The organism is Kroppenstedtia guangzhouensis (assembly GCF_014637345.1).
GTDB classification, from domain to species: Bacteria; Bacillota; Bacilli; order Thermoactinomycetales; family DSM-45169; genus Kroppenstedtia; species Kroppenstedtia guangzhouensis.
Map to the genome: position 1 here is coordinate 114,272 of NZ_BMEX01000002.1, position 57,671 is coordinate 171,942.

Here is a 57,671-nt window from a genome sequence, read left to right on the forward strand (position 1 = left end):
CAAGGATAGGTGGAATCGGACACCCCGGACTCCCCCAGAGTATCGAGAAGAAAGGGGGCGAGACGGACCACTGCCGACCGGCCCGGGGTCACATTCCAATCTCCCAACGCCACCACCGGTTGAGACAGATCCCGGCACTCCTCCAGCAACAGATCCACCTGTTGTCTCCGCATCCAGGGACTGAGTCCCATATGAGTCACGACCACGCGGATGGAAACCGTCTCCCCCGGCGGGATCCATTCAGCAATCAGCAAGGCACGGGGTTCCTCTCCCCTGCGTTGCACCCGTCGATTGCGTACATTATGCACCTGGCCCTTAATCAAGAGTCCGTTCCCGTACCCTGCCGGCTCCCCCGTTGCTTCGGTGTGACGGATCGCCGGTCCAAACAGGGAATCCATTCCCAGGCGTGCCGCCAACCAACCCAATTGGTCCGCAAAACCACTTCGGTGGTGAAACCGGACATCCACTTCGTTCAGTCCCACCAGATCCGGGGCTTCCCTTTCGATGACCCGGGCGATCCGCTCCAGATCGAGATGACCGTCGCAACCCAATCCATGACGGATGTTGTAACCCATCAACTTCACCTTCATTTCCACCTTCCACGATGTTTTCCTTCCATGTTTATGCACGACCGCGGATTCCATTTTTTCAACACCGGAACCCGACCCATCCCGGGGCATAGAATGTTGAAAAAGGAGGGCGCCCGAAATGGCTGTCGCCAATCAGATCTTCAACGCCAAATTGATCAATGTGTCTCAGGCGGGCAACATCAATATCGGGGATTGCGTCAACGTCGGAAAGCATTTCAATGTTCTCGATCTCGGCGGATCGTTCCCCATCGGAGATTTCATCGCCAACATCCAAGGCGGTACCAACCAGTTCATCGACCCCGATGTGATCGATCAAGCATGGTAAAAAAGAGGACCGGCAAGGGGGATGCCGGTCCTCTCTCTATTATGATGCCCTTTTCTGCTTTTCTGATTTGGGATCCGGTTTAAAATAGAGCCACCGGTCAAAGAAGGGTTGGAGATCCTTGCCCGCCACCTCGTTGGCCACACGGATAAAATCCGATGTGGTGGCTGTCCGGAATCGATAGCAGCTGTAATAGGTGCTCAGGAGCTTCATCACCTTGTCCTTTCCCAACTCATCCATCAACGCCCACATCATGGCGGCGGGCCGGGTGTACACCATCATACCGTAGATGGGATCGGAGTATTTGTAAAGGGGCTCAACAGAGGTGATCCCTTTTTCCTTATGGATTTGGTCAGTTCTTTCCGCCGCTTTGACCAGCAATCCCCGCTCATCTTCTCCCATCTTCTCCTGCATGAAAAGAAACTCGGAAAAGGTGGTCAACCCTTCGTCAAGCCATGGCTCCTTCACTTGGTTGTTTCCGACCACGGCATACCACCACTGGTGAGCCAATTCATGAGCAACCACATTGACGGCAGGACGTTCCCCTTTGCGGGTGGGGATCTTATCCACCGAAGTCACCAGTCCGGGGTACTCCATACCGGCAATACCGTAACCCGTCTCTCCCAACACCACGTCAACTTCGTTATAAGGATAGGGACCGAAATGTTTGCTGAAAAATTCCATCCCGGAAACGGCGGCGTCATGAAGCTCCTGGGCCACATCCTCCATCCCCTTGAGATACCACAGATTGACTTGGATCTCTCCCGCTTTTCCCTCCACGGGTTCATAATCTTTGGAGATGACCGCTGCAAAGTCGCGAACCCGATCCTGTCTCAGGGTCACCGGTTTCATCACCGGATCCCGGTAATCGCCGGCTGTGGTGATCAGCCGATATCCCTCAGGCACCTCAAAAGTGACTTCAAAATCGGAAATCCGGCTGTAGAATGGATCTCCCGTGGTCGTATAGGGATCCGTGTGCCACCCTTCTTTGTCCTTGACCGCCAGCATGGGATACCATTGAGCCAGAAAAGCAGTGTTCTTAAATTGATTCAGCCGGGTTCCCCCTTTGGGCAATTTCAGTTCATAATCCATTTTCACCTGCACGGAGTGGCCTGGTTGCACCGGTTCGGGAAGACGAACCTCCATCAAGGTCTCCTTCACCCGTTGAACAACCTTCGCACCATCCGCTTTGATATTTTTCACCTTCAGATACCCTGGCTGTTCCGGCTTGGATTCCTTCCCCCATTTCCAGTTGGCGAAGGCGTTGGGGTAGAGGTGAAAATAAAGACGGGTCATCGGTTCACCGGTCACCGGAACCTTCACTGACAAATCTCCCGTCACCTTGGCTGTCCGGTCATCATATTTGGCCCGAATGGAATATCGGGGCCTCTTCTTTGGTTCACCGGAAGTCTGCCCCTCCGCCTGTCCCACTCCCACCAAAATCGACCCCAGCATCGAGGTCAGAATTAAACCTAACAAAAAGCGACGCTTCATCCGTCCCACTCCCCGCTTCTGATGGAATCCTTTCCCACTTAGGGTTTCCAACCGGGAGCTTTTTATGACGATGGGGCGTCGCTGTAACTCAGGTGTGCTGATTAGGGTGGGTCAGACAAATCTAGCCTGGGGCCGGACAGTCGGGATTGGGTTTCACATTCCTTCGGAAACTTGAATTAACAGACAAGCCCTTCATAGACTGATGGTAACCGTTTGATCAGAGGTTTCCGCGCCGCTCCTGTTCCCGTTCGATCGCCTCAAACAGGGCTTTGAAGTTGCCCTCACCGAAGCCACGGGCTCCTTTGCGCTGGATGATTTCAAAGAAGAGCGTCGGTCGGTCCACGATCGGCTGGGTGAAGATCTGGAGCAGGTATCCCTCATCATCCCGATCCACCAAAATCCGGTGCTTGCGCAGATCTTCCAAAGCTTCGTCAATCTCCCCCACCCGACTGTGCAATTCATCATAATAGGAATCAGGGGTATCAAGGAACTCCACGCCTTTGGCTTTCAGCGCTTCCACCGTCCGGATGATATCATTGGTGAAGAGAGCCACGTGCTGCACTCCCGGCCCCCGGTAATACTCCAAATACTCCTCGATCTGAGATTTCTTCTTTCCTTCTGCCGGCTCGTTGATCGGAAATTTGATGCGGCCGGTACCGTTCTGCATCACCTTGGACATCAGGGCGGAGTATTCCGTGCTGATGTCCTCATCCCGGAAGTGACGAAGTTCCTTGAAGCCCAGCACTTTTTCATAGTAGGATACCCACTCTTCCATTCTCTCCACATTGCCGACAACATGATCCACCCCTAGCAAACCAGCATCTTCAAAGGGAATGGAGAAATCTGCTTCCACAAACCCCGGGGCAAACACACCCTGGTAGTTCCTCCGCTCGATCAGGGTGTGAATCGTGTCCCCATAGGTTCCGATGATCGCTTTCTTGATCACCCCGTGGGCATCCTTTTCCTCCCAGGGTTCCCGGACGGAGATCCCCCCGCGGGAGACCGCCTCCCGGTATGCCGAGTCCACATCGTTCACCTGCAGGGCGATATCCTTCACTCCGTCCCCATGCAATTTGACAAACTCCGCGATCGGATGGTCAGGGGAAAAGGAACCGCTGACCACGAGGCGAATCTGTCCCTGCTCCAACACATAGGAAACGATATCCCGGCTTTGGGTCTCCAGTCCTTTATAAGCCACGGGATGAAAACCGTAGGTCTTGCAGAAAAAATAAGCGGCCTGTTTGGCATTGCCGCTATAATACTCCAAATAATCCACGTCCAGGATCGGAAGAAAATCTTCCACTTCCACTCCGGTCGGATTCCTTTTCCATTCAGTCATTTCATCCACCCCCGTCTGAAAGTTTCCCACCTTCAGAATACAGGAGCTCACAGAAAGCCCGCAAGCATGCGAAGAATCGCGTTAACGCTTTATTCGGGTAGATTGAAACCTCTGACATAAGGGATCACAGCTATTTAATCTATAACTACTGTATCATAAATGTCATCCGTTTCTCTTCCAAACCTCCATATTCAGTTCATTGTTTATGGTCGCGGCGACAAATGCGCCCATCGAGGCGGCAGCTATGGCCTGATGCAGTCGCGATGCCGCATCCCCGGCGCTATAAACGCCCGGAACGTTCGTTTTCCCGAAATCGTCGACAACAATCGTTCCCGATTCCGTGATCTGGCATCCGATGACTTGCGGCAAGTCCGTTCCCGTAACCAGCTCCGGTTTAAAAAAGATCCCCCTGCATGGAATTGTCGTCCCGTCTTCGAGAACAACTTGCCGCACCATCCCGTCAGTTGAGTCGATGGACCGGATCGGCGATTCGAATACGGGGACATGATGCCGACGAAGTTCCTCGCGCTCGGCGTCCGTCAGCTCGTCGGGGCCGTTCGTGCAGATGGTAAAACAGTTCGTCCATCCGGAAATCAATGGAGCGAAATGCATCAGCTCAGCCCCCTTATTAATGATGACAAGTGGCTGATCCCTTAACTCCCAGCCGTCGCAATACGGGCAGACGAAGGCACTTTTCCCGTATACCTCCGCCAGTCCGGGAATGTCCAACGGCCGATCCTTCATTCCGACAGCAAACAGCAACTTTTTGCTTGCAAAAGTTTGTCCTCGCGCAGTCTCAATTTGGAACTGGCCGTCCGTGCCCGCAATCGTCACGGCCGTATCCTCCACAAAAAAGACGGACGGATAGGCGCTGATCTCTTCCTGTGCGATCCGCCGGAATTCGCTTGGACTGATCCCGTCGCGGGTAAGAAACCCGTGGGCCTCGCGAGTCACTGCGTTGCGGGGACGGCCTTCATCGATTACCGCCACATTTTTCCTCGCCCGCCCCAGCACGAGGGCGGCATTCAAACCTGCCGGCCCTCCGCCAATAATCACCACATCGAGCAGTTGATTTTCCATGTATTCAGGCACCTCCATAGACCTGTAATATCCATAATTAAATTACAAGAAGTGTATCACTTCTTGTTTACAGCATCGTTCTCCTTGAAGGCTTCATCCAGCACCGACTGAATCGTATGTTCCCGCAAGTATTGATACAAATGCTGTTCAGCGCCGTCCATTACCTTTTTAACCAGACATTCACTGTTTCCTTGACATTCGCGATCCCGTTCCGCAGCTCTCTCTTCAGCTAACAACCGATGCTGCTTCGAATTCAAGGTCGAGCATTCAAACAGCGATTGCCGGCCTTCGATCACGTGGATCACCTCAAGAAATGTAATCTGCCCGGCCGGCCGTGCAAGCTCGTAACCGCCGTTCACCCCCGGCACTGCACGTACGATACCATCCCGCCTCAACTTGGACATGATTTTGGATAAGTAGCTTTCCGAAACACCAAGTGACGCAGATAACTCCTTGATTCCGATGTTGCGGCGATGCTTCGAGTGAGCCAAATGAATTAAGGCGTGCAGAGCGTAATCGGTGCTTTTGGAAAACTGTATGTTAACTTCCTCCCTTCCCAAGATGATTCATTATGGACCTCCAATATCCATAATAAACGATTCGTCTCCAATATGCAATGATCGGTTCCTCTATTTGCAGAATTTCCTCTTGCAGTGCTTCAGGAAACCATGCAAATACGGGGTCTGCATAATCCATCCCCCAGCAATCCAACAAGGTGCTTACCCGCCTCTGGAAGCGTAACCTAGAAGCGTTGTGATTTAGTGCATTCTTGGACGGTCGGGATTGGGTTTCACATTTCGCTTCCGTTGTTCTGACGAGCCAAAGACACTCCATGTGAAACCCAACCCTCCTGTGATGTTGCTCCTCGTTCTTCCCACAGGCGGGTAACCGCCTGACCGTTCATCACGGGGAAAAACGGACCCGTCATCGGAGTCCGTAGGTTTGTACCGAATCCAACTGCTTCAGCTTTTCACCTCCAACCCCAGTACCTGTATCGCCTGTTCCCTCAGCTTGAATTTTTGGATCTTGCCGCTGGCGGTCATGGGATAAGAGTCGACGAGGTTCATGTAGCGAGGGATTTTGTAGCGGGCGATCCGGCCATCACAGTATTCCCGGAGCTCGTCGATGGTGAGAGATTCGCCCTTCTTGAGCCGGATGAAGGCCATCACCTCTTCCCCATATTTTTCATCTGGAACCCCGACGATCTGAACGTCCAGGATTTTGGGATGGGTGTAGAGAAACTCTTCAATCTCCCGGGGGTAGATGTTTTCCCCACCCCGGATGATCATATCCTTGAGCCGTCCGGTGATCCGGAGGTACCCCTCCTCATCCAGAATGGCCAGGTCCCCGGTGTGGAGCCACCCCTCCTCATCGATGGCCTGACGGGTAGCCTCCGGCATCCGGTAATAGCCTTTCATCACATGATAGCCCCGGGTACACAGTTCCCCCTGCACTCCTGTCCCCACTTCCTTCCCGGTAGCGGGATCGACGATTTTGACCTCCACGTGGGGCAATTTCTTACCCACAGTGGAGACACGGCGTTCGATGGGGTCATCGGTCCGGGTTTGGCCGATCACGGGAGAAGATTCCGTCTGGCCGTAGGCGATGGTGATCTCCCGGGCACCCATGTCGTCCATCACCCGCTTCATCACTTCCATCGGACAGTTGGAACCGGCCATAATCCCTGTTCGCAGGGAAGAGAGATCAAAACGGGAAAATTCCGGATGGTTCAGCTCAGCGATAAACATCGTCGGAACCCCGTGCAGGGCGGTACACCTCTCCGCTTCCACCGTCTGAAGGACGGTGAGGGGATCAAATTGAATCACCGGAACCATCGTTGAACCGGCGTTGACACAAGCGAGAGTGCCCAGGACACAACCAAAGCAGTGAAAAAAGGGAACCGGAATACACATGCGATCCTCCGGAGTCAATTTCATACACTCAGCAATGTTGCGGCTGTTATTGATAATATTGTGATGAGTGAGCATCACTCCTTTGGGAAAACCGGTGGTCCCGGAGGTATATTGCATATTGATCACATCATCTGGATCCAGAGAGGCTTGCCGCTCCGCCAACAAGGAATCATCGAAACGATCCCCCATCTGGAGAAGATCCGACCAGAGAAACATCCCCGGCTTTCTTTCTTCCCCGAGGAAGATCACGTTTTTCAGTTTGGGAAGCCGGGCCGAGCACAATTGTCCCGGTTCGGATACCGCCAGTTCCGGACATATCTCATACAGCATCTCCACATAACTGGCGCCTTTGAACTCCTCCATCAGAATCAACGTTTCCGTATCCGACTGGCGGAGCAGGTACTCCAATTCACGGGTCCGGTAATTGGTGTTGACGGTAATCATCACAGCGCCCATCTTGCCGGTGGCAAACTGGGTGACCAGCCATTCGGGATGGTTGGTGGCCCAAATCGCGAGATGATCTCCCTTTTTCAACCCCAATTTCATCAAGCCCTTGGCGACCCGGTTACACTCATCACGGAATTGGCGATAGGTCCACCTCAGATTTTTCTCCGGATAGATCACCCCTTCCCGATCCCCCTGCCTGGAAACCACCTCGTCGAGCAGATCACCCATTGTGATATGAAGCAAATCCGCCAAACCGGTCCCCTCCCCGTTGTAATTTTCAGACATGTCTAGAGAAGTGTCCCTCCGCGGAGGGACAAAGTTGGATATCCGCTTCAACATCCGATTTCCCGGGCGATCACCATCCGTTGAATCTCAGAGGTGCCTTCACCGATCTCCGTCAATTTGGCATCTCGGAAAAACCGTTCCACCCGGTATTCGTGCATGTAACCATATCCGCCGTGAATCTGTACCGCCTGATCACAGACACGCATGGCAATCTCCGAGGCAAAAAGTTTTGCCATGGCGGCCTCTTTTGAAAATTTGCGACCCTGATCCTTCAGCCAGGCCGCTTTGTAAACCATGTTTCGCGCCACCTCAATATTCATCGCCATATCCGCCAACTTGTGCTGAATCGCCTGAAACTTGGAGATGGGGTGGCCGAATTGTTTTCGTTCCTTGGCATATTGAAGAGCAGCCTCATAAGCACCCTGGGCGATCCCCACGGCCATCGCTCCGATTCCAATCCGACCGCCGTCCAATGTGATCAGAAACTGTTTAAACCCTTCCCCGATCTTACCCAAGATATTTTCATGGGGAACCCGTACATTTTCCATAATCAACTCGGTGGTGTTGGAACTGTGAAGTCCCATTTTCACATAGTTGTCAATCACCTGGAACCCTTTTGCATCGGTGGGAACGATCAATGCACTGATCTCGGGGGATCCATCCTCTTTCTTTCCCGTTACCGCCGTCAGAGCCAAATATTTGGCAAAGCTGGCATTGGTGATAAAGCACTTGGAGCCGTTGATCACCCAGTCGTCTCCATCACGGATGGCCGTGGTTCGGGTGCCGCCTGCATCGGATCCGGCGTTGGGTTCAGTGAGGCCGAAGGCACCCAGGCTCTCTCCTTTACACAAAGGAATGAGGTATTTCTGTTTCTGCTCCTCGCTTCCAAAGAGATACAAAGGGGCACAGCCCAAAGAGATATGGGCCGAGTAGGTGATCCCTGTGGAAGCGCAGACCCGGGACAACTCCTCCACCGCAATGGCGAAACTGATCGAGTCAGCTCCTCCGCCGCCGTACTCTTCCGGAAAGGGAAGTCCCATCAGATTCAGGTCTGCCATCTTCCGGAATATCTCAACGGGAAAGGTTTTGGTTCGGTCCCGTTCGTCAGCTCCCGGCGCCACTTCCCCCTCGGCAAAATCGCGCATCAGCTTGCGGACCATTTTTTGTTCTTCTGTCAGGTCAAAATTCATTTCCACTCCACTCCTGTTATCCTTGATGAGAGCGCTTTCATTCATTATTATAAGTTCAAGAGGGATTTTCCTTCAAGAATTTTTGGAATGTACTTGTTTTGGTCGATTCCCTCCCTCATACAGGATTTGCATCGGGTTCGGAAAAGGGATAAAATTGAACCAATCATCAACAAAAAATAAAAGCACCCATCATCGGAGTGCTTTTCCAGAAAGTTGTACCCATCTTATTCAAGAAAATCTTTCAATCGCTTGCTACGGCTGGGATGGCGAAGTTTACGAAGCGCTTTCGCCTCAATCTGGCGAATGCGCTCCCGGGTGACGCCAAACACTTTCCCCACTTCTTCCAGGGTCCGGGTGCGACCGTCGTCCAGTCCAAAACGGAGGCGCAGTACGTTTTCCTCCCGGTCGGACAAAGTATCCAGCACATCCTTCAGCTGCTCTTTCAAAAGCTCGTACGCGGCGGCATCCGCCGGTGCCTGGGCATCATCGTCGGGAATGAAGTCACCGAGATGGGAATCGTCCTCTTCACCGATCGGGGTCTCCAGAGAGACCGGCTCCTGGGCGATCTTCATGATCTCCCGCACTTTTTCCGGGCTGAGTTCCATCTCCTCAGCAATCTCTTCCGGGGTGGGTTCCCGTCCCAGTTCCTGCAACAGCTGACGCGAAACCCGGATCAGTTTGTTGATTGTTTCCACCATGTGCACCGGAATCCGGATCGTCCGGGCCTGATCCGCGATCGCCCGGGTGATCGCTTGCCGGATCCACCACGTGGCATAGGTGCTGAACTTAAATCCTTTACGGAAATCAAATTTCTCCACAGCCTTGATCAGACCCATATTCCCTTCCTGGATCAAATCGAGAAACAGCATCCCCCGACCCACATATCGTTTGGCGATACTGACCACCAGCCGCAGATTGGCCTCCGCCAGGCGCCGTTTCGCTTCTTCGTCACCCTCTTCGATCCGCTTGGCCAGTTCCACTTCTTCCTCGGCGGACAGCAGAGGCACCCGGCCGATCTCTTTCAGATACATCCGGACCGGATCGTTGATCTTGACACCGGGAGGAACGCTCAGGTCATCCTCCAGCAGTTCGTCATTCTCCTCTTCCTCTTCATCAGAGAATTCCATAGGTTCATCGTCCTCGTTCAGAACCTCGATCCCCTGTTCACTCAGGGCTTCAAAAAACTCATCCACTTGTTGAGGTTCCTGGTCAAAGACGGACATCTTTTCAGTGATCTCTTTATATGTCAGAACTCCGCGCTTTTTCCCCAGATTCGTCAGATGATCCTTCACTTGTTCCAGGGTGAGCTCGTGTTCCACATCCACGTTTTGCTCATTTGCCAACTTGCGGCTCCCTCCTTCCCTGATCCCACTGCTTCAAGCCTGTTTGCGAACCTTTTCCCTCAGACGAATCAGTTCAACCCCGAGACGGGTGGCTTCCGCAATGTCACCAGCTCGTTCTGCCTGCTTGACCTGCTCTTTTTTTCGTTCAATTTCTTTATGAAGGGGATAATTGCGTATATGCCGGATATAATCGGAGATCTCCTCATCCGTCACCTCCGGCGTATTCAGGATCACCATCCCACTGGCTTCCCGTAACAGATGATCATCTTTGAGGTAGCGGAGAAATCGCCCGGGATCCGCAGGATTCCCTTCGGAGTAATAAGAATACAGATAGGCGGCAATGGCGGCGTGTATCTCGATGTTGAAGTCGGCCCCGACGGTCTGCATCACATGCTCTGCCACATTCCGGTCGTGCATCATCGCTTGCAGCAAACGCCTTTCCGCCTGTTCATGCGCTTGGGGACGGCGCCCCTGACCGACCATGTGTTTGCTTTTGTGATATCCATTATTCCACTTCCCCGTTCCTTTATCCCCGTTCCTTCCTCTCTTCTTCGATGCCATCTGCCGAAGTTCCTGTTTGAGAGCATCCAAAGAGAGATGAAACTCTTTTGCCAATCGCCGCAGATAATGATCCCGTTCGATCGCCCGGGGCAAATCCGCGATCACCTCGATCGCCCGGGTGAGGTAACCCATCTTTTCTTCCTCATCAACAAGGTTGAACCCCGCTTTAAGGGCTTCCAGCTTAAAGGCGGCATAGGGAAGAGCCTGTGCAATCACCTCTCCGGAAAAAGATGCGGCCCCGCGGGAACGTACAAAATCGTCAGGATCCATTCCCGGGGGCATCTTGGCTACCTTGACGACACACCCGTGCTCCTTCAGAACCTCCGCAGCCCGATCCGCCGCCTTTTGTCCAGCCCGATCGGAATCGTAACAGATCACGGCGGTACCGGCATTGCGGCGGATCACCCGGGCTTGGGACTCGGTCAAAGCGGTTCCCAAAGTGGCCACACCGGTGAACACCCCGGCCTGCCAAGCGGAGATCACATCCATATACCCTTCAAAAAGAATCACCTGCTCCGCCTTCCGGACTGCTTTTCGCGCGCGGTGAAGATTATAAAGGAATTTCCCTTTGTAAAACAGGGTGGTTTCAGGGCTGTTCAGGTACTTGGGCTGACCTTCCCCCAACACCCGCCCCCCAAAGGCGATCACCCGCCCCTGTGTGTCATGAATGGGAAACATGATCCTCCCCCGAAAGCGGTCAAACCATGCGGAAGGCCCTCGGGAGGGATCCCGTTCAACCAACAACCCCGCTTCCACCGCTGTTTTTTCATCTACACCGCGCCGTTTCAAAAAGTAATGGAGGAAATGGTAAGAATCAGGAGAAAATCCCAATTGAAACTCTTCCATTGTCTCCCGGGTGATCCCCCGTTTCATCAGGTACTCCCGAGCTTGTGAACCATGATCACTCTCCAGCAACATATGATGATACAGACGGGCGGCCAATTCGGTCACCACCCGAAGTTGTTGCCGTTTCTCCTCTTCCGGATCCCGGGTGTTCTCCCCCCGACTCCGGGGAAGTTGGATCCCTGCCTGATCCGCCAGCTGAGTGACGGCCTCCACAAAGGTCAACTGCTCTGTCTCCATCAAAAACCGGATCACATCGCCACCGGCCCCACAACCGAAACAATAGTATATCTGTTTGTCCGGGGATACGGAGAAGGAGGGTGTTCTCTCAGAATGAAACGGACACAGACCGAAAAAGTTTCGACCACTTTTCTTCAGTTGGACCGTCTGCCCCACCACATCGACAATATCGAAGTGATCCCGAATCCGGTCGATGACATCATCGGGAATTCGTCCCCCCATGAAATCACCGCCTTCTCCAAGCATGTACTTGTTCGCCAAAATTCGTCAAAATCCTTCACTCCGCGGGTAAGTAGATTATGGAAAACGAAGTGGAACAGGGGATCACCAGCCCATATCATCCAATTCTACAATATGATCGGGATTCCTTCCACCATCCAATTCCTTACCCTGTTTCCGAATTTGTCGAACTGTGTACGGACGTCCCTCGTTCTTATGTATTATACGCGGGCAGGCGGGAAAAATCCTTCCAGACCTTGACATTACCAAAAAGTTGTTCTCCGGATCAAAAAAGAGAAACACCCGGACAACAGGTGTTTCCAAGTACGGACGAGCCAGGGCGAAGATCAGGAGAGTGCAGCCTGAGCAGCTGCCAGCCGGGCTAGGGGAACTCTGAAGGGCGAGCAGCTGACATAATCCAACCCGGTCCTGTGGCAGAAATGAATGGAATTCTTCTCCCCTCCGTGTTCGCCGCAAATTCCTGTTTTCAGATGAGGCTTGGTTTTCCGCCCTTCCTGAACTCCGATGGAGACCAGACGACCCACCCCATCGGGATCCAGACTGATGAAGGGATTTTCCGGAAGGATCTTCCGGTCGATATAATGATGAAGGAACTTGCCTTCCGCATCATCCCGACTGTAACCGAAGGTGGTCTGGGTCAGATCATTGGTGCCAAAGGAGAAGAAATCGGCTTCCTCGGCAATATCAGCAGCGGTCAGAGCCGCCCGCGGCACTTCGATCATGGTTCCCACCTTGTACGGGATGCTCTTCCCGGTTCGGCCGGCGACCTGAACCGCCGTCTCTTCGACCCACTTGCGCAGCTCTCTCAGCTCATTCACATGACCCACCAGCGGAATCATAATCTCGGGCTGTACAGCAATCCCTTCTCCAATCACTTCCGCCGCCGCCAGGAAGATCGCTTCCACCTGCATAGCGTAAATTTCGGGATGAATCAGGCCGAGGCGACAGCCGCGATGCCCCAGCATCGGATTAAACTCGTGGAGCTGCCGAACTTTGCGCAACAGTTCCTCTTTCTCCCGAACAACTTTCGGATCGATTCCTTCGGTCATCTGCAACCGAACCCGTTCGGTCAGAAGATCCTCCAGGTTAGGAAGAAACTCATGGAGGGGAGGATCCAGGAGTCGAATGGTGACGGGAAGGCCGCCCATCTCCCTGAAGATTCCTGCAAAATCCGCTGTCTGCATGGGGAGCAGTTTGGCGAGGTACTTCTGTCTTTCTTCAGTCGACTCCGCCAGAATCATCTTCCGTACCAACGGGACCCGGTCCGCCGCCATAAACATGTGTTCCGTCCGACAAAGGCCCACACCCTGCGCCCCGAATTCCCGGGCTTTGGCCGCATCTTCCGGGTTATCCGCATTGGTCCGGACCTTGAGCGTACGAACTTCGTCAGCCCATCGGAGCAACCGTTGAAATTCCTCAGACAACTCCGGATCAATCAACGGCACCTCTCCCCGGATCACTTCCCCGGTTCCGCCGTCGATGGAAAGCACGTCCCCTTCCCGTAACAAAGCGTCTCCGATACGCAACTCTTTCTTTTTCGAATCAATCCGGGCCGTTTCACAACCACAGATACAAGGTTTTCCCATACCCCGGGCCACCACAGCGGCATGGCTGGTCATCCCGCCCCGGCTGGTGAGGATTCCCTGTGCACTGACCATCCCGTGAATATCTTCCGGTGTCGTCTCTGTCCGGACGAGAATCACTTTCTTCCCTTCCTGGGCTTGCCGTTCCGCGGTGTCCGCATCAAAGACGATCTGCCCTGATGCAGCACCCGGTGAAGCGGGAAGGCCCTTGACCAGAACATCCAATGGGGCATCGGGATCGATCCGCCGGTGCAACAGCTGATCCAGTTGATCCGGATCCACTCTCTTCAAAGCCGTCTTTTTATCGATCACGCCTTCTTCCACCATGTCGACGGCGATTTTTACAGCTGCCCGGGCCGTTCTTTTCCCGTTGCGTGTTTGCAGGATATAGAGCTTGCCCCGCTCCACGGTGAATTCAATATCCTGCATATCCCGGTAATGAGCCTCCAGCCGGGTGCTGATCCCGCGAAATTCTTCATAGATCAGGGGCAGACGCTCCGACAGGGCGGCGATCGGCTCCGGTGTCCGGATTCCGGCTACCACATCCTCCCCCTGAGCGTTGATCAGAAACTCCCCGTAGAGCATTTTTTCCCCGGTGGAGGGATTGCGGGTAAAAGCGACACCGGTGCCTGAGTCGTTCCCCATGTTTCCAAAAACCATCATCTGAACATTGACTGCTGTGCCCAGGCTGTCGCTGATCTTGTGTATTTTGCGGAAGATCCGTGCCCGCTGGTTGTTCCAGGAATCAAACACGGCGATGATTGATCGGTATAACTGTTCCATAGGGTCTTGGGGAAAGGAATTTCCGGTCTCTTCCCGGACGATGTGCTTGAAGTCTTCAATCACTGTTAACCAGTCCTCAGCGGTTACTTCTGTATCGGATTGAATCCCCAGCTCTTCTTTTTTCCCCTCGATCACCCGCTCAAACCGATAATGGGGAATCCCCAACACCACATCGGAGAACATCTGAATGAAGCGACGATAACAATCCCGGGCGAAGCGGGGGTCGCCCGTCAACTCCTCCAGCCCTTTCACTGTTTCATCGTTCAACCCGAGATTCAAAACGGTATCCATCATCCCCGGCATGGAGATGACCGCACCGGAACGGACAGAGACCAAAAGAGGATTCAGCGGATCCCCCAATTTTTTGCCCGTCTGTCGTTCCAAAGCGGACAGAGCTTGGCTGATCTCTCTTTTCCGTTCCTCTGTCAACTGCTGACCCGAGTCATAGTATTCGAGACAGGCTGCCGTGGTGATGGTGAACCCCTGCGGCACCGGAAGACCGGCCTTTGTCATTTCCCCAAGATTGGCTCCCTTTCCTCCCATCAGATCTTTCAAATCGAGTCCACCTTCCTGAAAGGGGATGATGGCTCGGCTCATAGTTGACTCCCTCCCTTTCGAAACATGTCGAGTATGATGTTGGCCGTTTCCTCCACCGCTTTGTTGGAGACATCCAAAATGGGACATCCCACCCGTTTCATCACTTTTTCGGAATATTCCAGCTCCTGGATAATACGATCCATATTGGCATAGTTGGCCTGAGCCGTCAAACCCAAGGACTTCAACCGCTCTCTCCGAATCCCGTTCAACTGATCGGGATCAATCGTAAGGCCGACACAACGTTCAGCCGGTACCATGAACAATTCGTCGGGCGGTTCCACTTCAGGAACCAGAGGCACGTTGGCTACTTTGAGACGCTTGTGGGCCAGATACATGGACAGGGGTGTCTTGGATGTCCGGGACACACCGATCAGAATCACATCCGCCCGCAGGATTCCCCGGGGATCCCGTCCGTCATCGTACTTGACGGCAAACTCGATGGCTTCCACTTTACGAAAATAATCATCGTCCATTTTGCGGACCAACCCCGGTTCCCGTCTCGGTTCCCTTTCATACAGGTCAGCCAGACCTCTGAGCATCGGCCCCATGATATCGACGACGGGCACCCCACGCTCCTCCGCCATTTTCAGGATATAGGTCCGCAATTCGGACACGACCATGGTGAAAGCAATCATCCCTCCCACTTCAGCGGCGGCTTCCACCGTCTCCCGAATTGTTTTTTTGTCATCCACATAAGGGGTGCGGCGGATTTCCACATCCCCTCCGTTAAATTGACTGGATGCTGCCCGGACGACAAGTTCGGCGGTTTCCCCGACGGAGTCGGACAAGACATAGACGACGGGGGCATGCAGTTGGCTTGAAATGATTCTTCCCTCCCTGACTCTCTCAAACAGACGAGCCTTCTCCCAGTTCCACAAAGGCTTTGGTGATGGTCGTTTTGGTGATCCGTCCGACGATTTCCAGTTGGTCCCTGCCGCTTCCCTCTTTGACCACAGGCAGGGAATCCACTTGGTTATAGATCAATTTGCCGGCTGCGTCCAAGAGGGATTCCTGCAAACGACAGGTGACAATATTGGGCATGCGGGTCATAATCACTCCCACTGGGATCGTCTGTAGATCTTGATTCCCCATGGAACTCTTCAATAGATCCTTCCGGGAGATCACACCGACTAGAAATCCCCCTTCCTTTACGACAAACAAGGTCCCCACATCTTCCAGAAACATGGTGCAGATCGCATCATAGACGGAAGTCTCTTCCTGACAGACAACAGGGACCGACTTATAATCCTTCACTGTCAACTTGCGGATGTGTTCACCAAGAAGCTGATTGCCTGTCTTTCCCGAATAAAAGTATCCCACCCGCGGCCGGGCGTCCAAAAAACCGGACATCGTCAGGATGGCCAGGTCCGGCCGCAAGGTGGCCCGGGTCAGATTCAGTCGCTCCGCGATTTGTTCCCCCGTGATGGGACCTTCATCTTTTACGATCCGTATAATCATTTCCTGGCGTTCCGACAGTTGGATTGGGTCACACCCCCTTAAAAGCAAAGACAATCCAATAATATGTCATACTTAATACATGTATTTAGATATAGTATATACTATATCGGACCTACGTTTTTCGCAACTCTTTTCCCTGGCAATTTTTTAATAAAAAGGGACGGTACCAGACCGTCCCCTGTTCAGAATTGATTCAGGATGGAAACACGATTTTATTAAATGCGGCAAACCTTTTCGTCAGCCGATCCGTCTCCTGAAGTAAGGCCAGACGATTGGTGCGGGTGGTCTCATCCTCCACCATGACCAGCACATCATCAAAAAAACGGTGAATGGCCGGGGCCAGTTTGGCGATGGCGGCAAACATTCCCTCTGCATCCTGTTGCTCCTGTGCCGTGGAGAAATCTTCGGAAGCGGATCGGATGGAAGCGTACAATTCCCGTTCCGCCCACACCTCCAACAGATCCCGGTTGACCGTCAAATCCGGTTCTCCTTTGGCGGCCAAGTTGGATGCCCGGCTGAACCCCTCCACGATCATTTTGAAATCCTCACGGGTTACCGCATCCGTCAATACCCGTGCTTTCTCGAGCATCAACTGAGGGGTGGAAAGGTCAGATAGAAGGACTGCATCGATCAGATCATAACGGATTCCCTCTTCCTGCAGCGCCCCTTTCAAACGAAGGTGGAAGAATTGGGAGATCTCTTCTTTCACTTCTTCCCGGTCCCGTTTCAGCCAGCCGTCTGCTTGCAGAGAATCCAAAGATAGGTCGATCAGGGTGGACAGGGGCAATCCACTCCAGCCCCGGTCCATCAGAATATGGACCACTGCGGATGCCTTTCTGCGCAAACCGTAGGGATCCTGAGATCCTGTCGGTTGAATTCCGAGGGAAAAAGCTGCCGCGACGGCATCCATTTTGTCTGCCAGACTGATCAAAGCCCCCAATCTTCCCTCAGGCAAGCGATCACCGGCAAAACGGGGATAATGATGTTCCATAATGGCCCGGGCCACTTCCGGATCTTCACCTGCCCGGCGGGCATACTCTTCTCCCATCACCCCACTCAGCTCGGGAAACTCATCCACCATATGGGTGGACAGATCAAATTTGCAGATGTCCGCCGCGCGGAAGAGCAGGCTTCGTTCCGGGTTCTCCAGGCCCAGACGATCTGCCAGTTCTTCCACTAGTTTCCGGATCCTCCGCACTTGATCCCCTACACTTCCCAATCCTTCCAGATAGACCACATCATCCAGCTTGGCCGCCGCGGCGGAGAGAGAGAGTTTTAAATCCTCCTCATAGAAAAAACGGGCATCCGCCAGGCGTGCGGACAACACTTTTTCATTGCCTTTGGCCACTTGATCCAAGCCTCGATTGTCTCCGTTTCGTACAGTGACAAAATGGGCCAACAGATTTTGATCCCGGTCCCTGACCGGAAAATAACGTTGATGCTCCCGCATGGTGGTGATCAGAACCGCCTCCGGAAGCTCGAGGTAACGCTCATGAAAAGACCCGGACAAAGCGGTGGGAATCTCCACCAATTGGGTCACCTCGTCCAAAAGCTCCTCATCCACGGGAATCCGCCACCCGTTCTGTTCCTCCATCCGGTGGAGTTGTTGACGGATCTCTTCCCGACGCTCCTCCATGTCAACCATCACTTTCTGATCACGGAGGGTCTCCACATAGTCTGCCGGTTGTCCAATTTCGGTTTCCCCGCCGAGAAAGCGGTGCCCAAAAGTGCGCCTGCCGCCGGTGACGCCGGCCCATTTTACCGGTACCAATTCATCTCCGAAGAGACAGACCAACCACCGAACCGGGCGAATAAACCGGGTCCGACGCTCCCCCCATCGCATCGCTTTGGGGAAATGAAGTCCCCCGAGGACATCTGCCAACCCCTCCTGAATCAAGGTGACTGTCTGTTTCCCCTCTTGGAGCTTATGGGCAAAGACATAGGTTTCCCCTTTATATTCGCGCAATTGCAATTGGTCAGTGGAGATTCCCTGTTTACGTGCGAAACCTTCCGCCGCCTTTGTCCAACTCCCATCCTCTGCGACTGCGATTCGCTTTGCGGGGCCGCGAACTTCTTCTTCCACATCCGCTTGGGCATCAGCCACATCTTCTACCAACACGGCCAGACGGCGCGGGGTGGCATAGGTTTTCACCTTGCCAAAGGAGAGCCGGTTCTCTTCCATCCACCGGGTCAATTTTTCCCGTAACTGCTGTACCCCGCTTTCCACAAAACGCGCGGGGATCTCTTCACAGCCGATCTCCACCAACCAATCTTGTTCAGCCATGCTGGATCCCTCCCTGTTTCAGCATTGGAAATCCGAGGCGTTCCCGTTCCTCCACATAGGTTTTGGCACAGCGACGGGCCAACCCCCGCACCCGGGCCAGATATCCTGTCCTTTCCGAAACACTGATCGCACCCCGGGCGTCCAGAAGATTAAAGGTGTGGGAACACTTCAGCACATAATCGTAGGCGGGGAAGACCAAGTGTTCATCCAGTGCCCGCCCCGCTTCCTGTTCATAGGCGTCAAACCAGCGAAAGAGTTGATCCGTGTCGGAGATTTCAAAGGAATACCTGGAATGTTCAACCTCCGGCTGCTTGAAAATATCCCCGTAGGTGACACCCTCCACCCAAGTCAATTCATAAATGTTCTCCTTATTCTGGATGTAAGAGGCGAGGCGTTCTAAACCGTATGTAATCTCCACGGAAACCGGAGCCGCCTCCAAACCGCCGATCTGTTGAAAGTAAGTGAACTGGGTGATTTCCATTCCGTCCAACCAAACTTCCCATCCAAGTCCCGACGCTCCCAAAGCTGGATTTTCCCAGTTGTCCTCCACAAACCGGATATCATGTTCCAAAGGATTGATTCCCAGCTCTTCCAAGCTTTTCAGATATAACTCCTGTATATTGTCCGGAGACGGTTTCATAATCACCTGGAATTGATGGTGCTGGTAGACCCGGTTCGGGTTTTCTCCATACCGGCCGTCCGCCGGACGCCGAGAGGGTTCCACATAGGCTACATTCCATGGTTCCGGGCCGAGTGACCGCAAAAAGGTCATGGGGTTCATGGTTCCCGCCCCGGTTTCCACATCGTAGGGCTGTGCCAAAACACAGCCTCTGGCACTCCAGTAGGATTGCAATTTCAAGATGATCTCTTGTATGTTCATTCCATCCCACCTCCAAAACTGAGCATAAAAAAACCTTCCACCCCTCGGAAGCATGCACCGCTCCCATAGGGACGGGAGGTTTCCCGCGGTTCCACCCTATTTGACCGGTCAGCCGATCCGCCGTCACCGGTCCCCTCGATTCCATTGCGCTCCAGACCGCCCTTCACCGGGTTTGTGGCCGGGCTTTCACCCTCCCCGACTCGCTTGGTCACAAATGGACCGGCTACTCCCTTCTCTCATCGCGCATTTTCAATATTGTTTTTCCGGATATTGTAGTTATATCAAATCCCATGCGGCTGTGTCAATGATCTCACCCATTCCGCCAGTCTTTTTTCATTCGGTCCAAAAAATCCCGGGATCGAAGAGGCAAGGCGATGTATTCATCGATAAAGGAGCGAAGGATCCGCTCCAGTTGACGTCGGGTCTCCTCTTTCACCCGGATTTGCCCCAACCGATGCGGTGTGATTGCACCCAAGGTTCCGAGAACCCGTGCAGCGGCGGGGGAAAGAAAAAGAGCTCCCGGATCTCGGGAGGAGCACTCCGGACAGAGGAATCCTCCCTGTCGGATGCTGAATTTGACAGGGAGATTTGCACTTCCGCAATGGACACAGCCCTCCAGGCGTGGGCGATACCCGGTGGACTCCAACACTTTCAATTCGAAAATTCTGGACAGGATTTCTGGGTCCGCCCCCTCCTCCAACATGTTCAATACTGTCTCCAACCAGATATGGATCGGCGGATCCGGTTCTTTTTCCTCTTTCAGTTTGTCCAGAAATTCCGTCCAATAGGCTGCATAGGAAGCTAGAATCAGATCGGAACGAAGGAGATGCCTGGATTTAAGAATGTCTCCTTGGGACAGGGTGGCCATCCCGGATCCGGTATAGCAGAGGTATTGTCCCGAGGTAAAGGGCTGAGTCACCGCCGCCAACCGACTTTTTGGTTTTTTAGCCCCCCTGGCCATCACCGCAAACTTGCCATACTCCCTCGTAAACAGAATGACCACTTTATGGCTTTCTCCATAATCCCGAGTCCGGATGACGATCCCTTCCAATTTTTCCAACATCAGTGATTCCCCTCAGCTCTTCTTCTCCTTTTCCTTCTCCCGCAATACGATGTCTGGTTCTCTCCGCTCGGCGAGGGTTTCAGTATCTTTATACAGGAGATACGCATCTATATTGCCGGTTACCGCAAAACAATTCCAGGAAAAATTGCGCAAACCGTCTCATCCTTTCCGCCGACGAATCTCGTGCTAACGGTTAGGATGACCTCCAGAGAAGAGAGTATGAACGGCAGTTTCTAGATATTGTTTCCACCTGTCACTCTTCATCACGGTAGCCGAACTGCCGCAACAGAAACTCCTCGTTTGGCCAATCTTTTTTCACCTTCACCCACAGATCGAGGTAAACCCGGCTTCCCAACAAGCGCTGGATCTCTTTCCTGGCCCGTCGGCCCACCTCTTTCAACATGGAGCCTTGTTTGCCGATCAGGATCCCCTTCTGGGATGGGCGTTCGGTGTAGATGGTGGCCCGCACAAACATTCGGCCCTCTTCTTCCTCTTTCATCTCCTCCACTACCACCGCCACCGAATGGGGTACCTCTTCCCGGGTCAGGTGGAGCACCTTTTCCCGGACCAACTCCCCGATGATAAACCTCTCCGGGTGATCGGTGACATACTCGGATGGGTAATAGGCGGGCCCTTCGGGCAACTCCCGGCGGATCAGCTCCAGGAGAGTGGAGGTGTTATTTCCGTACAGTGCGGAAACCGGCACAACCTCCCGGAATGAGAACACTTTTCGATACCCGTCGATCAGGGGCAGCAGAGTGTCGGGATGCACCTGATCGATCTTGTTGACCACCAAAAAGACCGGAGTCTTCACCGCTTTCAACTGTTCCATGATAAACCGGTCCCCAGGTCCCATCCCTTCCTTTGCATCCACCAGGAACAGGATGACATCCACCTCTTCAAAGGTCTCCCGTGCTGTCTGAACCATCCAATCTCCCAGTCGGGATTTGGGTTTGTGAATCCCCGGGGTGTCCAGGAATATGATCTGTTCCTCCTCAGTGGTATACACCCCCCGGATTTTGTTCCGGGTCGTCTGAGGTTTATCCGACATGATGGCCACTTTTTGTCCCAACACCTGGTTCAGCAGGGTCGATTTCCCCACATTGGGCCGTCCGATCAGAGTGACAAAACCGGATTTAAACACTAGCTCCTTCATTGAGTTCCTCCTTGTCAAAGGCACCGGGTAACAGCTCACTGACGGTAGTTTCCCGAATTTTCCCTTCCAGGTTGGCGAGATATACTTTCATCCCGGGGGAACAAAATTCAACCATCACCTGCCGACACGCCCCACAAGGAGAGACGGGGCCCGCAGTGGCCCCCACCACCGCAAGGGCCTGAAATTTCCCCGCCCCTTCGGACACTGCCTTGAAAAAGGCGGTTCGTTCCGCACAATTGGTCAGGCCGAAGGAGGCATTCTCCACATTGCAACCGGAAAAAATCCTTCCGTCTTCCGCCAAGAGAGCCGCCCCCACCGGAAACTTGGAGTAGGGTACGTAAGCCCGTTGCCGTGCTTTTTTCGCTTCTTCAATCAACTGTTCCCGGTTCAACCGAAATCCCTTCTTTCCTGTGATCCTTGACCGGACCGATTTCCCTGACAGGGGGCACAACCACCCCGCCGGAGATGATATACTTCAGCCCATCTTCCACAGACATGTTCAAAAAGACCACATCTGCCGCGGGAACGAGAACCAGCCACCCCGAAGTGGGGTTGGGTGTGGTCGGCAGGAAAATATTAAGCAACTGGTTCTTCTCCTCTCTCTGGATCTCCCCGCTTCCTTCCCCCGTGTAAAACCCGAGGGTGTAGACTCCTTTTCGCGGGTATTCTACCATCACCACTCGTTTAAAACTGGTCTTATCATGGGCGAAGGCACTTATGACCTGTTGAACCGTCGAGTAAATGTTCCGTGCCAGGGGGATCCGTGAGAAAAGATGCTCCGTGAAGCGGAGCACCTGTTTCCCGATCAAACTGCGGGCCATCATCCCGATCAAGATGAGAATTCCCAGTGTGAGCAGGGTACCCACACCGGGGATGTGGGTGTGAAACACAATTCCCCCAATCACCAAAGGAAACTGCACCACACCCAACCAATGAAGAAGCTTGGCCGTCGCCACTCCCAGAGTCGGATCGATAATTGCAAAAAGAAGTTTCAGAACATAGAGGGTCGCCACTGTGGGGAGAAGGGCGATCACCCCCAAAATGAGATATGTACGGATCCGTTTCCACATCCGGTTGGGCTCTCCTTTCCAATCACATCAGAAAAAAACCGGCGACAGCAACAACAACCCCCAGAAACACTCCAAGAAGGACAGCCGGTTTCCCGGTTTTCATCCGCAGTCGGGTGCCCAGGAGAAGAAAATACAACAGCAACACAAGAATCATCACCAACCAATTGGCTGTCATCATCATCAGAGAAACTGCAATCAGGCTGGCCAATGACATCGTGATGCTGGGCTCCCACTCCGGCCTGTCGATCCGGTTAAAAAGCCCTTTCAAGGAAAGAGTGAGGAAAAAGTCGAAAACAATCAAGGCTGCCAATCCGATGTTGAGAGGGTGGGCTGTTCGCTCCGGGAACTGGAGAGAGAGGATATCCAAGTAGGGGTAGAAGATACTGAGCCCGACCACCACCGACATCCCCGCGGACAGAAGCACTGCTCCCGCCGCCACATCTTTCGCCACCTTGGCCAGGGGGTGGAAATCCCGGGTCACCAGATCGATCACCGTTTCGACGGCTGTATTTATCAGCTCGGCCACGATCACCAGGAGAATACAGACAAAGAGAATCAATATCTCCACTTTGGTGAGGGGAAGCCACAGGCTGAACAACAGCACACCGAGAGCGGCCAGAAAATGAATCCGCATGTTCTGCTGGGTGACGAGGGTGTATTTGAGACCTTCCAAGGCGTAGCGGAAACTGGCCCATAATGAGGATTTCCGCATCTCCAATCACCCCTGTCTAGTCAATCCGACCTGGGACAAGATCGCCTCCTGTCGGGAAAACATCTCCTCTTCCTCTTCAGCAGTTTCGTGATCATATCCGAGCAAGTGCAAAAAGCCGTGCACTGCAAGAAAACCCAATTCCCGTTCCAAGGAGTGCCCGTACAGTTCAGCCTGCTCTTTCGCCCTCGGGAGAGAGATGACAATATCCCCAAGGGGGAGGGGTTCCCCTTGGGGGGATCCCCATTCTTCCCCCGGATCCCACTGGGGGAAAGAAAGCACATCCGTCGGCCGGTCCACCTGCCGGTACTCCCGGTTCAAACGGTGAATCTCCTCATCATCCACAATGGTCACCGCCACCTCCGCAGGCGGCGTCGACTCCCCTTCGGCCGCCTGCATGAGACAACGCTCCACCCAGGGCAGCCATTTTTCTTCCTCTTCCATAAGATGGGGGCGAACCACTGATTCCACACGCAGACTCATGCAAGCTTCACCCCTTTCCCTTGGTGCTCTTCCGGATACTCGATTCTGGAGTGAAATATCCCCTGAAGTGTTTCACAGATGGAGCGGGCAATCAGATCCAGCTCCTTGAATGTCAGATCACATTCATCAAACTGTCCATCTTCCAGACGATCCTGGATGATCTTTCGCACCATGTTCTCCACCCTCTCCGGGCTGGGCCGGGCCAGAGAGCGAACCGCCGCTTCCACACAATCGGCAATACCCACGATGGCCGCCTCCTTAAACTGGGCCTTGGGTCCCGGATAACGGTAATCCGCCTCCAACACCTGGGCACCGTCACTCTGTTCCCGTGCCTTGTGATAGAAATATTTGAGCAAGGTGGTGCCGTGGTGTTGGGCGGCGATATCACAGATCGGCGTGGGAATGTGATGCTCTTTGAGCATCTCACAGCCATCCTTGGCATGAGAGATGATGATACTCTTGCTCAGATTGGGAGATATTTTATCGTGGGGATTTTCCGCCATCTGATTTTCAATGAAAAACTGCGGTCGTTTGGTTTTGCCCACATCATGATAATAAGCACCCACCCGGCAGAGCAGACCATTGGCCCCGATTGCTTCCGCGGCGGCTTCCGCCAAGTTGCCCACGATCACCGAATGATGGTAGGTCCCCGGAGTCTCGATCAGCAGTTTCCTCAACAGCGGATGGTTGGGATTTGAAAGCTCCAAGAGCCGCAAAGGGGACAGCATGTCAAAAACCGTTTCAAAATGCTGCAGGAATCCAATGGTCAACACCGCCGAAAAAATCCCACCGGCCGCTCCAAACGCGAGGGACTGAAGCAGAACCCACCCGTCTCCGTCCACCGGAACCAGCGCATACAATGCCGCGATGGTGAGGACGCTGGCTCCCGATGAAAAAAGTCCGGCGCGGAAAATGGACAACCGGTTGCGAACCCCGGATAAGGCAAAGGCGGCGGCTGAACCGCTCACAAAAGAGACCAAACCGTATCGGAAGTCAAACAAAACATGACTGCCTTCGTTAAAATACATCCCCGAAAATACCCCGAACAGGATCGCACACCACAACGCCAACTGCAAATCCAGCAGAAGGGCGATCAGCATCGTTCCCAGGGCGGCGGGGGCCATATAACCCACAGTGCTCCATTCCAAATTCTGCCCCAAGCTGATCACCTTCATCCCCAGCATGGTGAGCAGGAACACTGACAACAGCATGGTGGTCTTCACATTGTCTCTGTATACTTCCGGACGGAACCAACGGACGAAAAAGGCGAGCAATCCCAGAACCACCGCGATCAACAGAGCCAAACCGAAATAGGGGATTGGATCGGTGTATCTCCCCAAAAATCCGAGCTCTTCCAGCTTCCGATACTGATCCTTGGTCACCACATCCCCGGCAGCAACGATGACATCCCCTTTTCGGATCGGAATCGGTTCCACGCTGTCCCTGGCTGCATCCTGCAGCTTCTCTGTCCGGTTTTTGTCATAAAATTCATTGGGAACAATCATCTGCCGGGACAATTCACGCACAACATAACGGGCTTGACTGCCCAGAGAGGAGGTGACCAATCCCCGATCCACCCGATCCCTCTCTTTTTCCAGCTCATTTTTGCGAACGCCGTCAGCCAGGATCTCCTGCACCATTTCCCGGCTGAGGATTCTCATCTCCGTCCATTCGCCGTCCTTCACATGGACCAGTTTATGATAAAACTCATCGGACAAACCGTAGGGAAGCACTTCTTTCAGGTTGGCGATTTTCTCCTTGTTGCTCTTGTCAGCATCGGAAAGATGGCTCTGAATCTCATTGAAAATCGTCTCCAACCTTTTAACCTGCCGATCTGCCAACTGTTCATCAATCCGGTACTGTTTCCCCACAGATTGAGCCGCTTTTTCCCGAACTTTCTCAGTCGCTTCCTGGTCCACCTTGGTTACAGGGGATACGATGGACTCCTTGGCCACTTTGCCGGGGGAAATATCATTATACTGTTGCGGGAGAACCTGTCCCATCAACAGAAGGTAGCATAAAGCACCCAGTCCCAAGTACAGCAAAAGCCGGACTCGCCGGCTCGTCTTCCAGCGGTCCGACAGACGGAACCGTTTGCGAAAGGAAAACCCGGGTTTTGGCTTTGTCTCTTCATTCAACATAGGACCGACTCCTTATCGCGTCGAATGATCACTCTGTTTCGGCGTAGGCATCGATCACCTTCTGAACCAGTGTATGACGGACCACATCCGATTGGGTCAGACGGACAAACTGTATTTCTTCCACCGACTTCAGGACCCGCTCCGCTTCCCTCAGCCCGGACTGCTTCCCCTTGGGGAGATCCACCTGGGTCACATCGCCGGTTACCACCATTTTGGATCCAAAGCCCAATCGAGTGAGGAACATCTTCATCTGCTCATGGGTTGTGTTTTGAGCTTCATCCAGAATGACAAAGGAATCCTCCAGGGTTCTCCCCCGCATGTAAGCCAGCGGAGCCACTTCGATCATGCCCCGTTCCATCAGTTTGCTCACTTGCTCCACCCCGAGCATGGTGTAGAGGCTGTCGTACAACGGACGCAGGTATGGATCCACCTTCTCCTGAAGATCGCCGGGGAGAAAACCGAGATTTTCCCCAGCTTCCACAGCGGGGCGGGTCAGAACAATCCGTTTGACCTGATTGGATTTCAAAGCGGTGACCGCCAACACCACCGCCAAAAAGGTTTTACCGGTACCGGCAGGCCCAATGCCAAACACGATGTCCGATTTTTTGATCGCGGTGATATAGTGGCGTTGGCCCAAGGTTTTGACCCGGACCGGCTTTCCCTTGTGGGTGACTCCGATTTGTTCATCGTACAGTTCCAAAAGTTCGTCTGCCAGTCCATCACGGGCCAACCGCTCCGCATAGATCAAATCCCGCTCGGTCAATTTCACCCCACGGCGCACCAACGCCAACAACACGCGAAACAGGTGGCCCAACACTTCCAGCTCCCCAGGGGAACCGGAAATGGCCACCTCTTCCCCGCGGGAAATGATCTTGGCCGACGTCTGGTCCTGAATCATCCGCAAAAACCCATCCTGCGGCCCAAACAGTTCCAGTGCTTCATTGGCATCCTGCAACCGGATTTTGATGGTTTTCTCCTGCTGTTGCAAATGGCTTCAATCCCCTTGCAATATCGGTTGTGAAACAGCAATGTTCTCCACTGCATCAAAGTGTATCTTCATAATAACTTTACCATCAACCACGCGGGGGTGCAAAATTTTTTCCCCCAAAATCCGCCCATCCTCTCCCATTTTCGCCATCAGATCCTCCCGGGCCCGTTCTTTTCCGAGAGCGATAGCCTGTTTGACACCCAGTTTCTGGTGAACCCATTTCATCTCCAGCCGCTCTTCTTCCACCCATCCGAAGGGGAGGCGCCGGTTGCGGATCTGGAGAGCATGAGTCGTCCGGATCGTTTCATAGCGTTGGAAGGATTCCGGAAACATAAACGGGATGCGGATCATCCTGGACCCAACGTATGGAAACCAAGCCATCTCCCTGTTACCTGTATAAACTTTTCGCTTTTGCGCCAGGGGAACTGTCACTGTGGAGTCATACCAAACTTCTCCCATCACCTTTCCTTTGGCTCCTACCAGTTTGCCCGAGTCCGGTTGATCCGGATCCCCATACCAACCGGAAACCAGCAGTTGCCCTTTTTTCACCGGTTCATTCACTTCCACCAGCGGTCGGCCCCGTTCCACCCTTATATCATAAATCATGGCGTTCCGACGGGCCACGAGCTGGATCGGTCCATTCCCCTGTTGCTCCCGCTCATCCACCCGTTTTTTTTCCACAACCGTGACCACTGCCCTTGTGCCCTCCATACGAAATCCGACCCAGGATACCTGCGGCAGTCCGGATTGCAACCGGTACTGGATTTCCTCATTGGAAGGCACCCGGCTTTTCAACTGCCCGATATAAACACCCTCTTTTTGCAGCAGTCTGACGATTTCTTTGGAGGGAACGGTCTCGTTTCCTTCCACCTCCACAGACCAGATGACAGAAGTCAGGGAAAAGATCATCAGTATAAACAGAAGAAATCCCCACAAGAAAAATTGTCTCCTGCGAAGACGCATCCACCAAAAGGGGAGTCCTTTTTTTTCAAGTATCCGTGACTTGGTCCTGGTTCCCTTTAATACAGGTCTTAACTGAAAGTAATCCCCCACAGAAAGGGTCAACCGGATACGATTCCGGGAGAGCCAGACGATCCGGCTGATATGGATCCCCCGGTTCAACGCATTATTGATGAATCTTTCGAGAGCCGGACCCGTCAACTCCACACGCAGGCTCCCCTGAATCTTTCGCGGCCATTGTTTTTGCAAAGGTCTTCTCCCCTTAGCCCAGATACTTCACCTCTGAGATCTCCCCCTCCACCCATACTTCATCAGAGTAAATCGCATGGATAATCAAGCTTTTCCCGCGGATGGCTAACTGCCCCTTCTCTGTCCGCATTCGAATTTCTTCCATATTGAAATGTTCCACACCCTGATGGTTTTCCACATGAACCCGGTAGGGCCCGATCATGATCACCCGGGGCAAGTTGCCCGCCACATCCCGAGGTAATTCCAACCAATCCGCAGCGATTCTTCTCATCTTGCTGCCCAGTTTCCCCATGGAACATGCCCTCCATCTTCCTAAAATAAGCCATATGCCCGCCGGATGAATAATATGAGACAAGTCAGGGAAAAACGGAGTCGATGAAGTTTATGAGCGAACGGCGCTTGTCTGTGTACGTCCACAATAAAACCGATGCGGTCCATGGCCGCATCGGTTGATTCCCAATGATTGCCCTATCTCGGTTGCTCTCCTGTCTGCTGCTGTTGGGCCTGACGTACCAACCGTCTGGTAATCTCCCCTCCGACAGAACCGTTGGCCCGGGCTGTGGTCGATTCGCCCAGCTTGACACCGAATTCGGAGGCGATCTCCTCTTTGTACTGTTGCAACACTGCGGCGGAGCCGGGGACCAACAGACGGTTGCTGCTGCGGGTACGCACCATCCATGCTCACCTCCTTTTTCTTTTTTAGTCTGATTGAAATGGGGGAAAGCATGAGGCGCACTTGTTTCCAAGGAAAGGGGAGCCATGATCCCTGACAGTTTCCGGAATAGTTATGATTTAGTGCGTTCTTGAATGATCGGATGAGGTTTCACATGACCTTTTCGTCGTTTTGAACTGCCCAAAATCACTCCATGTGAAAACCGATCCTCCCTGTGAACGGCTTTTTCACAAGACTTCTAGGTATCTTTTTAGAACCAGCTCTCTTGCTTTAAAAGCATATTGGCAGGTCAGGTCTGTAATCCTTCAGAATCTGCAGTATTTCCCCTCGGTTTCATCATTCAGCACTCGATGACGAAAATCGTGCCACTGTCACACAGAAGTCAACCACCCAGCCAAACCCGACCGGATGGTTGAAAGAAATAAATGATCCGATTGTTCCTGGTCATTGTTCTAAACCGCCAAAGTCACGATCCGCTGACACTCTCCCTCCACTCACCTTCCCAACACCTCTCTAATTCCTGCCCCGGCGCATCTGTTCTTCAATCAGACCCACTTTCCGGTTGATCTCTTTCATCAAACGGATATGTTCGGCCATCATCTGTTTGATCGCTTCTGGAACCATCATTTGTGTCTGAGCGGACATCCAAGGTGTCTGCATATTCCGTTGAAAATAAGGATACAATCTTCTCCCCCCTCTCCCGGGTGTTCCGGTATCAATCTATGCACAAACACCCACCGGGGGAATGAGCACCCTGTAAAAAAACAACAAAAACCCTTTCCCATAGGAAAGGGCATCCCGACGGGTCATCTGCCGAGAGGACCCCGTCTGTTTCCCGAACGGCGGAACCGGGGACCGTCCAGGATTTCTTTCATGATGATCGCCTGCTTTAAGCTTTCCCGATTGAAGTCGGAAATGAGGGGATGTGGTTTCGCTGTTGCCTTCTCTTTCACAAGCAGCGGCGGATCCGATTTTGTCCGGACAAGAGGTGTCGGCTCTTCCGACTCGGGAATGATCCGTTCCCTGTCCTTTGTTTGGATCACCGGAAATTTTTCTTTCTTCTCTCGCTTCCGATGCCGGGATTTTGCTTGGGGCGGTGGGGACTGCCGCTGACGGCCCGTCTCTCCGCCTTCCCGCCGAAACAGCCGTGACAACCCGGCAAAGAGCAAGTAGAGAAACAGGACCGTCACGATTCCGTTGGAAAACAGGATCTCCAAAAGTTCCATCGGAACACCTCCTCCCGGTGATCACTGAAACAGCAACCGATCAACTTTCTTCTTCATCCCCTTGGGAGATGGATTTGCGCATATCTGTGTCAGCCGCGATGTTCTGCAGGTTGTAATAATCCATCACACCCAGTTTCCCGCTTCGGAGCGCTTCAGCCATCGCCATCGGCACTTCCGCCTCCGCTTCCACCACTTTGGCACGCATCTCCACGACGCGGGCACTCATCTCCTGCTCTTGAGCGACGGCCATTGCCCGCCGTTCTTCGGCTTTGGCCTGGGCGATCTTCTTGTCAGCTTCCGCCTGGTCGGTCTGCAGGGTGGCCCCGATGTTTTTACCCACATCCACATCGGCGATATCGATGGACAGGATCTCAAAGGCGGTACCGGCATCCAATCCCTTCTCCAAAACCGTGTTGGAGATCAAATCGGGATTTTCCAGAACCTCTTTATGGCTGTTGGCGGAACCGTTGGTGGTGACGATCCCTTCACCCACCCGGGCGATGATCGTCTCTTCACCGGCACCCCCGACGAGGCGGTCAATATTGGCCCGCACGGTCACCCGGGCAACCACCTTCACCTCGATCCCGTCCTTGGCGACGGCGGATACCACCGGAGTCTCAATCACTTTCGGGTTGACACTCATCTGTACGGCTTCCAGCACATCCCGCCCAGCAAGGTCGATGGCGGCGGCCCGTTCAAACATCAGGTCGATATCCGCCCGTTGGGCCGCGATCAGAGCGTCGACGACGCGATCCACATTCCCCCCCGCCAGATAATGAGTTTCCAGCATTTCAATGGTTACTTCCAACCCCGCTTTTCTCGCCTTGATCAGCGGGTTGACAATCCGGGACGGAACGATGCGCCGCAGCCGCATCCCGATCAGAGTGGTCAGTCCCACATAAACACCTGACGCCATCGCAGAAATCCACAACATCACCGGCACGAAGGTGAACAGGATCGAAAGCGCTACAATCGCGATCACTGCGATAAACAGGATACTAAAAACAGTCCCCATAAAAATCCTCCTTTAACTGAATCATCGGGACCCGGAATCCGCCCCGTCATCTGAAGAGGTCAGCCCCCGAACCACCACACGAAGTCCCTGAACATCCACCACTTTCACTGGAGTGCGTGGCGGGATGAAACCGCCTTCACTCACCACATCCACCCGTTTCCCTTCGATCACTGCAGTCCCTGCAGGTCGGAGAGGACTGAGAGCCATCCCTTGTTTTCCGATCAGTTCCCGGCGTCCCGGTTGAGCCACATAGCCCGTAGTATTGTCCTGAGCCGTATGCAGGACAAACCGTTTCACCCCCCTCTTGAGACCGAGACGACGGACAGCGATGATCATCCCCACAACGGTCAACAACAGAGCGACAACCAAGGTGGTCAAACTAAACATCCGGTCGGCTGCGGCGGCCACGATGGAGGCTACCAAGGACAGCAGACCAAGAATTCCAAAGATACCGAACCCGGGGACAAAAATTTCAATCAACAGAAGAATGAGACCGGCAGCAAACAGGACAAATGTTTCCATTCCGGCCAATCCGGCCAGATAGTGACCGAAGAAATAGAGACCGAAAGCACTGAGGCCGATGACACCCGGAAGGCCAAAGCCGGGGGTCAGAAATTCAATGGCAAGCCCGGCCAAACCCACCATGAACAAGACCGGAATCACATACGGGCTGGTGACAAACCGGGCCACCTGTTCACTCAGGGTCTGATCCACTCGGACCACATCGGATGGATGAGCCTTGACAAAACGGAGTACATCCGCATCCCCCTTCACCATCCGATCCGCCATCTTTCGTTGGATGGCCTGGCCGGCGGAAAGGCTGAGGAGTTCCCCTTTTTTCTTCAACCCTTTGATCTCCAGATTCCGATCCACCATGCCGGCGGCAATCTCAGGATCTCTGTCGTGAGCTTCCGCCGCCGCCCGCATGTTGGAAGCCCAGAAAGCCACTGTCTTCGGATCCGCACGCTCTCCGGTGATGGTTCGGGGTTCCGCCGCTCCCATGGCACTTCCCGGTGCCATCAAGATATGATCGGCATTCAAGGCGATGTAGGAACCGGCGGAAATGGCTTCCCCTTTGATATACACCGTTACTGGTATTTTGGATGTGCGAAGCAACTTTCCGATCTCCAAAGCTGCCGCCACATCTCCACCGAGGGTGTCCATCTCCAGAATGATCGCTTCCGCGCCACCCTCTTTCGCTTCTCGGAACCCCCGGTCGAGAAACCGGGCCAGTCCCTGTTCCACTTCTTGATCCAGGGGAATCCAATAGACTGCCCTGCCATGGCTGGCTTCCGGCTCCGCTTGCACTGCCGGAATCATCATGCTGAGAGTGAGGAAACAGAGCAAAAGGAGCAGTCCCGCCCGACCCATTCGCATTCCTTCCCCCCATCCGTATCTACGGTTCATAACGGAAAAAGTTCCACATCTTTATTTTAACCCAGGATATAGAAAAAACACAGCGCGGAAACCGCTGTGTTTTACTGCAGTCCTTCCTGAACCAGCCGGTTCACCCGCTTTCCATCGGCGCGCCCTTTTACCCGGGGCATGACTGCTTTCATCACTTTTCCCATATCGGCCTTGGAAGCAGCACCAGTGGAGGCGATGGTCTCCTGAACGATCTTTTTCAGTTCGGCATCCGTCAGCTGCTCAGGCATGTATCTTTCCAACACCGCGATCTCATCCCTTGCTTTTTGAGCAAGGTCTTCCCGTCCCACCTGTTCAAACTCCCGGAGGGAGTCCCTCTGCTGTTTTAGTTCTTTAGCCACAACGTCGAGGGCTTCTTCCTCCGTCAGAGAGTGTTGAAGCTCGATCTCCTTGTTTTTTATGGATGATCGAACCATTCGGATGACGGACAAGGTGGTCTTTTCCTTGTTCTTCATCGCGGTTTTCATATCTTGATTCAACCGCTCAATCAGGCTCACCAGACCCGCACCTCACTGAATTATTTCCGTTTCCGGGCAGCGTCGGATTTCTTTTTTCTTCTGACGCTGGGCTTTTCGTAGAACTTGCGCTTCTTCAGCTCCCGCATCGTCCCATCTTTGGCGATGGACTTCTTGAAGCGGCGCAACGCTTTGTCCAGCGATTCGTTTTTACGAACGTGAACTTCCGCCATGGTTATCCCTCCCTCCGCGGGTGTGATCCACCCGTGGGATCAACCGCTGGGATGTAGCGTACCCATAGGCTGGATGCAAGCGAAGGCTTCCCATTTGAGAGGGACAACGCGCACCCTGAACCTGAATCCCCCTTGCGGCGCAATAACAAAACAGACTCAACGGCTATTATACTATACCGTCAAATTACGTGTCAAAGAACCGTTTCAACCGGAGGCCAGCTCAGAGACCGTCCCCCGAGGAGATGAAAGTGAATGTGATAAACTGTCTGACCGCCTTCATCCCCGCAGTTATTCACAATCCGGAACCCCTTGTCGGCCACGCCCAGCTCATCGGCGAGCCGGTTGATCACAGAGAAAATCCGTCCCAGAAGAGGCCCCTCCTCTTCCCCGATGTCCCGGACGGATGGTATATGCTTTTTCGGAATGATCAGTATGTGGACCGGAGCTTGGGCGTGAATATCGCGAAACGCCAACACATCCTCATCTTCGTACACCTTCTCCGCCGGGAGACTTCCCTCCACGATTTTGCAGAAAATGCAGTCTGTCATGATATCACCTTCCTTCGGGTTGTCCGTATTATACCAAAAATCAGGATTCGGAGAAACAACGGGGACATGAACAAGAACACCCGCCCGGACATATACTAGGTTGCCGAGGATTCAGAAAACGTTTGAAGGAGGAGACACCATGACCGGAAACCGCAGGGAACAGCTTCGGCAGATGATCCGGGAAATTGTCAAAGAGGAATTGGACCGTTCCGCAACCGCCAAGACAGATAAATCGGAAAAAAAAGCGAAAACAAAAGGTCCCCAGGAACCATCCTCCTGTCTCCAACCCGTGCTAGGGAATCGGGAAACCGCACCTCCTCCACCCTGGGCTCTTTTTGGTTCCCCCCAGCCTGCCCCGGATGGAAAGGAAAAAACACCCTTTCACCATTCCCGCACCCATCAGCTGTACACTCCGGACTCTCCCCTCAACCCGCCTCCCTTCATCTCTGGAAACCGGGTGTCGGACTAGAAGGGGCGTGATTTAGTGCGTCTTGGACGGTCGGGATTGGGTTTCACATTCCCGGCGTCAAAGTCCTGACGATCCAAAGACTCCATGTGAAACCCACCCCTCCCTGTAAAGGGCTTATTCACCCCCTTTAACATCAGGATGGAAAACCCCTCTCCACCAGGACAGGGGTTTCATTTTTGCCTCGGAGGCATGCCTGTCCCCCATCAGCCATATACATGGGTACAGGCGGAGGGGGGGCTGAATGATGAAAGAGATTGTAATTCCTTTTGCAACGGGACTGGCCATCTTTTTGTTCGGAATGCAATTGATCCGGGTCGGGATGGAGGAGCTGACCGCCCACCGGATGCAGCATTTCCTGCTGCGTTTTACCAAAACACCGATTCGCGGTTTTGGGACGGGATTGGTTGCCACTCTCTTTTTGCAGAGCAGCAGTGCAGTCACCATCCTGACCATCGGTTTTGTCAACGCCGGATTGTTAACCTTTGCCCAAACCGTGGGTATCATCCTGGGAACCAATGTGGGTACCACAGTCACCACGGAAATCTTGGCTCTGAAGGTGGAGGATTTCGCTCTTCCTCTGATCCTGACAGGAGCTGCCTTCTACGTTCTCCCCTGGAAAAAGATCGCCGCCCTCGGTCTGGCCATCGGAGGTTTTGGCTGTATCTTTCTCGGAATGGAAGCCATGCAATGGATCGCCGAACCCATGAAAAACCGGGGTTGGGTTGCCGCCCTCCTGGACAGTGGGTATCATCCTGTCTTTTCCGGTATACTTTCCGGGATCCTGCTGACTGCAATCATTCAGAGCGGAAACGCCGTCATCGCCATTACCATGGGCTTCTTTGCCACGGGATTGGTCCCTTTGCCCTTCGCCATCGCCGTCGTATTGGGAAGCAATGTGGGCACTTGTATCACAGCCTTTCTCGCTTCCATCGGAACGGAACGGGCGGCAAAACAAGTGGCCCTGGCTCATTTATTGCTCAATGTCGGAGGACTGCTCCTGTTCCTGCCCTGGGTGGGAACCATCGCCGGAGTGGCACACTGGTTATCTAACAACCCAGCCACTCAGATCGCCCACATCCAAACCCTGTACAATCTGATCTGTTCCCTGGCGGTTTTGCCTTTTGCAAGCTCCTTCGCCAGAATGGTTTCCCGGATCCTCCCGGAGCAGAACCCCTCCTGGTCCCTCAGTAGACCTCGCTCTCATCCGCTGTTCAAATGGCATCAGTAACCTTCGCTGCCCCGGCCGTCGCTCACAATGGCGACCCCGGAGCTGGCACCGAGCCGGCTGGCACCTGCCTCCACCATTTTTTCGGCGGTTTCCCGGTCACGAATCCCACCGGATGCCTTCACTCCCATATCCGGTCCGACGGCTTTCCGCATCGCCCGGACAGTACCCACCTCGGCTCCGCCGGCACCAAATCCCGTCGAGGTCTTTACAAAATCGGCCCCCGCCGCCTTGGCTTGATCACAAGCCATCCGGATCTCATCTTTATGAAGCAGGCCTGTCTCCAGAATCACTTTGACTGTGGCTCCCGACGCCGCTTTCACTACTGCGGCAATATCATTTCGGACCTGATCGAGATCTCCCGATTTGAGGGCTCCGATATTGATCACCATATCCACCTCCCCGGCGCCGTCCTCAATCGCCTTCCGGGCTTCAAAGGCCTTCACTTCAGAGGAAGTGGCCCCCAAGGGAAAACCGATCACGGTGCAGACTTTCACCCCTGATCCTTTCAACTTTTCCACCGCCCGTCGCACCCAGTACGGATTGATACAAACCGAAGCGAAACCATGGGTTGCGGCTTCCGCACAGAGTTGATCGATTTGCTCCGCTGTCGCCTCCGGTTTCAACAGAGTATGGTCGATCATCGATGCCAATTCTTTTGCGTTCACTGCTGATCCTCCTCCGATTCCTCCACTTTGATTTCCAGACAAGCAAAGGCTTTGTTGATCACACTCAGGTTATTCTCATATCCCCTGGTCCGTTGTTTCTCCCAGACTTGTTGCAGACACAACCACGCAACGCCGGAGATTTCCGAAAGTTGAGGAACGGTTTCTCCACCTTCAGCCTTCACCAAAAAATAGCGAACTTCTTTTTCCATCTCTCCGCAACTCGGGTGGAAGTAACGATAAAAGACGGTTTCAAGAGGTTGTTCGATCTTTCCCTCAACACCCGTCTCCTCCAGAATCTCACGTAGGGCGGTCTCCTCATCAGTCTCACCGGGCTCTTTTTTCCCTTTGGGCAAAGTCCAGCGGGAATAACGATCTTCGATCATCAGGATGAAGCAAGCACCCATCTCCTTCTTATAAACGACACCGCCTGCAGATATCTCTTTCACAAGTCCTGCCCCCTTGAGCTCGTGGATTCATTTTAGCATCCGATGCAGAATCTGCCCCATACAGACTGCTCCGGGAAAGCCGGTTTCAACGGGAAGACCGCTTCATGGAAAACCAGTCCACAGCGAAATCGACGGCTTCCCGCATCCCGAACAGCCGGCTTTCCGCCAATCCGACCCGGCTGATCCGAGGGGGATGGATACGCTCAAAGGCTTCCCCGATCAAGGGGAATAAGTCCGTTTGATGCTGCAAATCCTGATAAACTTTCCACACCCGTCTACCATCTTCCATCACCGGAGCCCCTTCCTCCACCACCGTTCCTCCCGGCACCCGATATTCTGCCAAATGAAAGGAGGTGTTGCTCTCATAGCCCACTCCCAGGAGAAGAACATCAGCCGATCGATCGTACAACTTGGCCAAGGGGGAGTTTTCACCGAGCCCGAAGGCCAATCCATGATCCGCCACCACTTCCCCCGCCTCCTTTCCCCAGGCGGCAAGGGACAGCTTTGGATGGTCGCTGCGAAGCACCCCCGGGAAAGTACGAAAGGTATCCGCCACCCGCCCCATCCAGAAAGCAGGGGTGACCTGAGGATCATAAGCTGGCAGATGCTCCCGGATCACCGGCCACCATTCTTCAGGCACCGGCGGGTTTTCCCAGAATGAAGGCTCCGACAGTTGAGGAGATTGGGTCGGCATCACCAGAGTCCCTGAGGGAGTCAGCACATCCATCAGCGCCTGGATGACAGTTTCCGCCCCTCCCACCACATATCCGAGGGAAGAGAGGGAAGTGTGGACAATCACCGTCGCACCTTCTCCCAATCCCAATTCTTTCAGATCCGCCGCCAGACTTTCCCGGGTCCTCGGCACGGAGGTCTGGGTGATCACTTCTCTTTCTCCCATATCCCTCTTTTCCTCCTTATATCCATTTATCCTTCTTTCATATCGTGGACCACCGCTTCCACAGCACACTGGGGAGAGCAGCACTCCCCTTCCCGGTTTTCCTCGTCGAGAAAGATCCCCTCGATCCCGAGTTCCCGCCGGGCTGAATCATCCGGGTTGAAGTGATGTCCGCAGACCGCACAAAGCTTGAGATGGGGGGTTTTCTCCAACCGCTCCAACAAATCCTGCACCTGCGGTTGCTCCAGTTTGAACTCTTCCACAGCAACATGCAAAAAATGTTGAGCCGTCTCAAAAAAACGGACATCCTCCTTTACGTAGTTCTGCTCATTCCAAAAAGCCCACCTTCCATCCGCCAAATGCGTGAGGTGATATCCGTCCCCCAAGGGACAGGAGGATTCTTTTAACGCCTGATATGTACGAAAACTGAGTTCACTGGCCAGATGTTCCAAGAGTTCCCCATCCACTTCCTCCAGCACATCATTCCAGTCGAATTTGTCCAGCGCGTCTTCCCAATCTTCAGATGCCATCTCTACCGCCTCCTCTCGGGGATTCATCTCTGTCAGCTCCATTCACTCTTAAAAAACGTAGGGCATCGCTTAACAGTATAGATCAAAATTTTAAATGAAACAGCTTTTCTCCCTCAAAAAACCGCCCTTTAGAAAGGGCGGCCGGATCATTTGTCATGTGAGACAGGAACCTTCAGCCTGCATACGGGCGGGGGACTTCGTCCATAGTGCGGACAAAGGTGCCTTGGCTGTACTCGGAACCGGGTTGATCCAAACGAACGCGGCACACCTGGCCTACCAGTTCTTTATTCCCGGAAAAGGCGATCTGCAGATAATTGTCGGAATACCCCACCATCCATCCGCTGTCCGGACCCTCTTTCAATGGACCCTCCGGGATCACTTCCAGCACCTCACCCGCAAACTTCGAGGCGTAGGCCATCGCAAGGTGATCGGAGAGGGCGATCAACCGTGCGACCCGCTCCTGCTTCACCTCTGCCGGCACCTGATCCGGCATCCGCGCCGCGGGAGTTCCCGTCCGGGTGGAGTAGGGAAAAACATGCAGCTCGGAGAAGCCCAGCTCTTCGATCAGGCGATATCCGTTTTCAAACTGTTCCTCCGTCTCTCCGGGAAAGCCGACAATCACATCGCTGGTGATGGCCACTCCCGGCATCGCTTGGTGGATATACTCAATTTTGCGACGGTATTCATCCACCGTGTAACGGCGGCGCATCCGTTTCAGCACCGCATCATCCCCGGCCTGCAAAGGGATATGAAGATGACGACACATCTTATCGGATTTGTTGAGAACATCGATCACCCGGTCATCGATCTGGCTGGCTTCGATCGAGCTGATCCGGATCCGTTTCAGCCCCTCCACTTTGTCCAGGTCCCAGAGCAGATCCGACAGCTTGTAGTCCTCAAAGTCTTCCCCGTAGCCCCCGGTGTGAATTCCAGTGAGAACAATCTCCTTGTAGCCGGCTTCCACCAGCTGCCGGGCCTGCCGGAGCACACTTTCCGGCTTTCGGCTTCTGAGGAGGCCGCGAGCCCAGGGAATGATGCAAAAGGTGCAGAAATTGTTGCAGCCTTCCTGGATTTTCAGAGAAGCCCGGGTCCGCTCCGTAAAGGAGGGAACATCCATTTCCTCAAATTCCCGGGTCTTCATAATGTTTTTCACTGCGTTGACCGGCTTTCGTGTCTGTCGATGTTCCTCGATATATTGAAGGAGTTTGTCCCGTCCCTGGGTCCCGATCACCACATCCACACCGGGAATGTCCATGATTTCACCAGGGGATGTTTGGGCATAACAACCGGTCACTGCCACCACGGCTTCGGGATTTTTCCGGACGGCCCTCCGAATCACCTGGCGGCTTTTCCGATCTCCGGTATTGGTCACCGTACAGGTATTGATCACATATACATCGGCCTTCTGTTCAAAATCGACCTTTTCGTATCCTCCGCGCTGAAACAGCTGCCACATGGCCTCCGTCTCATAAGCGTTCACTTTACATCCCAGTGTATGGAATGCCACCGTGCTCACAGTGGCTCACCTCCCATCTCACCGTAAGAATAATGAATACAAGACAACAATGCCAGCGGTGCCGTCTCCGCTCGCAGGATCCTGGGACCCAAGTGGACGGTGACAGCGCCGGCAGCGACCGCCTCTCTTTCCTCTGTTTCCGTGAACCCACCTTCGGGACCTACCACCACCATCAGGTGTTCCTCAGCAGATTCCTGCAGCGCTTCTCTCAGGGGACGGCCTCCCTTTTCGCTGGCAAGGAGAACCCGGTCAAAAGCGGAAAAGCGTTCCAGCAACGACCGCCAGTCCGTCACCCCTTCCACATGGGGGATTTGTCCCCGGTGGGACTGTTCCGCCGCTTCCTTGGCGATCCGTTGCCATCGCTCCCTTTTCTTGCCCGCTTTTTTTCCGTCCAGTTTCACCACGGTCCGGGCAGAGGTGAACGGGAGAAAAGAAGCGGCCCCCAATTCGGTCCCCTTCTGCAGCATCCACTCCCATTTATCCCCTTTAGTGAGCGAGGCGGCAATGGTAACCTGGATTCGGGGCTCTCCACGGGAGGCCGTCGTTTCCAGGATTCGGCATCGTGCCTCCCCTTCGCTTACCGACACCAGTTCAGCCAGGTAATCAGTTCCCCTGTTGTCGCAACAGATCAACCGATCCCCCGCCTTCATGCGCATCACGTTTTTGATATGATGAACATCATCGCCGCGAACCGTGATCCGGTCCGGGCTGCTGATCTGAGTTGAATCGACAAAATATCTTTGCATAAAGCCACTCCCACCATATTATCACGTTCTGGCAGTCATCGCTACCCAGTCCCCTTCCTGCAACCGATCCGTCACCCGGAAACCGGCTTGGCCTAGAGCCCTCACCACACTTCCCTCTTTTTGGGAAATCACTCCCGAAGCGATAAACCATCCACCGGGACGGATCACCCGGGGCAGATCATCAGTGAACTGGACAATGATTTCCGCCAAAATATTGGAGATCACACCATCTGCCGACTCCTTCACTCCCTGAAGGAGATTTCCTTGCCGGACAGCGACGGTTTGCTCTAAGCCGTTGAGTCGAACATTTCGATTTGTGCTCTCCACCGCCAACGGATCGAGGTCCAGCGCCAATACTTCTCCGGCACCCAGACAGGCGGCAGCGATGCTCAACACCCCGCTGCCGCAGCCGACATCCATCACTTTCTGTCCCGGTTGAAGCTCGCGCTCCAACAATTTCATACTGAGGATCGTGGTGGGATGGGCTCCAGTCCCAAAGGCCATACCGGGATCCAGTTGGATCACCCTTTCTTCGGCAGAAGCGGGTTCATAAGAAACCCAATGTGGTTTGACTGTTAAGCGATCCGTCACCCGGATCGGCTTGTAATATGCTTTCCACGCCTCAGCCCAGGACTCCTCCGAAACCCTCTCAAAAATGACTGATGCCGGCCCCGGATCCAGACCGAACCGCCTCAGGTGCCGAACTTTCTCCTCTAGTTGTTCCGGCAGCGTGTCATCGAAAGATGCAGCGGGAAAATAGCCGGAGATCCAGACCCCTTCTTCCGGATAATCTTTTGGTGACAGGGAGATGATTTCTCCGAAGGGTGTTTCCCACTCCCGCAAGAGAACAGAAGCATCCAGCACCGCCGTTCCTTCGGCACCCGCTTCCAGGAGCAGATGGGACACCGCTTCTTCTGCTTCAGTTGTGGTATGTACTCGAATCTCCATCCAATCCAACAAGCTCACTCCTCCTATAAAAAAACGGGCCTTTCAACGCCCGCCCCGCAAAAAAGTAAACAGGGGAATCCGGGCCCCACCGGACCCGGATCCATCCGTTCACCGTCGTTATGCACCATTGTTGCCCGCAATCAATCCCCAGTAAACGCCCGTTTCATTTTGTCAAAAAAACTGCTGTTCTGTTCCAAAATATAATCTCCACTCAGATTGCCAAACTCACGCAACAGCCTCTTCTGCTCTTCCGACAATCCCGTGGGGGTGACCACTTTGACGCGGATCTGCTGATCTCCGTATCCTCTGCCATAGAGACGGGGAACCCCTTTGCCCCGGAGCCGGAATTCCGTTCCGGTCTGGGTCCCTGCGGGAATTTTGATCTTGGCCCGCCCCTTGAGGGTGGGAACGACGATCTCGTCTCCAAGGGCAGCTTGAACGAAGGTGATCGGCAGCTCACAGGTGATGTTATCCCCTTGCCGTTTGAAAAAGTCGTGGGGTCTGACCTTGATCGTGATATACAGATCCCCGGGAGGACCTCCGTTCAGTCCCGGTTCACCCTCTCCGGACACACGCAACTGTTTCCCCTCATCAATCCCTGATGGGATGTTGATATGGATCTTTCGCCGCTTCTTCACCTGTCCGGAACCGCTGCATTCCTCACATTTTTCTTTGATAATCTTGCCCCGTCCACTACAATCTTGACACACCCGCTTGTTCACGATGCGACCAAAGGGAGTGTTTTGCACGGTCTCCGACTGGCCCGTCCCTTGGCAGCGGGAACAGGTCTCCGGACGGGTTCCCGGTTTGGCACCACTTCCATGACAGTTCCCACAGGTCTCCGTTCGCGGGATGGAAATATCCATCTCTCGACCGAAGACGGCATCCTTAAAATCGATGGTCAAGCGATACTCCAAGTCAGCACCCTGGCGAGGAGCATGGGGATTGCGACGGCTGCCGCCGAAAAACATATCGAAAATATCCCCAAATCCAAAGTCGCCGGCACCGGCTCCCGCGCCGAATCCGCCAAATCCACCGGCTCCTGCCCCGGCAGCACCCGGATCTGCGGTGCCAAAACGGTCGTAGTTGGCTTTCTTTTGAGGATCCCGGAGAACTTCATAGGCTTCGGTCACTTCTTTAAACTTCCGTTCTGCATCCGGTGATTTGTTTACATCGGGGTGGTATTTCCGGGCCATTTTCCGGTAGGCCTTCCGGATATCTTCGCTGGACGCATCCCGGGCGACACCAAGGGCATCGTAGTAGTCCTTACTCACCGGATCACCTCCTCTGATTCACAAGATATGTCTTTAGGCAACCGAAGATCCTGTGACCACTGATCGGAAAAAGCCAAAGCCGGGCACCGGGTGCCGACTTTGACTTCCCATCCGGGAATCCTGTTATTTCTTCTGGTCTTCATCATCCATTACTTTATACTCGGCGTCAACTACCTCATCATCCTTTTTGGCATCATCGGTCTTTTCCGTCGACTGCTGAGCCTGTTGATAAAGTTTGACAGACAGCTCCTGCACCACTTTTTCCAACTCTTCGGAGGCTTGTTTAATCTCTTCGGTATCATCGCCTTCCAGAGCCTTTTTCAGCTTATCTTTCGCCTCGTTGGCTTTGTCCAGTTCGGCCTGATCCACCTTGTCTCCCAAATCTTTCAGGGTTTTCTCGGTGACAAAGATCATTTGATCCGCCTGGTTACGAATCTCCACTTTTTCTTTTCTCTTCTTGTCCTCTTCAGCATATTGTTCCGCATCCCGCACCATCCGCTCAATCTCCTCATCAGACAGACCGCTGGAAGATTTGATGGTGATGGCTTGGCTCTTACCGGTGGCTTGATCTTTGGCGGAAACATTGACAATCCCGTTCCGGTCGATCTTAAAGGTGACCTCGATCTGCGGTACGCCCCGGGGAGCCGGGGGAATATCGGTCAGTTGGAACCGTCCCAGGGTTTTATTGTCGGCGGCCATTTCCCGTTCCCCTTGCAGGACATGGATATCCACCGCAGTCTGGTTATCGGCGGCAGTGGAAAAGACCTGGGATTTCTCCGTGGGGATCGCCGTGTTCCGTTCAATCAGCTTGGTGAAGACGCCACCCAGGGTTTCAATGCCCAGGGAGAGAGGGGTCACATCCACCAGCACCACATCTTTGACGTCCTCGGAAAGGACACCCCCCTGAATGGCAGCTCCCATGGCCACAACTTCATCCGGGTTGACTCCTTTGCTGGGTGCCTTACCGGTCAGGTTCTTGATCGCTTCCTGAACCGCCGGGATCCGGGTGGACCCCCCCACCAGGATCACGCGGTCGATTTCCGACGGATCCAGCTGGGCATCCTGGAGTGCCTGACGGGTCGGGCGCATCGTCCGCTCCACCAGGTCCGCGGAGAGTTCCTCAAATTTGGCCCGTGTCAAGGTTACTTCCAAGTGTTTGGGACCGGAGGCATCCGCCGTCAGGAAGGGAAGCGAGATGGTGGTGGTCAGCACACCGGACAAATCTTTCTTCGCCTTCTCGGCAGCATCTTTCAACCGTTGCAAGGCCATCCGGTCGTTGGACAGATCGATGCCGTTCTCTTTCCGGAATTCCTCCACCAGGTGGTCGATGATCACCTGATCGAAGTCATCCCCTCCCAGGCGGTTATCCCCGCTGGTGGCTTTCACCTCAAACAGACCGTCCCCGATATCTAGAATTGAAACGTCGAAGGTACCACCACCCAGGTCAAAAACAAGAATGGTCTGCTCCTCATCCTTTTTGTCACTCCCGTAGGAGAGGGCGGCGGCGGTCGGTTCGTTGATAATCCGCAGAACTTCCATTCCGGCGATCTTTCCCGCATCCTTGGTGGCTTGACGTTGACTGTCGTTGAAGTAAGCCGGGACGGTGATCACTGCCTGGGTCACTTCTTCCCCCAGATAAGCCTCTGCATCCGTTTTCAGCTTTTGCAGGATCATCGCCGAAATTTCCTGGGGTGTATACTCTTTGTCCCCGATTTTCTCCTTGTGCCCCGTTCCCATGTGCCGCTTGACGGAGCTGACCGTCTTGTCCGGATTGGTGATGGCTTGCCGTTTGGCCGCTTCCCCCACCAAACGCTCACCGGATTTGGAAAAGCCCACAACAGAGGGAGTCGTGCGCTCTCCTTCCGCATTGGGAATGACTTTCGCTTCGCTTCCTTCCATAAAAGCCACACAAGAGTTGGTGGTTCCCAAGTCGATTCCGATCACTTTTCCCATCCAAGTTGTACCTCCTTCTCGGACTCCTGTACCAAATCAAACATTATGCTTGACAATGTGAGTTTCAAGTGCTCACTTTCACCATCGAAGGTCGGATCACCCGATCCTTGAATCGATAACCCTTTTGCAATTCTTCCACAACCATCCCCGATTCCACGCCGGCAGCCTCCACTTGCATTACGGCATTGTGTTCATGGGGATTAAACTCTTTCCCTTCCGCTTCGATGGTGCTCAAACCATGCTCTTCAAGGATTTGTAACAGCTGTCTGGAGATCATCTCCACACCCTTGTGGAGAGCTTCAGCTTCTTCACTCTTGGCCCCCGCATCCAGTGCCCGTTCCAGATTGTCAATCACTGGGAGGAGCGATTCCATCAAAGGAGCGGCGGCATATTTGGCCAAATTTTGCTGGTCTTTGCGGGTCCGACGCCGGAAGTTTTCCAGATCAGCCCGAGCCCTGAGGAGACGTTCATAGTTTTCATCCGCTTCTTTCTTCCAGCGGTTTGCTTCCTCTTTCACCTGTTCCAGCTCATCCTTCAGTGCATTTAACACCCCAGCATCTGGAACGGGAGGCGGGGGGGTTTGATTCGGTCCCGCTTCATAGACGGTATTTTCCGGCTTCGGCATCTCCCTTTCCGTTGTTTCCGGTTCCCGGCTTCTCTCACCGATTTCTTTCTCCGCCAATTCCATCTCCTGGCGCTCCCGCGCTTCCTTGGCTTTTCTCAATTCCCTTGCGGTCACGGGACGGCGTCGATTTTCACCGTCCGGGTTGAAATCGTTGGAAGTCATGGTTTCACCTCATACTTTCTGCATCCGTAGATCGCATCGTCACCACCGTGTGGATCCTCAGGATGGCGGTGCTGACTTCTCCGGCTGCCTGCAGTGCATGATATTTCACCGGTAGGGGATCCACCACTCCCATATCCACCATGTCACAAACAGCGCCCCGGTCACAGTCGATTCCAAGGGAGACGGTTTGCCGTTTCCACTGAAGAGCCTTCACCTCTTCCACTTTCTCCAGGGGATTGAAACCGGCATTGGCCACCACTTGGGACATCGGTCTGTGAAGGGCTTCTGCCACAGCAGCCACCCCGAAAGCTTCCATTCCTTGCACAGTATCCCCGTATTTTTCTACTTCACGCGCCAATGCCAGTTCTGCAGCACCTCCCCCGGGGAGAAAGCCCCCGCGGATGGCTGCCTGGGCGGCAGCAGCTGCATCTTTGGCAATCCGCTCCCGTTCCTCAACCACTTCTTCCGTGGTTGCACCTACCAAGATGGAAGCAAAAGGTTTACCAGTCCCTCCGGAAATCCGAAGCCATCCCAATCTCCCTTCGTCCTCCACTTCTGTACAGGATCCGATGAGAGGTTCCAACTCCTCAGGTGAACGCTTCAGTCCGGTTCGTTTCAGAATCCGGGCTCCGGTATAATCCGCCACCCGGATGAGGTGGTCCAGTCCCACTTGCTGAGCCACGACAATCCCGGCATCTGTCAGCACTTCTTCTGCGCCTGGGTCCACCTCACCCTCCACCAGGACGAGATCCACATCCAGATCCACCAATTTGAGAATGATTCTCTCAAACTCTTGCTTCAAACTCTCCTGTTTTGCAAAGCCAGCCTCGGTTCTAAGAGCCTCTTCATCCACAGGCTCCGGACGGAAATCCTCCGCGACCAGCAACACCCGGACGGGAGTATCGGTTTCCGTTGTTCTCAAATTGATGTAACCCCTGGGGACCAATAGACCGTTGATGACCCCGTGTTCGGCCCGAGGGTGGGCCACCACGGCATCGGCGAGGCGGAAATCCTTCTCCAACAGTTTCTCCCGTCCCATGAGAACAGCGGCTTCCATCACCAATTCGGTCAGATCCTCCTGTTCCCGCCCCGCAGTGTAAACAATGCGTTGGAGCCAATCATCTTCGAGGTCCCAGATCGGCTGGGCCATCGCTTGCATCTTCTCCAAAGCATACCGGATCCCGCGGCGAATTCCGGCAATCACTTTTGACACCGGAACTCCGCGGGCCACCTGTTTTGCCCCTTCTTCCACCAAGGCAGCGGTCAGCAAGGTGGCCGTGGTAGTGCCATCCCCCACTTCTTCTTGTTGGGCTCTGGCAATACCGGCAACCATGCGGGCGACCGGATGTCGTATATCCATCCGGTTGAGAATGGTGACTCCATCGTTGGTGACAATCACACCACCGTCATCCCCCACCAACATGGTGTCCAGCCCTTTGGGACCCAAGGTCCCTCTGACCGCTTCCGCCACCCTCCGGACGGCTTCGGCATTGACTGTAAGAGCGCCAGAAAAGGGTTTCCGCTCCTCCAGGGTGACGATCGGTTCCTCCTGACTTTCCATGGGTCGCTCACCTTCTATCCGTATAAGCATTGAGACAAAGGGGTTGCAAACGAACCCGCAACATGGTTCTCTCCGAACCCGGAGATGGGATCATCCGTAAATCCGTCGCAAATGTTCGGAAAAGTCTCGAGTGAGCACTTCAAGCAAGCTGACCACCTTCCGGTAGTCCATTCGTGTAGGACCCAGAACCCCGATCGTCCCCAGGGAGCGACCGTTCACGGTAAAGGAAGCTGAGACAATGCTGCAGTTGTTGACTGCCTCCAGGTGATTCTCCTGACCGATCCGGATCTGGACCCCAGTGTCCTCCTGATTGGACAACAGCTTGACCACCGTCTCCGTCTCCTCGAAAAGCTCCATCAGAGCCTTCACTTTTTCCACATCCTTAAATTCCGGTTGGGTCAGGATATTGGTCGTCCCGCTGGTAAAAATTCGACCTTCCTGGTCTGCGGCCAACATCTGATCGATGATCGCCTGGAGGTATTCATAATTTTTCGCATGCAGGCTGAGCTCCTGATAGAGCTCTTTGTATACCGCCCGCTTCAGACGAAAAAGTGGGACATCGGAAAGCTTGGCATTCAACAGATTGACCATCTGTTCAATCCAAGAGAGAGAGACTCCTTCCGGAACTGTGATCCGTCGTCGATCCACATGACCGGTGTCCGTCACAAGAATCACTACAGCCATCCGATCATGGAGCGGGATCACTTGCAAGTGTTTTAGCTTATTATCATATAATTCCGGTCCCAGCATAATCGATGTGTAATTGGTGATCCGGGACAATATGGATACGGTCTGCTGAATGGTTTGTTCCAGAGCATCCATTTGAGAGGCAAACAATTGTCGGATCATGAGGAGCTCCGACCGTTTGGGACGCTCGGGGCCCATCAGGTGATCGACATAATAGCGGTAGCCAATCTGACTGGGTATACGACCGGCAGATGTATGCGGCTGTTCCAGGAAACCCATCTCTTCCAGGTCGGCCATTTCATTCCGAACTGTGGCTGCACTAAACCCGATGTCTTTCCGTTTGGAAACGGTGCGTGAACCCACCGGCTCAGCATGGACGATATACTCATCCACAATCGCACGGAGGATCTTTTCTTGCCGCTCGGTCAGCATCTGCCTCCCCCCTTGTTAGCACTCCAATATCACGAGTGCTAAGTCTACCTCTAAAAGGTATCAAACCCCTCCCCTGTTGTCAACGCCGATGAGGCATGGTTAAGCCGATTCTCCGAGAAAAGCGGCGAAAACATCGTTTCCAAACAGCAAACCCCGTTCCGTCAACCGATACCGACCCTCTTCCTTCCGGATGAGACCTTGCTTTTGCAAGTCTTCCAGCACCGAACCGAACACGTTCTCCGGAGGTTTCCCGTACAGCTCTGCAAACTTCCTTCGGCTCACTCCGTTCATCAACCGGAGCCCCAGAATAAAATGATTCTCCATCATCTCTGCCACCGATACCCGGTGGGTTCCGGCAATCGGACGCCGGGAGCGGGAAAGACGGATGTACTCCCCCACCCCGCGAACATTTTCGTAACGGACGCCCTTCGCATAACCATGTGCTCCGGCCCCCAGACCGTAGTAGGGCTGATTCATCCAATAGGTGCTGTTGTGCCGACTCTCCCGCCCCGGTCGGCTGAAGTTGCTCACCTCATATTGCAGGAAGCCCGCTTCTTCCAAACGACGGCGGGTCAGAAGATACATCTCCAACTCCTCATCTTCCGAAGGCAGTGGGAGCTTTCCCTGAAGTCGTTTATGATGAAAAACCGTCCCCTCCTCCACCTTGAGACTGTAAACGGAAAAATGATCCGGGCCGAGCGCCAGCCCCCGAACCAATGCTTCCTCCATATCGGCGACGCTCTGCTGGGGAAGGCCGAACATCAGATCGAGGGACACATTATCAATCCCTGCCTCTCGGGCAGCCTCCACACTGTCGGCAATCTCATCCACCCCGTGATCCCGCCCGATCTCGGACAACAGATCCGGTCGGAAGGTTTGCGCCCCAAAACTGAGACGATTGACACCCCTTTCCTTCATCACCGCCAGTTTCTCCGGTTCTGTTGTTCCCGGGTTGGCTTCCACAGTGAACTCCAGCCGGTCCGACCAGACGGGAAAATAACGCCGAACATCCTTCAACAGCCGCTCCATCTGACGGGGCGTGAGCACAGTGGGGGTGCCGCCTCCGATAAAAATCGTCTCTATCTTCCCCGGCGGAATCTCTTCCACCATTCGGGCCATCTCCCGTTCCAGAGCTTCCAGATACTCATCCACCGGTTGCCCACCTACCACATAGGCGGTGAAATCGCAGTAATGACATTTGCGAGCGCAAAACGGGATGTGAATATAGACGGATTCGGGCGCCATGTCCGGACACCTCCTCTCCCTGAAAAAACCGCAAGCGGATACCGGGGTCGCCGCTCGCGGTTGAGTCTATTTTTTGGAGTCGGAATCGTCCATCTGAAGGACAGCCATAAACGCCTCCTGCGGAACCTCCACGTTGCCCACAGACTTCATTCTTTTTTTTCCTTCCTTCTGCTTCTCCAACAGCTTGCGCTTCCGGGAAATATCCCCGCCGTAACACTTGGCCAACACATTTTTCCGCTGGGCCCGAATCGTCTCCCTGGCCACCACCTTGTTCCCTATGGCCGCCTGCACCGGGACCTCGAACATTTGACGGGGAATCAATTGCCTCAGCTTCTCCACCAACTGCCGGCCCCGCTGATACGCTTTGTCCCTGTGAACGATGAAGGATAGGGCATCCACCGTCTCCCCGTTCAGCAGAATATCCATTTTCACCAGGTTGGAAGTCCGATAACCGGCAATCTCATAATCGAAGGAAGCATAACCCTTAGTGCCGGATTTCAGCTGGTCGAAAAAGTCATAGACGATCTCTGCCAAGGGAAGCTCATAGACAATATTGACCCGGTTGGCATCCAGATACTGCATATCAATATATTCGCCCCGTTTGGTCTGACACAACTCCATCACTGCACCCACATAGTCGTTGGGCACCATGATAGATGCCTTGACGTAAGGCTCCTCCACATGATCCACTTTCTGTTGGGGCGGCATGTGAGTCGGATTCTCAATCTCCAACATTGTTCCATCCGTGGTATGCACATGATAAACCACACTAGGGGCGGTGGTGATCAAAGGAATGTTGTACTCCCGCTCAATCCGCTCTTGAATGATCTCCATATGCAGAAGCCCGAGAAAACCACACCGGAACCCAAAGCCCAAAGCCCCGGAGGTTTCCGGTTCATAGCGCAGGGAGGCATCATTCAGTTCCAGTTTCTCCAACGCTTCCTTGAGATCCTCGTAATCCCCGGAGTCGACGGGATACATCCCGCAGAAGACCATTGGATTGATTCTGCGGTATCCGGGCAACGGTGCCGGTGCGGGACGGTTGGCATCGGTGATGGTGTCTCCTACCCGGGTATCCTTCACATTTTTGATGGAGGCCACCATGAACCCGACTTCCCCCACGTTTAATTCATCCCGGGAAACGGGCTTCGGTGTGAACACCCCCACCTCAGTGACTTCAAATTCCTTGCCGGTGGACATCATGCGCACTTTCATCCCCTTGCGGATGACACCGTCCACCACCCGGATATAGGAGATGGCTCCCTTGTACGCATCATAGACGGAATCGTAGATCAAAGCCTTCAACGGTGCATCGGGGTCCCCTTCCGGCGGGGGAACCTTCTCCACGATTCTCTCCAGGATCTCCCGGGTTCCAATCCCCTCCTTGGCCGACGCGAGCACAGCGTCGGAGGCATCCAGGCCGATGAGTTCCTCCACCTCCTGCCGCACCCGGTCCGGCTCCGCACTGGGCAGATCGATCTTGTTGATCACAGGCAGAATCTCCAGATCGTTGTCCAAGGCGAGATACACATTGGCCAAGGTCTGGGCTTCCACCCCCTGGACAGCGTCCACCACCAGGAGCGCCCCTTCGCAGGCGGCCAGACTTCGAGACACCTCATAGGTGAAATCCACATGCCCTGGGGTGTCGATCAGGTTGAGAATATATTCCTCGCCGTCCTTCGCTTTGAAAGGAAGGCGGACCGATTGTAATTTGATCGTAATGCCCCGCTCCCGTTCCAGATCCATGGTATCCAGGTACTGATCCTGCTTTTCCCGTTCGGAAAGCGCCCCGGTTTGTTCCAGGAGCCGGTCGGCCAGGGTAGATTTTCCATGGTCGATATGGGCGATGATCGAAAAATTACGGATCATTTGCTGCTGTTGCCGTTTCGAATCACTCATTCAGTTCCCTCCTGAACGGAAAACACGTACCATCTGCATCTTATTTATTATAGCAGTCCGACTCATGGGGGACAACGGAGGGAAGAAGTCCGGCGGGGAAATTTTTCCCCGAAGATGGTGCACAGATGGTACCAGGTGGGGATCACGATTCCCATATCAAGGGTGTTGATCAGCTTTCATGGGCAGGAAACAGGGTCGGGACAGTGGGGCTTCGGTTCGGACTAGAGCACAAGTCTCTGTGAGCTTTTTGCAATGATCGGAGACTATCACACAGGCCTCCCTCAACCGCATATAGTCATCAACAGAAGGAAGTTCATGGCGAATATCGTAAGATTTCAATTCCGCTGCCCCCCCATCCTCAAAGCACAAATTCAAAAACCGGTCTGTACGTCTTTCAAAGAACCGCCCCGCCTTATCAGAAACTCGGCCCATCTTTCAATCGCTCTTGTTCCATGTGAAACCCAACCCTTCCTGACCGGGGAGCGAAGCGACCCTGGGCACGACCTGTGCCCTGTGGGTATGACGGCTTTTTCGCAACGCTTCTGGTAAAAACCCCTGTACCGATATTAAATGATGGAAATATGAACGGTTCCTTTGCTGAGGGACAGTCCATTCATCAACCTTTCTTCTCTTTTTTAGGCCAGATCGTGTAAGAAAAGGACCAGATAAAGTCAATAATCAACACTTTGACCCAGATCGCACTTATACGGCTTATCGACTCCGACTCGTCGTTCAGAGAAAAATTTACGTCAAGATGCCGAAGCCACTTAACCACCTCAGATGGCACGTAGTCAAAAAAGAGGGCAAAGGCGAAATGGGCTGCAACAAACAGGAAAAAATGAACATAGAATTTTTTCCTCTCTGATTTTGCATGTTCCTTCCCGTACAGACGCCGTTCCGGTTTATCATCGCTTTTGGGTGGTTCTTCACCTTTCCACACAGCAACTTTCCTCTGAATCCACCGATCCAACCGTTTAAAATCTTTCTTTCCGGCTGTAAGTGCATAAATCAGCGCGATACCGATGATGATCTGAAACTGGTTGAGATGTCCGGTCCTCATGTAATCGAGCACGCCGATTGTAGCAAGCCACAGGTCACTGAGCAACCAGAGAAAAATCAAGTATTTACTCAACTTAATCAGGTTGAAGGCATACCTCAACAACAAAAATCCAATCAGACTGCCCCAAAAAATGACTTCCCCAGCAATAAAAAAGTACCATTTATGATCGAGGACAAATTCGGTCACCATTCATCCTCCTTCATTAAATCCAGCCTTTTTCCTGCGCCTTTTGAATCGCGCGGTACCGCGAAACCACTCCCATCTTTTGTATAGCGGTCGACAAATAATTCCTGACTGTCCCTTTCGACAAAAAAAGATTATTGGCGATTTGCGCGGTCGTCTCACCTTCCGCTGCCAAGCGGAGAACCTCTTGCTCCCGCTCAGTTAAGGGATTTTCCTCTCTGTTAAAAAGAATGGGAGCCAAATCTGTGCTGATCACCCGCTGTCCTTTGACAACCGATCGAATGGCATCGACCAAAAAATCGATCGGCTCGTCTTTTAACAAATATCCTTCCACTTTGAGTTCCATCGCTTTTTGCAAGTAGCCCGGCCGGGTAAACGTGGTCACGATTATTATTTTGGACGGCAGGCCTTTTTCCCTCACTTTTTCGGCGACTTCAAGACCTGTCATCTTAGGAATTTCAATATCCAAGAGACATAAATCCGGTCGATGTTTTTCCACTGCATCCAATGCTTCCTCGCCATCTGTCACTTGCGCGACCACCTCGAGATCATCTTCCAATTGTAAAAGAGAGGTCAACGCCCCTCGCAGCATTTTTTGATCTTCTGCAATGACGATGCGAATCATTGGCTGTTTCCCCTTTCTTGTTCATTCACAGGTAAACGCAAAGTCACGCTCACCCCTCCGTGAGAAGAAGCCCCCAGCTCGGCATGACCTTTCAGCAAACGCATGCGTTCCTGAATGGAGGCCAAACCGTTTCCGTCCGTATCCCCCCTCGAAAAACCCACCCCGTCGTCCTCAATGTGCAGTTCGAACCACTCGTTCGTCATTTCACCAGTGATCATACAATTTTTCGCTTGGCTATGTTTAACAATGTTCGTCAAGCACTCACGCAAGCAGAGAGCCAGCATCGTCTCTGTCACTTTTGACAGATTGTGCAGAGAGGCACTTTGCCTGACATGTAATTGGATGTCCAAACTGTCGAGCAGCTTGCGGGCGTGTTTGATTTCTTCATCTAAAGCCACGTACTTCATGGATGTTACCAACTCGCGAACTTGTTTTAAGGCAAAACGGGATGTATGTATCACCTCATTCATTTCCTGTTTGGCCAGATCAGCATCTGTGCTGATCAGACGTGCCGCCAACTCGCTTTTCATTTTAATCATCGTCAATGTTTGTCCCAGTGTGTCATGGAGGTCGCGGGCAATGCGGTGGCGCTCTTCCTCTTGGATGTACCGTTCAATTTTTTTGTTTGCCGTGGCCAGCTCACGCTTCAACGACTTTGACCGTTCGGTGATGCGAACGATAAACGGAACTATCAGAAGGAGGATCAGAATCGGAAGGTGTATCGTGTGAACAAAGGATAACGGATCTCCCGTTAATAACCAGTGAGTCACTGCTTCCATGACAATGAACCCTGACATACCTAAACACATATGCACCAACGAACGCGTGCGACCGAGTAAGTCGGCAAAAATAAATGCGTACAATAAAAACCATTGATTATAAAAAGCTCCAAAGATCACTAAAATGCCGCACCCAAAGAATGAAGATGCGAGCAGACGCCAATCTCTGCACCACAAACCTATATAAAAGGCGAGCAGAAACAGACACAACAATACGAGGGTTACCACCCGTCCAAATGGACTGTCGGTTGTGAGCACGTTATAAAATAAAAAGATGAAAATGACTACATCAAGGATAAGGTATTTTTCTATTTGATCCGCCGGATACAATTTGCGTGTCATCGATGCAACCCCTCAGTTTCTATCGGCAACAATCCGTGAAAAATATCGACGGGCTGATTCCATCGGACCCAGTTTAAACTTCTGAAGCCATAGCATGGAAAAGCCTATTTGTAAGAAACTAACAAGAAACCAAATCCCAATCGTCGCCAAGGATCCCACCTCGCCACCGATGCCAAATCCCCAGCCGTAAAAAATGATTGACGACAAAATGTTTTGTGCCACATAACAGCTCAACGCCATTTTCCCGATTTCCTCCAGACGGGACCAGAGCCAGAAGCCTTCGTTTCGCTCCACGAGTTTAGCTACGAGAGCGATATACCCCACAGAAAGAAGGGGAGCAAAACAATAGCGAATCGAAAAGTCAAACATTCCTCCGGGAACAAAAATGAGCAAGTTTAGCGGAACACCGAGCCATAACCCGATTGAGAGCATTTTGTTGCGAATGCTTTTCCCTTTTTCATTCGGCGAAAAAGCACCGGAACGCATGAGGCGCACACCTGTCAAAAATAAAAACACATTCATGGGGATAACAAAAATGGCTTCTGCCCTGAGCAGTAAAAAGTTGGCCAATCGATACTGAATTTGCTCCATCCACGTCCCGTCGCGATACAACAAAACGACATCGTCCATGTCCCCGAGGGAAATGTTCGCTCCCAATAAGCTAAAGTAAACAATCAGCGCCGTCATCAGACAAATGACCGTTACGTGAAAGCCTCCGACCAGGATCAGCGCTCGACGAATCGCCTGATCTCCACCTTTTACAATGAGCGCAACGATGATGGCGGTGACGGCATAGCTCATCAAAATGTCGTATTCCATCACAAGCGTGAAGTGGATCAGACCTTCCATCAACAATATAAACGATGTCCAAAAGTAGATACCAGGCCAAGCGGTTCCTCTGCGTACAGACTGTTGGTACTTCAATTCCAGCCCTACACCGAACATAATGGTTAACAAACCCAGCAGTTTTCCATTCACTAAAAACAGAACGACTAACCTTAAAAAGTCGTCGATGGAGGACCACCAATTTGCATGATCATAGGTAAACATGTAAGAAATGTCCCCTAAATTTGCAAAGATCCAGATATTGGTCCCCAATGTTCCTAAAATAGCAAATCCTCGTAATATATCAAGTAACCGGATTCGTTCCCTCGTCTTCGCCATTGCCTTCCCTCATTTCCAGTCCTTTGGTTTTCCCCTGTTCATTTTATCCTTGGAATGACGGAGTCGGTATTCACAGCGATCAATTGATTCATATGACAGGTGTCATGATTTGATTGAGGCCCTTATCCGAGTTCCAAAGGTGAAGGTTGCCTCTCAAAGAAACAAAAAACCCCGGATTGGGTCCGGGTGTCCTCTACCGATTCTTCTCCTGAAACCAGCCCACCACCTGTTCAATGGCTTTACGGGTGGCTTGTTTGATACCTTCACCTGCCTGGTTGCCGGCTGTGGTCAGCCAGCCGCTGTCGTCGGGGTCGGTTGGTGGAGTTTCCACTTGTGTTGATTCATCCGGGCTTGGTCTCTTATCTTGTTCCTCTTGGATCACCACCGGACTCTCCGTCTGGTAAACATGGCCCAAGACCGCGATCTCCACCCGTCCGTCCTGGGGGGTGATGTGGACGGCTCGGGGAGCGCCTTCGCTCCCTTGGTTGCGGTGGATATTCTGTTCCGCAGTGTCAATGCCCAGGAAGATTCCAAACATCAGAACCATCGTCAACGCCGATACTTGGATCAACATCCGCATGGTCCATCACCCCTTCAGACTGATTCTACCGTTAGGTCACCTTGCTTTTCCGTCCACCGGTACCGCTTCGAAATGGATCTCCGCCAAGGCCCGGGCCAATGCATCACTGGTCCGGTATGTCTCCGCAAAGGTGTTATCCACTCCGCCGATTTCGATCAACAGGCTGTTGGGAGAAAGGGATTGGTTGTACTCCCCATTGCCCATGGCCCGGCTTTTCCGGAATACCCCTTTGGACAGACCCGGATAGAGCTCGTTCAGTTTATTGTGGAGTTTGCGGGCCAATTGTTCATTCTTTTCCCAGTGGGGATTGGCCGTCCCGATGACAAAGGCAATCCGGGCGTAGTCCTTCCCGTCAATCTCCTTGGTGGTCTTGGCCCGGCGTTGCGAATCCCGGTGGATATCGATGAAATACCGGAGATCCTCGTCCTGTTTCATCGCCGCCACCACTTTCTCCCGGGAGGCTTGATAAAGCTTGTTCCATTCCGCTTGGTAACCCCCGGTGTAAACCTGTGCTCCGATTCCCAATTTCTCCAATGAATTACCAAACCTTTCTCCCACCCGGCCGATGTTTATCTTATTGTCGTAGGCCGTATGGGGATCCTTCGACCCTTTCAATTCGGGAAGAAAGGATTCCGTATAGTGAGTATGGTAAATAAAGACCCGGTTTTTCTCTTTTCCGGGGGTGACGCCTTTCTTTTCAGTCGAAGACTCCTTTTGCTCCGGCTTGGAATCCATCTTCTTTTCCAGGTCAGAGGGGGGAGGGGATTCAATCGGAATCGAAGTGTAGTCCACATCCTCCGCCGCCACCACAATCTCGGTGTCAAACAGGGCAAAACCCGGCAGTTCACTTCCGAGAAAGGTACGGGGGTCTTGCGGATCTACACTGGTGATCAGTTCAAAGAAAACCCGGGAGAATCTAGGTTCCCTCAAAGCATCCTCCATCACAGCCAGATGGGGGATCTCCCCACCCATCAGATAGAGCAGGGTTTCCGTCGAGAAATGGGAGGTGATCCGTCCCAAGTCAGATGATTGGGCACTCCGTTTGGCCTGGATCATCGCAAACAATCCTGTCAATACAAAGATGAACGCTGTTGCCAGGATCAGAATCACAAACAGTTTCCGGACTTGTGGAGTGGACATATTCCATGTGCTGAACCGATGAACCCGGTGCCTCATTCTCTTCCCTCCCCGAGCTTGTCTCTACTGGCGAATATATGAAGGGAAAAGGTAGAGTAGAACGGATTTTTTGAACCCTGATAGATCAGGGAGCCGGATCCTTCTTCGGGAGGCGAAAGAAGTTTGTGATTTAGTGCGTTTCTTGGAGACTCAGGATTGGGTCCCCCGCTACGTTTTGTTGCTCTTAACTGCCAAGTCACTCCTAAGAAAACCACCTCTCCCTCTGATGGACTTTTTCACAACGCTTCTAATTGATATGAGCAGATACGTTTTCGGGAGTGATCGCTTCGTGGAGGGCGCAGTTCAACCCGTCGGCCACCAACTTCCCCATATCCCCGATAAACATGTCCACTTCCTTCGGGGTGACGATCAGATTTTGCCCCAGGGGATTGAGCACTTCGTTGATCAGCCGCCGTTTCTCCTCAGAATCGAGAGTCCCCACCATCCCCAACATCTGTTGACTGGTGCGGGAGGAGATTTTCTGATCGCGAATCTCCTTGAGATTGGGACGATTCAAGGGGTCGAGGGGATTGGTCGGTTGTTTCTGATTCATCTGACGGTGAAGATAGGAGATCACCATTTCCACCGAGTCATGGGCGATGGTGGCTGCATCCA

The 57,671-nt window shown here is 53.3% G+C and carries 58 protein-coding genes (2 of these 58 running past the window's edge); 3 read left to right on the forward strand and 55 right to left on the reverse strand.

Annotation, left to right across the window (positions count from 1 at the left end):
* Nucleotides 1–575 carry the 5' portion of an endonuclease/exonuclease/phosphatase family protein gene (locus IEV46_RS03120; protein ID WP_229735898.1) on the reverse strand. The gene continues 172 nt to the left of window position 1, outside the view, so only the first 575 of its 747 coding nucleotides appear in the window; its start codon is at nucleotides 573–575; its stop codon lies beyond the left edge, outside the window.
* Nucleotides 576–708: 133 nt separating this feature from the next.
* Here IEV46_RS03120 and IEV46_RS03125 point away from each other — a divergent pair, with 133 nt between their 5' ends.
* The gene (locus IEV46_RS03125) at nucleotides 709–915 is read left to right on the forward strand and encodes a spore germination protein (RefSeq protein ID WP_188429798.1); all 207 of its coding nucleotides are present in this window, start codon (nucleotides 709–711) and stop codon (nucleotides 913–915) included.
* Between the two features lie 39 nt (nucleotides 916–954).
* On the opposite strand, the gene IEV46_RS03130 is transcribed toward IEV46_RS03125, so the two are convergent.
* The 33 genes from IEV46_RS03130 to IEV46_RS03290 all read right to left on the reverse strand — a co-directional run bounded on the left by IEV46_RS03130 (nucleotide 955) and on the right by IEV46_RS03290 (nucleotide 33,866).
* Nucleotides 955–2,406: a M1 family metallopeptidase gene (locus tag IEV46_RS03130; protein ID WP_188429800.1), complete on the reverse strand. Its 1,452-nt coding sequence runs from the start codon at nucleotides 2,404–2,406 to the stop codon at nucleotides 955–957.
* A 217-nt stretch (nucleotides 2,407–2,623) separates the two neighbouring features.
* Complete coding sequence (hppD, locus tag IEV46_RS03135; RefSeq protein WP_188429802.1) at nucleotides 2,624–3,745, reverse strand: 4-hydroxyphenylpyruvate dioxygenase; 1,122 nt, start codon at nucleotides 3,743–3,745, stop codon at nucleotides 2,624–2,626.
* Between the two features lie 162 nt (nucleotides 3,746–3,907).
* Complete coding sequence (locus tag IEV46_RS03140; protein WP_188429804.1) at nucleotides 3,908–4,825, reverse strand: NAD(P)/FAD-dependent oxidoreductase; 918 nt, start codon at nucleotides 4,823–4,825, stop codon at nucleotides 3,908–3,910.
* Nucleotides 4,826–4,881: 56 nt separating this feature from the next.
* A complete protein-coding gene (locus IEV46_RS03145; protein ID WP_188430326.1) occupies nucleotides 4,882–5,364 on the reverse strand; it encodes an RrF2 family transcriptional regulator in 483 nt (160 codons plus the stop codon).
* Nucleotides 5,365–5,787: 423 nt separating this feature from the next.
* A complete protein-coding gene (locus IEV46_RS03150) occupies nucleotides 5,788–7,428 on the reverse strand; it encodes an AMP-binding protein (protein WP_229735899.1) in 1,641 nt (546 codons plus the stop codon).
* An 89-nt stretch (nucleotides 7,429–7,517) separates the two neighbouring features.
* Nucleotides 7,518–8,660 (reverse strand): acyl-CoA dehydrogenase, encoded by a 1,143-nt coding sequence (locus tag IEV46_RS03155; protein WP_188429808.1) that lies wholly within the window; start codon nucleotides 8,658–8,660, stop codon nucleotides 7,518–7,520.
* 224 nt (nucleotides 8,661–8,884) lie between these two features.
* The gene (gene rpoD / locus IEV46_RS03160; protein WP_188429811.1) at nucleotides 8,885–10,003 is read right to left on the reverse strand and encodes an RNA polymerase sigma factor RpoD; all 1,119 of its coding nucleotides are present in this window, start codon (nucleotides 10,001–10,003) and stop codon (nucleotides 8,885–8,887) included.
* Nucleotides 10,004–10,036: 33 nt separating this feature from the next.
* A complete protein-coding gene (gene dnaG / locus IEV46_RS03165; RefSeq protein WP_229735878.1) occupies nucleotides 10,037–11,869 on the reverse strand; it encodes a DNA primase in 1,833 nt (610 codons plus the stop codon).
* 344 nt (nucleotides 11,870–12,213) lie between these two features.
* The gene (gene ppdK / locus IEV46_RS03170; RefSeq protein ID WP_188429813.1) at nucleotides 12,214–14,850 is read right to left on the reverse strand and encodes a pyruvate, phosphate dikinase; all 2,637 of its coding nucleotides are present in this window, start codon (nucleotides 14,848–14,850) and stop codon (nucleotides 12,214–12,216) included.
* Entirely contained in the window at nucleotides 14,847–15,674 is an 828-nt protein-coding gene (locus IEV46_RS03175; protein WP_188430330.1) for a pyruvate, water dikinase regulatory protein, read from the reverse strand. The genes ppdK and IEV46_RS03175 overlap by 4 nt, the downstream gene beginning before the upstream one ends.
* A 22-nt stretch (nucleotides 15,675–15,696) precedes the next feature.
* Complete coding sequence (gene ccpN, locus IEV46_RS03180) at nucleotides 15,697–16,308, reverse strand: transcriptional regulator CcpN (protein ID WP_188429815.1); 612 nt, start codon at nucleotides 16,306–16,308, stop codon at nucleotides 15,697–15,699.
* A gap of 193 nt (nucleotides 16,309–16,501) precedes the next feature.
* Nucleotides 16,502–18,592, reverse strand: coding sequence for a glycine--tRNA ligase subunit beta (glyS, locus tag IEV46_RS03185; protein ID WP_188429817.1), 2,091 nt, complete (start codon nucleotides 18,590–18,592; stop codon nucleotides 16,502–16,504).
* On the reverse strand, nucleotides 18,585–19,472 hold the full coding sequence (gene glyQ, locus IEV46_RS03190) for a glycine--tRNA ligase subunit alpha (protein ID WP_188429819.1): 888 nt from the start codon (nucleotides 19,470–19,472) through the stop codon (nucleotides 18,585–18,587). Before glyQ ends, glyS begins: the two co-directional genes overlap by 8 nt.
* On the reverse strand, nucleotides 19,469–19,684 hold the full coding sequence (locus tag IEV46_RS03195) for a hypothetical protein (protein ID WP_188429820.1): 216 nt from the start codon (nucleotides 19,682–19,684) through the stop codon (nucleotides 19,469–19,471). The genes glyQ and IEV46_RS03195 overlap by 4 nt, the downstream gene beginning before the upstream one ends.
* 98 nt (nucleotides 19,685–19,782) lie before the next feature.
* On the reverse strand, nucleotides 19,783–20,535 hold the full coding sequence (gene recO, locus IEV46_RS03200) for a DNA repair protein RecO (protein ID WP_188429822.1): 753 nt from the start codon (nucleotides 20,533–20,535) through the stop codon (nucleotides 19,783–19,785).
* 12 nt (nucleotides 20,536–20,547) lie between these two features.
* Complete coding sequence (locus IEV46_RS03205; RefSeq protein WP_188429824.1) at nucleotides 20,548–20,688, reverse strand: YqzL family protein; 141 nt, start codon at nucleotides 20,686–20,688, stop codon at nucleotides 20,548–20,550.
* A 100-nt stretch (nucleotides 20,689–20,788) separates the two neighbouring features.
* Entirely contained in the window at nucleotides 20,789–21,691 is a 903-nt protein-coding gene (era, locus tag IEV46_RS03210) for a GTPase Era (protein WP_188429826.1), read from the reverse strand.
* Nucleotides 21,672–22,082 carry a cytidine deaminase gene (locus IEV46_RS03215; RefSeq protein ID WP_188429828.1) on the reverse strand — a complete coding sequence of 137 codons (411 nt, stop codon included), beginning with the start codon at nucleotides 22,080–22,082 and terminating at the stop codon, nucleotides 21,672–21,674. Before IEV46_RS03215 ends, era begins: the two co-directional genes overlap by 20 nt.
* Nucleotides 22,060–22,761 (reverse strand): DUF502 domain-containing protein, encoded by a 702-nt coding sequence (locus IEV46_RS03220; protein ID WP_188429830.1) that lies wholly within the window; start codon nucleotides 22,759–22,761, stop codon nucleotides 22,060–22,062. The genes IEV46_RS03215 and IEV46_RS03220 overlap by 23 nt, the downstream gene beginning before the upstream one ends.
* A gap of 22 nt (nucleotides 22,762–22,783) precedes the next feature.
* Nucleotides 22,784–23,473 (reverse strand): diacylglycerol kinase family protein, encoded by a 690-nt coding sequence (locus IEV46_RS03225; protein ID WP_188429832.1) that lies wholly within the window; start codon nucleotides 23,471–23,473, stop codon nucleotides 22,784–22,786.
* A gap of 6 nt (nucleotides 23,474–23,479) precedes the next feature.
* Nucleotides 23,480–23,953: an rRNA maturation RNase YbeY gene (ybeY, locus tag IEV46_RS03230; RefSeq protein ID WP_188429834.1), complete on the reverse strand. Its 474-nt coding sequence runs from the start codon at nucleotides 23,951–23,953 to the stop codon at nucleotides 23,480–23,482.
* Nucleotides 23,950–26,094: an HD family phosphohydrolase gene (locus IEV46_RS03235; RefSeq protein ID WP_188429836.1), complete on the reverse strand. Its 2,145-nt coding sequence runs from the start codon at nucleotides 26,092–26,094 to the stop codon at nucleotides 23,950–23,952. The genes ybeY and IEV46_RS03235 overlap by 4 nt, the downstream gene beginning before the upstream one ends.
* Before the next feature lie 28 nt (nucleotides 26,095–26,122).
* On the reverse strand, nucleotides 26,123–27,082 hold the full coding sequence (locus IEV46_RS03240; RefSeq protein WP_188429838.1) for a PhoH family protein: 960 nt from the start codon (nucleotides 27,080–27,082) through the stop codon (nucleotides 26,123–26,125).
* Between the two features lie 6 nt (nucleotides 27,083–27,088).
* Nucleotides 27,089–28,291, reverse strand: a complete 1,203-nt coding sequence (gene yqfD / locus IEV46_RS03245) for a sporulation protein YqfD (RefSeq protein ID WP_188429840.1) — start codon at nucleotides 28,289–28,291, stop codon at nucleotides 27,089–27,091.
* Between the two features lie 13 nt (nucleotides 28,292–28,304).
* Nucleotides 28,305–28,583 carry a sporulation protein YqfC gene (gene yqfC / locus IEV46_RS03250; RefSeq protein WP_188429842.1) on the reverse strand — a complete coding sequence of 93 codons (279 nt, stop codon included), beginning with the start codon at nucleotides 28,581–28,583 and terminating at the stop codon, nucleotides 28,305–28,307.
* A gap of 176 nt (nucleotides 28,584–28,759) precedes the next feature.
* Complete coding sequence (locus tag IEV46_RS03255) at nucleotides 28,760–28,966, reverse strand: alpha/beta-type small acid-soluble spore protein (protein ID WP_188429844.1); 207 nt, start codon at nucleotides 28,964–28,966, stop codon at nucleotides 28,760–28,762.
* A gap of 511 nt (nucleotides 28,967–29,477) precedes the next feature.
* Complete coding sequence (locus tag IEV46_RS03260; protein ID WP_188429846.1) at nucleotides 29,478–29,648, reverse strand: hypothetical protein; 171 nt, start codon at nucleotides 29,646–29,648, stop codon at nucleotides 29,478–29,480.
* Nucleotides 29,649–29,770: 122 nt separating this feature from the next.
* On the reverse strand, nucleotides 29,771–30,190 hold the full coding sequence (locus IEV46_RS03265) for a hypothetical protein (protein ID WP_188429848.1): 420 nt from the start codon (nucleotides 30,188–30,190) through the stop codon (nucleotides 29,771–29,773).
* A 40-nt stretch (nucleotides 30,191–30,230) separates the two neighbouring features.
* Nucleotides 30,231–31,205, reverse strand: a complete 975-nt coding sequence (gene floA / locus IEV46_RS03270; RefSeq protein ID WP_188429854.1) for a flotillin-like protein FloA — start codon at nucleotides 31,203–31,205, stop codon at nucleotides 30,231–30,233.
* Nucleotides 31,206–31,226: 21 nt separating this feature from the next.
* On the reverse strand, nucleotides 31,227–32,582 hold the full coding sequence (locus IEV46_RS03275; RefSeq protein ID WP_188429856.1) for an NfeD family protein: 1,356 nt from the start codon (nucleotides 32,580–32,582) through the stop codon (nucleotides 31,227–31,229).
* Nucleotides 32,583–32,683: 101 nt separating this feature from the next.
* A complete protein-coding gene (locus IEV46_RS03280; RefSeq protein WP_188429858.1) occupies nucleotides 32,684–33,127 on the reverse strand; it encodes a GatB/YqeY domain-containing protein in 444 nt (147 codons plus the stop codon).
* Nucleotides 33,128–33,147: 20 nt separating this feature from the next.
* Nucleotides 33,148–33,318, reverse strand: a complete 171-nt coding sequence (rpsU, locus tag IEV46_RS03285; RefSeq protein WP_188429860.1) for a 30S ribosomal protein S21 — start codon at nucleotides 33,316–33,318, stop codon at nucleotides 33,148–33,150.
* Nucleotides 33,319–33,509: 191 nt separating this feature from the next.
* On the reverse strand, nucleotides 33,510–33,866 hold the full coding sequence (locus IEV46_RS03290) for a histidine triad nucleotide-binding protein (protein ID WP_188429862.1): 357 nt from the start codon (nucleotides 33,864–33,866) through the stop codon (nucleotides 33,510–33,512).
* A 139-nt stretch (nucleotides 33,867–34,005) separates the two neighbouring features.
* Between IEV46_RS03290 and IEV46_RS03295 the strand changes: the two genes are divergently transcribed.
* Nucleotides 34,006–34,335 carry a hypothetical protein gene (locus IEV46_RS03295; RefSeq protein WP_188429864.1) on the forward strand — a complete coding sequence of 110 codons (330 nt, stop codon included), beginning with the start codon at nucleotides 34,006–34,008 and terminating at the stop codon, nucleotides 34,333–34,335.
* A 244-nt stretch (nucleotides 34,336–34,579) separates the two neighbouring features.
* Nucleotides 34,580–35,563 carry a Na/Pi symporter gene (locus tag IEV46_RS03300; protein WP_188429866.1) on the forward strand — a complete coding sequence of 328 codons (984 nt, stop codon included), beginning with the start codon at nucleotides 34,580–34,582 and terminating at the stop codon, nucleotides 35,561–35,563.
* Here the strand turns inward: IEV46_RS03300 and deoC are convergent.
* The 21 genes from deoC to gpr all read right to left on the reverse strand — a co-directional run.
* Entirely contained in the window at nucleotides 35,557–36,204 is a 648-nt protein-coding gene (gene deoC / locus IEV46_RS03305) for a deoxyribose-phosphate aldolase (protein WP_229735900.1), read from the reverse strand. The genes IEV46_RS03300 and deoC overlap by 7 nt on opposite strands.
* 20 nt (nucleotides 36,205–36,224) lie before the next feature.
* On the reverse strand, nucleotides 36,225–36,674 hold the full coding sequence (locus IEV46_RS03310) for an NUDIX hydrolase (RefSeq protein WP_188429870.1): 450 nt from the start codon (nucleotides 36,672–36,674) through the stop codon (nucleotides 36,225–36,227).
* A gap of 85 nt (nucleotides 36,675–36,759) precedes the next feature.
* Nucleotides 36,760–37,572 carry an AAC(3) family N-acetyltransferase gene (locus IEV46_RS03315; protein WP_188429872.1) on the reverse strand — a complete coding sequence of 271 codons (813 nt, stop codon included), beginning with the start codon at nucleotides 37,570–37,572 and terminating at the stop codon, nucleotides 36,760–36,762.
* 26 nt (nucleotides 37,573–37,598) lie between these two features.
* The gene (locus tag IEV46_RS03320) at nucleotides 37,599–38,099 is read right to left on the reverse strand and encodes a hypothetical protein (protein WP_188429874.1); all 501 of its coding nucleotides are present in this window, start codon (nucleotides 38,097–38,099) and stop codon (nucleotides 37,599–37,601) included.
* 172 nt (nucleotides 38,100–38,271) lie between these two features.
* Entirely contained in the window at nucleotides 38,272–39,615 is a 1,344-nt protein-coding gene (mtaB, locus tag IEV46_RS03325; RefSeq protein WP_188429876.1) for a tRNA (N(6)-L-threonylcarbamoyladenosine(37)-C(2))-methylthiotransferase MtaB, read from the reverse strand.
* Nucleotides 39,612–40,361 carry a 16S rRNA (uracil(1498)-N(3))-methyltransferase gene (locus tag IEV46_RS03330; RefSeq protein ID WP_188429878.1) on the reverse strand — a complete coding sequence of 250 codons (750 nt, stop codon included), beginning with the start codon at nucleotides 40,359–40,361 and terminating at the stop codon, nucleotides 39,612–39,614. Before IEV46_RS03330 ends, mtaB begins: the two co-directional genes overlap by 4 nt.
* 21 nt (nucleotides 40,362–40,382) lie before the next feature.
* The gene (gene prmA, locus IEV46_RS03335; RefSeq protein WP_308420260.1) at nucleotides 40,383–41,321 is read right to left on the reverse strand and encodes a 50S ribosomal protein L11 methyltransferase; all 939 of its coding nucleotides are present in this window, start codon (nucleotides 41,319–41,321) and stop codon (nucleotides 40,383–40,385) included.
* Between the two features lie 128 nt (nucleotides 41,322–41,449).
* Entirely contained in the window at nucleotides 41,450–42,583 is a 1,134-nt protein-coding gene (gene dnaJ, locus IEV46_RS03340) for a molecular chaperone DnaJ (RefSeq protein WP_188429880.1), read from the reverse strand.
* Nucleotides 42,584–42,706: 123 nt separating this feature from the next.
* Complete coding sequence (gene dnaK / locus IEV46_RS03345) at nucleotides 42,707–44,536, reverse strand: molecular chaperone DnaK (protein WP_188429887.1); 1,830 nt, start codon at nucleotides 44,534–44,536, stop codon at nucleotides 42,707–42,709.
* A 64-nt stretch (nucleotides 44,537–44,600) separates the two neighbouring features.
* A complete protein-coding gene (gene grpE / locus IEV46_RS03350; RefSeq protein WP_188429889.1) occupies nucleotides 44,601–45,323 on the reverse strand; it encodes a nucleotide exchange factor GrpE in 723 nt (240 codons plus the stop codon).
* Nucleotides 45,324–45,327: 4 nt separating this feature from the next.
* Complete coding sequence (locus IEV46_RS03355) at nucleotides 45,328–46,884, reverse strand: TCP-1/cpn60 chaperonin family protein (protein WP_188429891.1); 1,557 nt, start codon at nucleotides 46,882–46,884, stop codon at nucleotides 45,328–45,330.
* Between the two features lie 90 nt (nucleotides 46,885–46,974).
* Nucleotides 46,975–48,003 carry a heat-inducible transcriptional repressor HrcA gene (gene hrcA / locus IEV46_RS03360; protein ID WP_188429893.1) on the reverse strand — a complete coding sequence of 343 codons (1,029 nt, stop codon included), beginning with the start codon at nucleotides 48,001–48,003 and terminating at the stop codon, nucleotides 46,975–46,977.
* Nucleotides 48,004–48,102: 99 nt separating this feature from the next.
* Nucleotides 48,103–49,248: a radical SAM family heme chaperone HemW gene (gene hemW / locus IEV46_RS03365; RefSeq protein ID WP_188429895.1), complete on the reverse strand. Its 1,146-nt coding sequence runs from the start codon at nucleotides 49,246–49,248 to the stop codon at nucleotides 48,103–48,105.
* 66 nt (nucleotides 49,249–49,314) lie between these two features.
* Nucleotides 49,315–51,147, reverse strand: a complete 1,833-nt coding sequence (lepA, locus tag IEV46_RS03370; protein WP_188429897.1) for a translation elongation factor 4 — start codon at nucleotides 51,145–51,147, stop codon at nucleotides 49,315–49,317.
* A 616-nt stretch (nucleotides 51,148–51,763) separates the two neighbouring features.
* Nucleotides 51,764–52,393, reverse strand: a complete 630-nt coding sequence (locus tag IEV46_RS03375) for a hypothetical protein (protein WP_188429899.1) — start codon at nucleotides 52,391–52,393, stop codon at nucleotides 51,764–51,766.
* 16 nt (nucleotides 52,394–52,409) lie between these two features.
* Entirely contained in the window at nucleotides 52,410–53,015 is a 606-nt protein-coding gene (locus IEV46_RS03380; RefSeq protein ID WP_188429901.1) for a response regulator transcription factor, read from the reverse strand.
* Nucleotides 53,012–54,136 (reverse strand): sensor histidine kinase, encoded by a 1,125-nt coding sequence (locus tag IEV46_RS03385; RefSeq protein ID WP_188429903.1) that lies wholly within the window; start codon nucleotides 54,134–54,136, stop codon nucleotides 53,012–53,014. Before IEV46_RS03385 ends, IEV46_RS03380 begins: the two co-directional genes overlap by 4 nt.
* Nucleotides 54,137–54,148: 12 nt before the next feature.
* The gene (locus IEV46_RS03390) at nucleotides 54,149–55,300 is read right to left on the reverse strand and encodes a DUF418 domain-containing protein (protein WP_188429905.1); all 1,152 of its coding nucleotides are present in this window, start codon (nucleotides 55,298–55,300) and stop codon (nucleotides 54,149–54,151) included.
* A gap of 193 nt (nucleotides 55,301–55,493) precedes the next feature.
* Nucleotides 55,494–55,880, reverse strand: coding sequence for a DUF3679 domain-containing protein (locus IEV46_RS03395; protein ID WP_188429907.1), 387 nt, complete (start codon nucleotides 55,878–55,880; stop codon nucleotides 55,494–55,496).
* A 36-nt stretch (nucleotides 55,881–55,916) separates the two neighbouring features.
* Nucleotides 55,917–57,056 carry a stage II sporulation protein P gene (gene spoIIP / locus IEV46_RS03400; protein ID WP_188429909.1) on the reverse strand — a complete coding sequence of 380 codons (1,140 nt, stop codon included), beginning with the start codon at nucleotides 57,054–57,056 and terminating at the stop codon, nucleotides 55,917–55,919.
* Between the two features lie 247 nt (nucleotides 57,057–57,303).
* A protein-coding gene (gpr, locus tag IEV46_RS03405; RefSeq protein ID WP_229735879.1) for a GPR endopeptidase crosses the window boundary here: on the reverse strand, nucleotides 57,304–57,671 show its end. It continues 754 nt past the right edge of the window; 368 of the gene's 1,122 nt are visible here — the last part of the coding sequence; its start codon lies beyond the right edge, outside the window; its stop codon occupies nucleotides 57,304–57,306.

What these genes read in the sequence shown, in the direction of transcription:
- IEV46_RS03130 (WP_188429800.1), bottom strand. Translation starts at nt 2,406, where the DNA reads ATGAAGCGTCGCTTTTTGTTAGGTTTAATTCTGACCTCGATGCTGGGG.
- yqfC (WP_188429842.1), bottom strand. Translation starts at nt 28,583, where the DNA reads ATGGGGAAACTGGGCAGCAAGATGAGAAGAATCGCTGCGGATTGGTTG.
- ccpN (WP_188429815.1), bottom strand. Translation starts at nt 16,308, where the DNA reads ATGATTATACGGATCGTAAAAGATGAAGGTCCCATCACGGGGGAACAA.
- IEV46_RS03395 (WP_188429907.1), bottom strand. Translation starts at nt 55,880, where the DNA reads ATGCGGATGTTGATCCAAGTATCGGCGTTGACGATGGTTCTGATGTTT.
- IEV46_RS03140 (WP_188429804.1), bottom strand. Translation starts at nt 4,825, where the DNA reads ATGGAAAATCAACTGCTCGATGTGGTGATTATTGGCGGAGGGCCGGCA.
- IEV46_RS03290 (WP_188429862.1), bottom strand. Translation starts at nt 33,866, where the DNA reads ATGACAGACTGCATTTTCTGCAAAATCGTGGAGGGAAGTCTCCCGGCG.
- IEV46_RS03355 (WP_188429891.1), bottom strand. Translation starts at nt 46,884, where the DNA reads ATGGAAAGTCAGGAGGAACCGATCGTCACCCTGGAGGAGCGGAAACCC.
- ppdK (WP_188429813.1), bottom strand. Translation starts at nt 14,850, where the DNA reads ATGAGCCGAGCCATCATCCCCTTTCAGGAAGGTGGACTCGATTTGAAA.
- glyS (WP_188429817.1), bottom strand. Translation starts at nt 18,592, where the DNA reads ATGGCTGAACAAGATTGGTTGGTGGAGATCGGCTGTGAAGAGATCCCC.
- IEV46_RS03320 (WP_188429874.1), bottom strand. Translation starts at nt 38,099, where the DNA reads ATGGCATCTGAAGATTGGGAAGACGCGCTGGACAAATTCGACTGGAAT.
- floA (WP_188429854.1), bottom strand. Translation starts at nt 31,205, where the DNA reads ATGGGGACTGTTTTTAGTATCCTGTTTATCGCAGTGATCGCGATTGTA.
- hrcA (WP_188429893.1), bottom strand. Translation starts at nt 48,003, where the DNA reads ATGCTGACCGAGCGGCAAGAAAAGATCCTCCGTGCGATTGTGGATGAG.
- IEV46_RS03265 (WP_188429848.1), bottom strand. Translation starts at nt 30,190, where the DNA reads ATGGAACTTTTGGAGATCCTGTTTTCCAACGGAATCGTGACGGTCCTG.
- IEV46_RS03275 (WP_188429856.1), bottom strand. Translation starts at nt 32,582, where the DNA reads ATGCGAATGGGTCGGGCGGGACTGCTCCTTTTGCTCTGTTTCCTCACT.
- IEV46_RS03255 (WP_188429844.1), bottom strand. Translation starts at nt 28,966, where the DNA reads ATGGTGCGTACCCGCAGCAGCAACCGTCTGTTGGTCCCCGGCTCCGCC.
- IEV46_RS03390 (WP_188429905.1), bottom strand. Translation starts at nt 55,300, where the DNA reads ATGGCGAAGACGAGGGAACGAATCCGGTTACTTGATATATTACGAGGA.
- dnaK (WP_188429887.1), bottom strand. Translation starts at nt 44,536, where the DNA reads ATGGGAAAAGTGATCGGAATCGACTTGGGAACCACCAACTCTTGTGTG.
- IEV46_RS03300 (WP_188429866.1), top strand. Translation starts at nt 34,580, where the DNA reads ATGAAAGAGATTGTAATTCCTTTTGCAACGGGACTGGCCATCTTTTTG.
- hemW (WP_188429895.1), bottom strand. Translation starts at nt 49,248, where the DNA reads ATGGCGCCCGAATCCGTCTATATTCACATCCCGTTTTGCGCTCGCAAA.
- IEV46_RS03125 (WP_188429798.1), top strand. Translation starts at nt 709, where the DNA reads ATGGCTGTCGCCAATCAGATCTTCAACGCCAAATTGATCAATGTGTCT.
- spoIIP (WP_188429909.1), bottom strand. Translation starts at nt 57,056, where the DNA reads ATGAGGCACCGGGTTCATCGGTTCAGCACATGGAATATGTCCACTCCA.
- IEV46_RS03330 (WP_188429878.1), bottom strand. Translation starts at nt 40,361, where the DNA reads ATGCAAAGATATTTTGTCGATTCAACTCAGATCAGCAGCCCGGACCGG.
- IEV46_RS03155 (WP_188429808.1), bottom strand. Translation starts at nt 8,660, where the DNA reads ATGAATTTTGACCTGACAGAAGAACAAAAAATGGTCCGCAAGCTGATG.
- glyQ (WP_188429819.1), bottom strand. Translation starts at nt 19,472, where the DNA reads ATGAACATACAAGAGATCATCTTGAAATTGCAATCCTACTGGAGTGCC.
- IEV46_RS03220 (WP_188429830.1), bottom strand. Translation starts at nt 22,761, where the DNA reads ATGTGGAAACGGATCCGTACATATCTCATTTTGGGGGTGATCGCCCTT.
- rpsU (WP_188429860.1), bottom strand. Translation starts at nt 33,318, where the DNA reads ATGGCGGAAGTTCACGTTCGTAAAAACGAATCGCTGGACAAAGCGTTG.
- ybeY (WP_188429834.1), bottom strand. Translation starts at nt 23,953, where the DNA reads ATGAGTCTGCGTGTGGAATCAGTGGTTCGCCCCCATCTTATGGAAGAG.
- IEV46_RS03295 (WP_188429864.1), top strand. Translation starts at nt 34,006, where the DNA reads ATGACCGGAAACCGCAGGGAACAGCTTCGGCAGATGATCCGGGAAATT.
- deoC (WP_229735900.1), bottom strand. Translation starts at nt 36,204, where the DNA reads ATGATCGACCATACTCTGTTGAAACCGGAGGCGACAGCGGAGCAAATC.
- lepA (WP_188429897.1), bottom strand. Translation starts at nt 51,147, where the DNA reads ATGAGTGATTCGAAACGGCAACAGCAGCAAATGATCCGTAATTTTTCG.
- IEV46_RS03380 (WP_188429901.1), bottom strand. Translation starts at nt 53,015, where the DNA reads ATGATTCGCATCGTCATTGCAGAAGATCAAAAAATGCTGCGAGGGGCG.
- IEV46_RS03315 (WP_188429872.1), bottom strand. Translation starts at nt 37,572, where the DNA reads ATGGGAGAAAGAGAAGTGATCACCCAGACCTCCGTGCCGAGGACCCGG.
- IEV46_RS03385 (WP_188429903.1), bottom strand. Translation starts at nt 54,136, where the DNA reads ATGACACGCAAATTGTATCCGGCGGATCAAATAGAAAAATACCTTATC.
- hppD (WP_188429802.1), bottom strand. Translation starts at nt 3,745, where the DNA reads ATGACTGAATGGAAAAGGAATCCGACCGGAGTGGAAGTGGAAGATTTT.
- dnaG (WP_229735878.1), bottom strand. Translation starts at nt 11,869, where the DNA reads ATGGGGGGACGAATTCCCGATGATGTCATCGACCGGATTCGGGATCAC.
- grpE (WP_188429889.1), bottom strand. Translation starts at nt 45,323, where the DNA reads ATGACTTCCAACGATTTCAACCCGGACGGTGAAAATCGACGCCGTCCC.
- era (WP_188429826.1), bottom strand. Translation starts at nt 21,691, where the DNA reads ATGAAGGAGCTAGTGTTTAAATCCGGTTTTGTCACTCTGATCGGACGG.
- IEV46_RS03235 (WP_188429836.1), bottom strand. Translation starts at nt 26,094, where the DNA reads ATGTTGAATGAAGAGACAAAGCCAAAACCCGGGTTTTCCTTTCGCAAA.
- IEV46_RS03225 (WP_188429832.1), bottom strand. Translation starts at nt 23,473, where the DNA reads ATGCGGAAATCCTCATTATGGGCCAGTTTCCGCTACGCCTTGGAAGGT.
- recO (WP_188429822.1), bottom strand. Translation starts at nt 20,535, where the DNA reads ATGTTGGAAAAATTGGAAGGGATCGTCATCCGGACTCGGGATTATGGA.